Source organism: Serratia microhaemolytica, assembly GCF_004011885.1.
Classification (GTDB): Bacteria; Pseudomonadota; Gammaproteobacteria; order Enterobacterales; family Enterobacteriaceae; genus Serratia_G; species Serratia_G microhaemolytica.
Window position 1 is genome coordinate 1 of sequence record NZ_SBEF01000019.1, and the last position, 57,671, is coordinate 57,671.

The window sequence follows — 57,671 nt, forward strand, 5'->3', positions numbered from 1 at the left end:
TGTTAAAAGAACATCGTCGCATTGCCACTCGCTCGGAGAAAACCGCCAGAAATTACCTTTGCATGCTTAAATTAGGCTCTGTTCGGTTGTTTTTAAAGCGGTTATTGGGTTAAGGGACACAGCCTAGCATCAGCTCAATTCAATCTTCATCCCCAATAGGATCCTCTAAAATGTCCAAACAACAAATCGGTGTTATCGGTATGGCGGTGATGGGCCGCAATTTGGCGCTGAATATCGAAAGCCGTGGCTATAGCGTCGCTATTTTTAATCGTTCCAGCGATAAGACCAATGAGGTGATGGCTGAACATCCAGGAAAAAATCTGGTGCCATATTACAGTGTCGAGGAATTTGTTGCCGGTTTGGAAGTGCCTAGACGTATCTTGTTGATGGTTAAGGCGGGGGAAGCAACCGATAAAACCATCTCAGCGTTGACACCGCATCTTGAGCAAGGGGATATTTTGATCGATGGTGGTAATACCTATTATCAGGATACCATTCGTCGTAATCGTGAGCTTTCTGCTCAAGGGTTTAATTTTATTGGTACCGGTGTTTCAGGCGGCGAAGAGGGGGCATTGAAGGGGCCGTCAATTATGCCCGGAGGGCAAAAGGCCGCTTATGAGCTGGTCGCGCCGATCTTGAAGCAGATTGCCGCTGTGGCAGAAGGGGAGCCTTGTGTTACTTACATTGGACCTGATGGTGCCGGCCACTATGTGAAGATGGTGCACAACGGTATCGAGTATGGTGACATGCAACTGATTGCTGAAGCGTATTCATTATTAAAGCAGGCATTGAATCTCACTAATCAACAGTTGGCTGAAGTCTTCAATGATTGGAATCAGGGGGAGCTTGGTAGTTACCTAATTGATATTACCAAAGATATTTTCACTAAGAAGGATGAGCAAGGTAACGATCTCATCGATGTGATCCTAGATTCCGCTGGTAATAAAGGGACGGGTAAGTGGACCAGTCAAAGTGCGCTCGATCTGGGAGAGCCGCTATCACTGATCACTGAGTCGGTATTTGCACGTTATTTATCCGCTCAGAAAGAGCAACGAGTGGCAGCAGCTAAAGTGCTGACTGGGCCTAATCCACAGCCATTTGACGGCGATCAGAAAGCTTTCGTTGAACAGGTACGGCGAGCGCTGTATTTGGGCAAAATTATCTCCTATGCACAAGGCTTTTCACAGTTGAGTGCTGCCTCTAAACAGCATAACTGGCAGTTGAATTATGGTGAGATAGCGAAGATTTTCCGTGCCGGCTGTATTATTCGTGCCCAATTTCTACAAAAAATTACTGATGCCTATGCAGACAATGCGCAGCTTGCTAATTTGTTGCTAGCACCGTATTTCAAGCAAATTGCCGATCACTATCAGCAGGCATTGCGTGAAGTTGTCGCTTATGCGGTGCAACAGGGTATACCAACCCCGACCTTCTCAGCGGCGATTGCCTATTATGATAGTTATCGTTCAGCAGTATTGCCTGCTAATTTGATCCAGGCGCAACGGGACTATTTTGGTGCGCATACTTATCAGCGGATCGATAAAGAAGGTGTATTCCATACTGAGTGGATGGAATGATGTTGAAGTTATAACCGACAATGGTGCGAGTGGGCAAAATTCGGTGGCCCACTCGCGTGTTATCCCTTACGGAATATTGACTGTGCCTGCGATGTGGCTACTTTTGATGACGCAGGCGCAGGCAGTCGATGACTTGGCTCAAATCCAGATTCTGATCTTGCAATAACACCAACAGGTGATAGAGCAGGTCAGCAGCTTCATCCTGTAGCTCTTGGCGGTTATGTACTGTTGCAGCTAACGCTGTTTCCACACCCTCCTCGCCCACTTTTTGTGCGATGCGTTTAGTGCCACTGGCATACAGCTTGGCAGTATAAGAGCTTTCCGGGCTGGCATGTTTGCGTTCAGCAAGTAGCTGTTCCAGTTGATAGAGAAAGCCTAAGTCACTTTGAGCCGGTGAGAAGCAGCTAGTAGTGCCTAAGTGGCAAGTAGGGCCAATCGGCTCAGCTAAAATCAGCAAGCTATCGTAATCACAATCAGGCGTGATGCTCATTACATTCAGGAAGTTGCCAGAAGTTTCGCCTTTGGTCCATAGCCGTTGTTTCGTGCGCGAGAAAAAAGTCACTTTTCCGCTCTGTTCGGTGAGTGCTAAAGCAGCCTGATCCATGTAACCCAGCATTAGAACCTCACCAGAAATGGCGTGTTGTACAATCACTGGCAGCAGTTGACCTGTTTTTTCCCAATTCAGTTGATTTCGTTGTTGTTCAGTTAACACAGACGGATCTCCACACCATGATTGGTCAGGAACTGTTTTAGTTCGCCAATATTGATGATTTGTTTATGAAAGACGGATGCGGCTAGCGCACCATCAACATGAGCATCATGGAAGGCAGCAAGGAAATGCTCCATTTGACCAGCCCCGCCAGAAGCAATCAACGGCACTTTACATACGGCTCGAACCAGTTTCAGCTGCTCCAGATCATAGCCGTTGCGTACCCCATCTTGGTTCATCATATTAAGTACGATTTCACCTGCCCCACGTTTTTGTACTTCTTCAACCCAATCTAGTGTTTGCCACTGTGTCACTCGGGTGCGTGTTTCATCACCGGTATATTGATTGACATGGTACTTTCCTGTGCTTGCTTCGTGCCAAGTATCGATCCCGACTACGATGCATTGCACACCAAAGCGGTCAGCCAGGCGGCTGATCAGTGTTGGATCGGCTAGTGCAGGTGAATTGATAGAGATTTTATCTGCACCAAAGGAAAGAATTTGCCCAGCCTCTTCACAGCTTTTAATACCGCCGGCGACACAGAACGGGATATCGATCACCTCTGCTACGCGCGATACCCAGCTTTTATCGACTACACGCCCATCACTTGACGCGGTGATGTCATAAAATACTAGCTCATCAGCCCCCTCTTCAGCATAGCGTTGTGCCAATGGCACGATATCGCCGATAATTTCATGGTTGCGGAACTGCACCCCTTTCACCACCTGCCCATCTTTGACATCCAGGCAAGGAATTATCCGTTTTGCCAACATGCGATAGCCTCCTTGACGTTGAATTTACCCTCTAGTAGTGCCCGCCCAACAATCACACCGCTGACACCGCTGCCACGTAGTTGCCTGATGTCATTCAGATTACCGATCCCACCAGAAGCCTGAAACTGGATTTGTGGGTAACGCTGGCATATTTCTTGATAGAGGGCGACATTTGAACCGTTCAGCGTGCCATCACGTGAGATATCGGTACAGAGCACATGTTGCAGTCCAAAAGGAAGATACTGCTCGATAATCTGTTCTAACGAGGCCTGTGAGTTCTCTTGCCAACCGCTGATAGCAACGTGTTTGGTTCCGTTGTCATCGATTCGGACATCTAGCGCCAGAACCATCGTTTCAGCGCCGTAACGTTGAAACCATTGCTGCACTAATTCTGGTTGTGTTACGGCGGTAGAGCCGATCACTACGCGTGCAGCGCCTGCTGCCAGTAGAGCAGTGACATCTTGTTCGCTACGAATACCACCACCAACCTGCACTGGGATAGTGACACCCGCCAGCAAATCGCGCAGTAGTGGGATTTGGCGTGCGCTAGGATCTTTAGCGCCGGTGAGGTCGACCAAATGCAGTACTTGAGCACCTTGTTGCTGATAATCTTGTAACCGTAGCAGCGGGTCTCTGCCGTAGTCGCGTTGTTGGCCGTAGTCGCCTTGGTGTAGACGTACTACGCTGCCGTCGATCAAGTCTAAAGCGGGAATAATCATGCCGACTACATCTCCAGAAAGTTTTTCAGTAATTGTGCTCCGGCGGTACCAGAACGCTCGGGATGAAACTGCACGCCGAAAAAGTTGTCTTTTTGCACGGCGGCGGTGAAGGTTTCGCCGTAACAGGTTTGCGCAATGGTGTTGGGGCATAATGGCATCGCATAACTGTGAACGAAGTAAAAGTAACTGCCTTGTTCAATGCCACGAAACAGACGATTGCCCGCTTGTGCAGTGACGCGGTTCCAACCCATATGGGGTAGTGGTAGGCCACAATCCAGCATCTGTTTCACTGGTGTATCGATCATACCCAAGGTTTTAATACCGTTACTTTCCTCGCTGCTTTCAGCAAGTAGTTGCATTCCCAGGCAGATACCGAGTACAGGCTGAGTACAGGCTTTGATGAGTGGGATTAACTCTCGCTGTTCCAGTTGGCTCATGGCTGCCTCGGCAGTACCGACGCCAGGCAGAAACAGCTTATCGGCACGTTGGATAATTTCAGCGTCACGGCTGACTTGAGGTTGATAGCCAAGTCGCTGTACTGCATAGGTCACAGAGGCCAAGTTGGCGCAGCCGGTATCCAAGATCACCACATTCATTACAGCACCCCTTTTGAACTGGGCAATGTGTTGCCCTCAACGCGAATTGCTTGGCGTAGTGTGCGGCCAAATGCCTTGAATAGGCTCTCTACCCGATGGTGATCATTCTTGCCTTTGGTTTTCAGATGCAGGGTACAGGCCATCGCGTAGCTGAGTGAACGGAAGAAGTGTTCCACCATCTCAGTGCTGAGATCACCAACACGTTGATAGTTAAATTCGGCTTTATACTCAAGATGAGGACGACCGGAAAGATCCATCGCACAGCGAGCCAAACACTCATCCATCGGCAATACGAAGCCGAAACGACCAATGCCGCGCTTATCACCCAAGGCGTTATTCAAGGCTTCGCCCAGCGCCAGAGCGGTATCTTCTACAGTGTGATGGTCATCGATATAGAGATCACCTTTCACTTCGATATCCATGCGCAAACCACCATGCGTGGCGATTTGATCGAGCATGTGGTCGAAAAAGCCAACACCGGTTTTAATCTTGCTGCCACCTTCACGATCGAGCCAAACCGCGACATCAATCTGTGTTTCCTTGGTCACACGATTGACACGAGCATGGCGATCGCGTTTGGTCAACTGCTCGGCAATCGCTGGCCAGCCTAAGGTTGCTGGCTGGTAGAGTAAACCTTGAATGCCCATATTGTTTGCCAGCTCGACATCGGTTTGCCGATCACCAATCACATAACTGTTGGCGACATCCATCACACCAGGTTGTAGATAGTTTTTCACCATGGCGATTTTCGGTTTACGGCATTCACATTGATCTTCAGGTTTATGTGGGCAGATCAAAATGTCGGCAAAATTGATCCCTTGTGAGCTGAGGATCTGCATCATCAGATTGTGTGGTGGGTCGAAAGTCTCTTGTGGGAAACTGTCAGTGCCGAGGCCATCTTGATTGGTGATCATTACCAGGGTAAAGCCGGCTTGCTGTAGTGAGAGTAGGGCAGGGATCACGCCTGGTTCCAGCGCCAGTTTGTCCAAGCGATCGACCTGAAAATCTTCTGGTGGCTCAGCAATCAGTGTGCCGTCACGATCGATAAAAAGAAATTTCTGACTCATAGCAGCTCCTAAGCATTGGGTAACAGATTGAGGGCATCAATCACACGTTGGCACTCAGCGCGAGTACCAATGGTGATACGCAAACAGTGCTGCAGGCCAGGCTGTTTATGTTGGTCACGCAGAATGATCCCTTGTTGCCAAAGCTGTGCAAATGCCTGACTGGAAGGTTTAAAGCGTACCAGAAGATAATTGCTTTCACTGGCAAATACTTGCTCGACGCAGTGACATTGCGCAAGTTGTTGCTGTAGCCAGGTGCGGTTAGTAATGATCTCACTGACGCGCTGGCGCATGGCATCGATACCGCTTGGGCTGAGCGCTTGTGCCGCGATGTCGGCCACCGGTGTTGCGAGTGGATAAGGAGCGATCACCTTTAATAACAGATTGATCACTTCCTGATTAGCGAGGGTAAAACCACAACGCAAACCAGCCAGTGCAAACGCTTTTGACAGCGTGCGCAGTACGACTAAGTTGGGGTAGTCGGCTAACCAGTTGACCAGCGAAGCTTGTGGGCAAAATTCGATGTAGGCTTCATCGATGGCAACGATCGCCTGTCCGTTGACGCTTGCCAGTAGCGAGCGTAGATCATCAGGGTGGATCAGATTACCGGTTGGGTTATTAGGGCTACAGACATAAATCAGTCGCACATTGGTCAGATTGGCGTTAATGGCAGCGAGATCGAGTTGCCAATCCGTTTTAGCCAGCACGGTGCGGCACTCAACGCCAAACGTTTCTGCACTGACCTGATACATGCCATAGGTGGGAGGACAGAATAGCACCGCATCTTTTCCCGGTTCACAAAATGCACGGATCAGCAGCTCGATGCTCTCATCAGCACCGCGACTAACCAGTACCTGTTGTGGTGAAACACCTGCATAAGCTGCATAACGCGCAATGACTTGTGCCGGTTGACACTCGGGATAACGGTTGAGTGTTTGTGCTGTGAGCTCAAATTGAGGAGCAGTAGGGTATTCGTTTGCATTGAGCCAAACATCGCCGTTGCCGCCTAACCGTCGTGCTGACTGGTAGGGTGTTAGTTCGCGTACCGCTTTACGTGCCAATGTTTCTATGCTCATGCTTGCTCCTTGAGTGCTGTGACACGGATAGTTACCGCATTTTTGTGGGCGTTGAGCTGTTCAGCTGTTGCCAGAATTTCAATAGTATTGGCCAGTGAGAGAAAACCTTCAGGTGTTAATTCTTGCACCGTCATCCGCTTCTGAAAATCAGCCAGTCCTAAACTTGAGTAGGTGGCGGTATAGCCATACGTGGGTAACACATGGTTGGTGCCAGAGGCGTAATCACCGGCTGATTCAGGCGACCAGTCGCCAAGAAACACTGAACCGGCATTGGTGATGTGTGCTACTAGTCCAGCAGCATTTCGCGTTTGTATGATCAAATGCTCAGGACCATATTGATTACTGATGGCAATACATTCAGCCAAGTCGCGCGTGACAATCAGACGGCTACAGTTAAGCGCCTGGCGTGCGGTGGCAGCGCGTGGCAGGGCAGCCAGTTGCTGCTCAACTTCACTCGCAACTGCAGCGGCCAAAACAGCATCAGGCGTTAATAAAATAACTTGTGAATCAGCGCCATGTTCAGCCTGAGAAAGCAGATCAGCAGCGACAAAGGCGGGGTTTGCGCCACTGTCGGCAATAACCAGCACTTCAGACGGGCCGGCGGGCATATCGATTGCGGCACCGTCCAGCCGTTGGCTGATCTGGCGTTTGGCCTCCGTAACAAAGGCATTACCGGGGCCAAAGATTTTGGCTACCCGAGGAACAGAAACGGTGCCAAAGGCCATTGCTGCGATGGCCTGTGCACCACCAACCTGGAAAATCTCTTCCACACCGCAAAGTTGTGCTGCGTAGAGGATCTCATCGGCAATCGGCGGTGGTGAGCAGAGTACCACGCGACGGCAACCCGCAATGCGTGCCGGCGTAGCCAGCATCAGTACGGTAGAAAACAGTGGCGCAGAGCCACCAGGAATATAGAGGCCGACTGAATCAATCGGGCGACTCACCTGCTGGCAACGAACACCAGGCATAGTTTCTAGCGCAATGTCTGGCAGCTTCTGGGCACAGTGGAAGGCTTCAATGTTGGCCAGTGCCGTCGCCATTGCCTGTTTGATCTCAGTGCTTAAGCGGGCACAAGCTTGTTCAATCTGTTCTCTGCTAATACGCAATTGATCAACATGGGTTTGATCAAAACGGGCACTGTATTCACGCAGTGCTGTGTCGCCGCGCATTTTCACCTGATCGAGGATCTGCCGCACGCTATCGCTGATGCTATCAGAGGCCGCGATAGCTGGGCGCATCAGCAGGGCAGCACGCTGTGCGGCATCACACTCAGCCCAATTAACGGTGGTATTGAAGCTTGGCATCGCTTACTCCATCATTTTTTCAATCGGCAACACCAGAATAGAACTGGCACCGAGCGTTTTCAGTTTTTCCATGGTTTCCCAGAACAGGGTTTCACTACTCACCATATGCATAGCAACGCGGCTTTCTGAGCCTGCGAGAGGCAGAATAGTTGGGCGTTCGGCACCGGGAAGTAAAGCGATGATCTCTTCCAGTCGTTCACTGGGTGCGTGTAGCATAATGTATTTCGATTCACGTGCTTGGATCACCCCTTGAATACGTGTCAGCAGACGGTCGATCAACTGCTGCTTGGTGGTGGGCATCTCACCATCACGCTGGATCAGGCAGGCTTTTGAGCGGTAAATAACTTCAACTTCACGTAAGCCATTGGCTTCCAGTGTGGCACCGGTAGAAACGAGATCGCAGATGGCATCGGCTAAACCAGCGCGTGGTGCGACTTCAACCGAACCATTGAGTAGACAGGATTTGAAATTGACGCCTTGTCTGTCGAGATACTGTTTAAGCAGGTGGGGATAAGAGGTCGCGATACGACAGTTTTGCAGGCTTTGCGGCCCGAGATATTCGCTGTCGAGCGGGGCAGCCAGTGATAAGCGGCAGCTACCAAAATCGAGACGACGCAGAGTGAAATAGCGCGGATCTTCGCCACGTGCTCGGCGGCTGAGTAGCTCCTCTTCAAGCACATTTTCACCAATAATACCCAGATCGACCACGCCATCCATCACCAGTCCAGGAATATCGTCATCACGAACGCGCAGAATATCAATCGGCATGTTTTCAGCAAAAGCGATCAAACGCTGTTGCTGCAAGTTAATTTTGATACCACAGCGGGCGAGTAACTCCTGGGAATCTTCACTCAAGCGGCCAGACTTCTGCATGGCAATCCGTAAACGAGTTTTATCCAACATAACATCCTCTATTTAATAGACTGAATCTACGTAAAATTTGTGTGTAAGTTCAAAAGAAAAAGCCCTCGGAAGTTATCTTCCGAGGGCTCTCTCTTAAATCTGCTATCTGCTAAGCGCCACTGGAAGATATAACATCGTCTTCCAGCACACATCGCCCGAAAGACTAATCAGGGTGATGGTGATGATGGTGGTTGAACAGAACGCAAATCATGTCATTTCTCTTTAAGTTAGGTCAGACGGTGCTGAGTTGCTGACTAGGCTAAACTATCTGCATTGTTTGATGCAACTTCTTTTTTAGCGAACGGCGTAATTTGTTGCAAGCGGAGCAGCGATTAAGCAGATTAGAGAGGCAGGCTAGCTGGATTAACAACCGACAACGGAATAGATTGTTAATCGGCAAAGTTTCAATGCTTGTCGTGCAGTTATCATAAGGGGAAGCCAATGAAAAAAATTTCTATTGTTGGGCTGGGATGGTTAGGGATGCCATTGGCACAATCGCTCATTAATCGAGGCTATCTGGTAGTTGGCAGTAAAACCAGCATTGAGGGCGTGAATGCAGCACGTATGAGTGGTATTGAGTGCTATCAGTTACAACTCACGCCACAGCCAAGTTGTAGTGCGTCAGAGCTGCAACAACTGTTACAGGTAGATGCGTTAGTAATCACCTTACCCGCTAGCCGCACCATCGAAGGTAGCGAGAACTATTTTCAGGCTGTCACTATGCTGGTGGATAGCGCGTTAGCATTTGCGGTACCACGCATCATTTTTACCAGTTCGACCTCAGTTTATGGCGTCACTAGTGGCATTGTGCGTGAAAACTCAGCGTTGCAGCCAGTGACCGCAGCAGCACGTGTATTGGTGAAGTTGGAACAGTGGCTACATGCATTGCCGGGAACATCGGTGGATATTTTACGTCTGGCTGGATTGGTGGGGGCTAAACGTCATCCAGGGCGTTTTCTGGCTGGAAAGCAGGGGGTGACTGGCGGTGCACTTGGTGTGAATTTAGTTCATCAGGATGATGTGATTGCTGCCATTGAGTTACTGCTCAAATTACCACATGGGGGGCACATCTATAATTTATGTGCGCCACAACATCCAATCAAACGTGAATTTTATCCGGCAGTGGCGAAACAGTTAGCGTTGCCACCACCCAAGTTTGCCGTTGAAGAGCAGCAACAAGCAGGGCGGGTGATCGACGGAATGCGTATTTGCCATGAACTCGGGTTTGAGTATCACTACCCTGATCCGCACACTATGCCGTGTGATGAGTGACTGCGGCAATATTGCCGCTCTGTGATCTGGGGCTCGATAATCGAGCCCCCGTGTTGATCGTGTTGTTGACCTGGCGGATGTTATATCTTGCTGCCCCAAAGGTCATACTCATCGGCATGATCAACTTTGATCTTGATAATGTCACCGACCTTGAGGTGATTTTCGCCATTCAGATACACCACGCCGTCAATCTCCGGTGCATCAGCCATACTGCGGCCAATTGCACCTTCTTCATCCACTTCATCAATCAGCACCCACAGTTCACGCCCTACTTTTTCCTGTAACCGCGCTGCTGAGATCTGCTGTTGTAATTGCATAAAGCGGTGGAAACGCTGTTCTTTGATCTCTTCAGGCACTTGATCAGGCAACTGATTGGCGCTGGCACCTTCGACTGGGCTATATTTAAAACAACCAACACGGTCGAGACGAGCGGCACGCAGAAAATCGAGCAGTTGCTGGAAATCCTGTTCGGTTTCACCCGGGAAGCCAACAATAAATGTGGAACGCAACGTCAACTCTGGGCAGATTTCCCGCCAGCGATTGATGCGCTCTAACGTGCGTTCTACGCTACCGGGGCGTTTCATCAGTTTGAGGATCTTGGGGCTGGCATGTTGCAGCGGAATATCCAGATAAGGCAGAATTTTGCCTTCGGCCATCAGCGGGATCACATCATCAACATCCGGGTAGGGGTAAACGTAGTGTAGACGCACCCAAACACCCAGATTAGCAAGTTGTTCACACAGGCTAACCATGCTGGTTTTCACGGGTTGGCCCTGCCAAAAACCGGTGCGATGTTTGATATCGACACCATAGGCTGAAGTATCTTGTGAGATCACCAGTAGTTCTTTAACGCCGGCCTCGACCAGCCGTTTGGCTTCATCCAGCACTGAGCCAATAGGTCGGCTGTCCAAGTCACCGCGCATTGAAGGAATAATGCAGAAAGTACAGCGGTGATTACAGCCTTCTGAAATCTTCAGATAGGCATAGTGTTTGGGTGTCAGCTTGACCCCTTGAGCAGGGATCAGACTGGTAAAGGGGTTGTGCTCTGGTCTGGGCACATATTGATGAACGTGTGACAAAACTTGTTCGTAGCTGTGAGGACCACTGATCTCAAGCACCTTGGGATGCACTTCGCGGATCTGATTTTCTTTTGCACCCAGGCAACCGGTGACAATCACTTTGCCATTTTCGTTCAGTGCTTCACCAATCGCTTCCAGCGACTCTTGTACGGCACTGTCAATGAAGCCGCAGGTGTTAACAATCACCAGTTCTGCGTCATCATAACGGGGAACCACTTGATAACCCTGATTACGTAATTCGGTCAGAATACGTTCAGAATCTACCAGGTTTTTAGGACAGCCGAGCGAAACAAAACCGATTCGCGGGGCGTTAGGAGGCGTTGTTTGTGACATAGCATAATCCAAAAAAGAGACGCGCGGATTCTACACAGACACACGCTGAAAGAACACCATTATCAATGATAATGTGACGACGTAGAGGCCACGCCGCCACTGAAAATTCAAACTCACTGATTAATCACAGGGAACGATTTTGATTGCTAACCCTCCTAGCGAGGTCTCACGATATTTGGCATTCATGTCCTTACCGGTTTCGTACATAGTTTCAATCACTTTATCCAGACAGACACGTGGTTCACTGGTTCGGCGCAGCGCCATACGAGCAGCATTGACCGCTTTTACTGCAGAAATCGCATTACGCTCAATACAGGGCACTTGTACTTGCCCGGCCAGAGGATCACAGGTCAGTCCTAAGTGGTGTTCCATGGCAATTTCTGCTGCGATACAGACTTGAGTTGGGCTACCGCCCATTAGCTCGGCCAACCCGGCGGCAGCCATTGAACACGCGACACCTACCTCACCCTGACAGCCGACTTCAGCACCGGAAATTGAGGCATTCATCTTATACAGCGTGCCAATCACGCCTGAAGCGAGAAAAAACCGACTATAAGAATTGGTGTTAACGGGGCGAATAAACTGGTCATAGTAAGCCAACACCGCAGGGATAATGCCACAAGCACCGTTAGTCGGCGCTGTCACTACACGCCCTCCGGCAGCATTCTCTTCATTGACTGCAAAAGCGAACATATTAATCCAATCGGTGACACTCATCGGGTCAGTATTGGTTTTATCACCGGTGACCAGGATACGTCGCAGTGCAGCGGCACGACGTGCAATCTTCATCGGACCAGGGAGCAAACCTTCAGTATTCATGCCACGATCGATAGCTGTGCGCATTACCTGCCAAACGTTAGCAAAATGTGCCTCGATCTCTTCTTTGCTACGCAATGCTAGCTCGTTCTGCATCACCAGGCCGGAGAGAGAAAGTCCAGTATCCTTACAGTGCTGCTGTAACTCTTGTGCAGAACGATAGGGGTAAGGAATGGCAACAGTGTCTGTGGCTGGTTGGCCAAAGTGCTCTTCATCAACAATAAATCCACCACCAATTGAGTAGTAAGTCTTGCTATGCAGCAGTTGTTCACCGGCATAAGCGCTGATACGCATTCCGTTTTCATGCAGTGGCAAATTGCTGTTGTGGAAATTCATACCTCCCTGCAGAGGAAAATCAACCTCATGTATACCTTTTGCTAGAGGCAACCGCTGCCGTTGTTGAACATCGTGAACAAAGGCGGGAATGCTATCAATATCTACATCGTGTGGCAGATTGCCAGCAAGACCCATAATGATGGCAATATCGGTATGGTGGCCCCTACCGGTGAGTGATAACGAGCCGTAAACATCAACCACTATGCGGGTTGTGTTGTGCAACTGCTCAGCGGCAATCAAATCATCAACAAATTGTTTACCTGCCTTCATAGGCCCAACGGTATGGGAGCTGGACGGGCCAATGCCAATTTTGAAAATATCGAAAACGCTGATCATATTCTCACTGCCTTCTTGATGTTAACGTTCCTTTACCTGCCTGGTGCAAGTAAAGGAGAAATGCCGGTGTCAGAACACCGGCTAACAGCCTGTCGCTAAGGTACTGTCAGTCTTGACACTGGCAGCACCTCCGTAGGCGAGGAGTGCGTACACTCTTCTAGGACAATATGGCAACTCACATAGCCGTATCGGACAAGCTTTACGCGCTATTAGCCAAACAGAGTATAGAGGATGGCTGACATCGCTATCAGTCCCATTAGCACGACAAACACGTTGCTGATATGACCGCTGTACTTACGCATGGCGGGTACTTTGCGAATAGCATACATTGGCATCAGGAACAGCAACATTGCGATCACCGGGCCACCGAGGTTCTCAATCATACCCAAAATACTTGGGTTCAGCGTAGCGACAATCCAAGTGGTGACCAACATAAAGATAGCGGTAATGCGGTTCAATTTACTGGTAGCGATGGTTTTGCCACGGCTCTTCATTGATTTGGCAATCATACCATTAAAACCTTCACGCGCCCCCAGATAGTGGCCGAGGAACGATTTGGTAATGGCAACGAAGGCAATCACTGGCGCGACATAAGCGATGTGTGGGTTATTAAAGTGGTTCGCTAAGTAAGAGAGAATCGAGATATTCTGCGCTTTTGCTTCAGCAAGATCGGCCGGTGACAGACTCAATACGCAACTGAAGACGAAGAACATTACGGTCAACACCATCATGATGTGTGAGTAAGAGAGAATGCGCGAACACTTCTTCTCTGCATGATCACCATACTCTTCACGTTTGGCGACCGCAAAAGCAGAAATGATCGGCGAATGGTTGAATGAGAACACCATCACAGGGATAGCTAACCACAGAGTGAGCAGCAGGCCATGTCCGATATCACCACCAGCACCGCTGATTGAGACATTTTCAAAGATCGCCATGTTCCAGTGAGGAACCAGATACAACGCCATCATCATCAGTGTAGCAACAAACGGAAATACCAGAACACTCATGGTTTTAACAATTGCTTGCTCACCAAAGCGCACAATTGTCATCAAGCCAATGATGAGTATCAGCGACAGTAAGGCGCGTGGTGGTGGCGTCATACTTAATTGATGAGTAATAAAGCTCTCTACAGTATTAGTAATTGCCACACTGTAAACTAACAATATTGGATAGATAGCGAAAAAGTAGAGCAAGGTAATCAGTTTACCGGCACTGATACCAAAGTGTTCTTCTACCACCGCTGTGATATCTTCGCCGGGATTTTTACCGGAGAGTACAAAACGGCAAAGGCCTCGGTGGGCAAAGAAGGTCATTGGAAAAGCAATAATTGCCATAATAATTAGTGGGATTAGACCACCGATCCCAGCATTTATTGGCAAGAATAAAACACCAGCACCGATTGCAGTACCATATAGGCCGAGCATCCACATGGTGTCTGATTTACGCCATGCAGTAGCAGGATCAGAGGGGGTAGAGGCACGAGTGCCAATTTTTGCTGAATCCATAAAACTCTCCGAGGTGTTAATTAAAAATTAAATAAATGTAAAAATAAAGAATGCCTAAATGTTTATTTTTAAATCAATAAGTAACCTCATCACAGTGGCAATCTCGCTCCGGCGTTAGCTTGGGGTTAAGCGATGTTTTTGTCTGAATTTACGCCTTTCATTAGAATTTATTGTCGTAAAATATAGATTAATGCAGAATAAACAACTGTGATCATGCTCTCAAATGTGATAAGTGTACAGAAAAATAAAATTAGTCATTTATATTCAGTTGCTTGCTGTTTTTTTTCGTTTGGTGATGCTTGATTTTCTTTTTATTTGTAAACTTTTATCTTGCTTTTTAAAACTTTTAATACAGATATGTCATGATTTGTGTGGTATCGTCAGTTGCAGTTATTGTTTTATTTTTAAATATGGTTTTTCCACTGTTGGATTGTTTTTTATCATGGGTAGCGTTGTGAGGGTGTATCAGTGGGGTATATAAAAATATTAGTGCGACGTTATTTTATCGATGCTACTTCAGCGATGGCATTAGGGCTATTTTCTTCACTTATTATTGGTCTTATTTTGTCACAGTTATCGCGATTACCTTATTTGTCTTTTTTAACTGACTATGCTGAAGTGGCTAAAATGCCGATAGTCGTTGGTGCGGCAATCGGTGGTGCGATCGCTTTCGCATTAAAGAATAATCCATTAGTAGTAATGACGACTATTGTTGTTGGTGCGTTGGGTTACAAATTAGGTGGGCCTGCGGGCGCTTATATTGCTGCTTTGGCTGCTTCTGAAATGGGACGCCTGGTTTCTGGAAAAACAGGAATAGAGATCATCATTACACCGTTTGTCACATTGGTTGCGGGGGGATTTGTTGCTCACTTGGTAGGGCCTTCAATTTCAGCAGTAATGAGTGCACTTGGTCAGTTTTTGATGCAAGCGACAGAGATTTCACCTATTGCGATGGGGATAGTGATTTCGGTTGCTATGGGCATGATTTTGACTGCCCCGATCAGTAGTGCAGCATTAAGCGTTACTATTGGTTTATCTGGCCTAGCGGGAGGAGCAGCAACAGTAGGATGTTGTGCCAATATGATTGGGTTCGCTGTGATCAGTTATCGGGAAAATCGATTGGCTGGTTTACTTTCGCAAGGGTTGGGGACATCAATGTTACAAGTGCCAAATATCGTGCGACGGCCACAGATCTGGTTACCCGTTATTTTAGCTTCTGCGATGTTAGGGCCACTGTCCACTAGCGTATTTAAAATGACTAACATTCCTGCCGGATCAGGTATGGGTACCAGTGGCTTGGTTGGGCAGTTCGGTACTTATCAGTCCATGGTATTGGAGGCCGGAGCGGATGCAACCAGAATATTTATCTATATGGCACTATTACATTTCATCCTTCCTGCAGTGTTAAGTTTATTTTTTGCCAGCACCATGCGAAAAGCAGGGTGGATAAAGGATGGTGATATGAAGTTGCGTGAGATTAATCAATAGATTGATCTCGTTTTTTATTTTGTCAATTAATCAGTGACATGGATTGATTGACTTTTAAACAGATGAAAAATCTCATGCTGAATCTTCTAACATCAAAATAATTCATCTGTAGAGTGCAGTTGCAACTAAATAAATTAACTATGACTCTTTTTAGATCGCGAGGTTAGTCTATTCCATAATAAAGAAAGTGTTTTCCTTTTGTAGCTTAAGCGAATGCTAGGATCCATAAAAAAACCGATACGATGGGTGATTTTTATTTTTTTATCAACAAGTTCATTCTGTTCTTGTGATGAAATCCATTTTGCGTACTTTAGTTTAAAATCAATCCAGTGACAAAGAATTAAATTGGAGTACTGAGCATCGAAAAATTGCTCCATTCTTTGTATGCAAATAAACAGGTTGTATATCTTCTCTTTGGAGGGAGTGCTGGATAAACTAGAGCTGTGCTTCAAGTAAATATAAGGAGATGTACGTGAAAAAAAGATGTTTTTAGCATTCAATAATAATTCTGGGAATACATAAAAATCCTCAAAACAAAATAAATCTGGGATGGGGGATTTATCAAACATAGAACGTTTGATAAATTTCCCTCCTAGATGTGCTTGAAAGTCTTTATGATGTAAAAAACATACAATAGCATCATGTTGTGATAATTTTTTCGGCCTTAATCCACACCAGTACATATCATCAGTAGTCGCTGCTGTCACTTCATGGAGTTTAGTGATTAGCATATCTGGAGTGTTTTTTATTAAGAATAAAATCACCTCTGTGAAGGATCCTTCCCTTAGTAAATCATCACTGTCTAGCATGGTTACATAATCACCCTTACATTTATTCATGGCAAAGTTTCTAACTTTTCCAGGGTTTTTGAAATCCACAGAAAAAAAGCGTGCTTGGGTTATATTATTAGAAAAATTGCTGAGAATGGCAGCGGTACCATCTTGTGATGCATCATTGACCAAAATAATCTCTGAGTCCTCCAATCTATCCCCTAAGGCGTTTATGAGACTAGAAAGAGTTTTGGGCAGAAATTTTTCACTATTATGGGCTGCTATGATAATGCTAAGTGTGGTTTTTTTACTCATTTTTATGATCCGCTTAATTTAACGCCAGTGTCAATCGATAGAATAATGATTGCTATTTTTTAAAATGATACAATTAAAAATTGTAGATGCTTTTACAGTTTATTAACTACGCCTAATGCATATTGGGAGATAACTCTCAAACAGAGATTGACTCTTCATCCCGGTAGAATAACAACAAAACAATAATTGAAATATAAGATATGTTAAACTATGTGGACATCATTAAGAACCTTAGCATAGGATGAATAATATTCAAATTGCTCATATAGATGCCTAAAACTAACTACTTAATAGACAGCTGCTACCAATCTCTTGTTGCATATCAATAGACTCAACAAACTGCTGATGCGTTTTTTCTTGGTAATACTCTGCAAGCGTTTTGCTGACAGTGATAGTTGATAGCCACTCAAACAGTTGTTCCAGATCTTGATACAGCGCTTCTATATCTTGGGTAGTCTGAAACGTCGGGCTACCACCTGGCATAAGCTCGGATGAGTGCAACATAAATTCGATATAATCATAATTGTTTGCAAGTGTGCGTTTAACTACTTGTTTCATTGAGTGTAGGTTGCGTCCATTGGGCCTTAGCCAGAGTGTCGATGGTGAGCGTTTTTTACCTCTGAGTGAGTCGACTCTTTGTTTTATGGTATTGAAAAACGAGGAATATTTATTGTGAATGCTCATTGGAACTTCTAATAGCGGTGAATTACCTGGTTTGGCAATATCTTTTAGATCAACGAAATAGGCATGGGATGGGAAGTGGCGATAGTCACTACCACCATGACCTTGTGGGTTTCCAACTGAGTATTGCCAAGTGACACCAGGGGTTACTGAGCAGTCAACCTGATAGCCATATTCGACCAATAAGTTTGCGTATAGTGCATTGAATGCCCAACGTCCAGCGCGATGGCTACGCATTTTAACCTGAAAAATGTCTTCCAGTAGTTTGGTAATGTGATCCACTTTGGCACGAACGAGTTCAGCAGGGTACTCGATCAAATAGGGCTTATAGCGCCAATCATTATCGGTTAATGGTGCTAAGGGAGGATTATTCCAGGCGTGTAGATGCATACCAATCTCGGCAGTTTGGCGTGCAATCACATCACGACCAAACTCTCTATATTGAGCATCCATCGCCATCTCATAATTCGTTAGATAAACCGGTTTGCAATTGTATTTTTCACACAACATCTGAAAACGCGGTAAAAACTGCGCGTTCAGGGTTGATGCATGTTGTTGATTTTGCCAAAGGTTATCACCCTCAGTATCGATGGTAATAATGAATGCGGGTTTAGTCATAAAAGCTCCTTCTTGGTATTGTCACTTATCTAATCAACTAGCGTCTGGCATTCATGATTCAACAGTGGCGTTGCTTGGTGCAATTTAACTAATTGAAAAATATTGTTTTATTCTTGTTGTCATTCTGTTGCCAACTGATGCCTAAAAATTCCACTAACGGAATGTGTTCTGTAGTTTTTGCGTACTGTCAGTATCGAAACCAGTGCTGCGATATTTACTGGGATAGGTAGTCAAATAAAATTTAATCGCGCAGGACCATAACGACAACGGCCAGTCTAGCATGGTTTTTTGAATTTTTTACCATTATTTATAGTGAGTTATGCTTATTAAAGGGTGGTGTGTAGGCTCTTTGTCTGTTAAAACAGGTGGAAGTAGAACAGTCTTTGAAGAGGATGGTTAGCAAGCGATGGTGTTATCGCTGGTGAAGGTGTTTGCAGATCTTCGTCTAACCGGTGACCGGACAGTTATTTTTGCTGGGGGTTTTTGAAATGAGGCAGAACCTGATACTATCAGCAAAGTAGCGATTGGGTGCTGCTTTGATTTGATTTTATTCCTACAAACGTGGTGATGACTTACTGCGTGGAGCATGCTTGCATGAAGGCATTTCGTTTGGCGATTGTCCGCCAAAAATACCGCCCAGACGGTGGCGCGGAGCGCTTTGTCTCCCGTGTATTGGATGCGTTAGGGCAACAGGGACTGGATCTGAATATTATTACGCGTGAATGGTCGGGTGACACGAATCCCCATTGGCGTGTCTATCTGTGTGATCCACTGAAGTTTGGTCGCATTAGTCGCGAACGTGGATTTGCCCAAGCGGCGAGAGCGTTGTGGCAGAAAGAGCACTTTGATCTGGTACAGAGTCATGAGCGGTTACCCGGTTGTGATATCTATCGTGCGGGTGACGGTGTGCATCGCCGCTGGTTATTACATCGGGCGCGGTTGTTGCCGGAGTGGCAACGCGGTTGGTTATTTATGAACCGTTACAACCGCTATGTGATGAATACTGAGCGAGCGATGTATTCAGCGCCCGAGTTAAAAGCGGTGATCTGCAATGCAGAGATGATCAAACAGGAAATTATCGAAGATTTTGCTGTGCCAGCCGATAAAATTACCGTTATCTATAATGCGATAGATAACCAGAAATTTTTACCTGCCAGTGAGCAGCAACGACAGCAGTTACGTACTCAGTATCAGATCCCATTACAGGCACGCTGTTTGGTTTTTGTTGGCTCGGGATTTGAGCGTAAAGGGTTAGCGGCAGCGATCCGTGCAGTGGCGGCGACGGGTAGTTACTTATTGGTAGTGGGTAAAGATAAGGCAGAGAAGCGCTATCGTTCACTAGCTCAGTCGCTTGGTTGTACTGAAAGAATTCGCTTTGTTGGGGTGCAAAAGCAGACACTGCCATTTTATCAGGCGGCAGATGCACTGCTGTTGCCAACATTGTACGATCCGTTCCCAAATGTGATCTTGGAAGCGATGTCCTGCGGGCTACCGGTGATCACCAGTACCACGTGCGGCGGCGCTGAATTTATTATGCCTGAGCGCAATGGCTTTGTTTGTGATGCCTTGGATATTGCTGCGTTGAGTGATGCTATCTGCGCTCTACCCGCTCAGACTTTCGATTCCAAGATGGCACAAGCAGCGCGCCAGCGCATTATGAGCGCCACACCTGAGTTGTTATCTCAACAGCTATTGGGCCTTTATCAAAAACTGTTAACAAAATGAAGCAACATATTCTTTTTATTATTGATGGATTACCTGGTGGTGGGGCTGAAAAAGTTACGCTGATCCTTGCAAAAGGGATAAGCGAACGTGGTTATCAAGTGACATTGCTATCGCTTAATCAACGACGGGACTATGATATTCCTGAAGGGGTTGACTATCTTGTTGACGATGATGTTTATCAAGGGCCATTACGGCGATGGCAGGAACTAAAGCGACGAGCAGCTTCACTTGATCGAAAGCTATCTGAATTGTTTGAACGAGTTGGTATTCCTGTTTTAGTGATCTCCAATCTGCATAAAACTGATCGGATTGTGGTGCGCTCGCAGAAATTGCGTGGCTGCAATGTGTGGCATTGCGTGCACGGTATGTTGGCACATGCCTATCTTGGTAATAAAACGGGATTGAACCGCTGGATAAAAAAGAAAAAAATCCAACAGGTATATAATAATCGCCAAGTGGTAGTGGTATCAGAAGCGGTAGGGCACGATCTTATCAAGCAGGTTGGCGTACAGCCATCTCGTTTAGTGACTATCTACAACCCGTTTAATATTAATGAAATTAAGCAAAAGTCACAGGCCGAGAATCCCTTTTCAGACCAAAGTTATATATTGCATGTTGGCCGTTTTCACTCAGTGAAACGTCATGACCGTCTGTTAGAAGCGTTTGCGATAGCTAAACTTCCCTGCAAACTCCTGCTGGTTGGACAAGGTGACGAAAAAGTTAGCGCTTTGATTAAACAAAAAATAGATGCTTTCAACCTTATTGATAAAGTCATAATGGCGGGATTTCATCGCAATCCGCTGCCAATCATTAAAGGTGCCGAGTTGGTGGTGCTTAGCTCGGATAGTGAAGGATTACCCAGCGTGCTGATTGAAGCATTAATTTGCGGTACACCGGTAGTAAGTACCAATTGCCCTGGTGGTGTTACTGAAATTATGTCAGGAGAGTTGGCAAATTATTTAGCCGAAATGAGCAGCGAATCACTCGCGCAGAAGTTGCGCTTAGCGTGGGATAAGCGGCCGTTGATAACACCTGAGTTGTATCAGCAGTTTGAGCAACAGCACATTATTGATAGTTACATTGCATTAAGTAAAAAGTAACTTGTTGACTGATAGGGTATGCTGTAAGGCATGGTCGTATTGGAGAGTATTAGGTAATGTTATACTCTCTTCAGCACCAACAAGTTTGGCATGCCTCTACCAGTGGGAATGACCGATGCCATAGCCTATCTAAGTTGCCATTAGTAAGAAAAATCCTTCACCATCAACCACTCACCACTAGCGGATAACCATGCAGTGGATGAGAAATGATCTGAACCGGATAGTGATAGATACCCTCAATTAGTTCAGGAGATAATACGACTGCAGGTTTACCATCGGCTGCAATTTCTCCTTGATGCAAAATAATCATCCGATCGGCATAGTGTGTCGCCAGATTGAGATCGTGCAGCACAGCAATCACTCCCACTCCTCGTTGAGTTAACTCTTTTAATAGCATCAATGTCTGCTGTTGATGAGCAATATCCAGTGCGGATGTTGGCTCATCCAGCAGAAGCATCGGCGCTCGTGGTGACTGAGCAACTTGGGTCAGGATCCTAGCTAGGTGAACACGCTGCTGTTCACCGCCTGATAATTGTGGCAACAATCGTTCAGCCAATGATGTGATGGCAAGTTGTGCCATATTGTCGGCAGCAATTTTTTTGATTTGATCATGAGAGGCATTGAGCGTCATTCCACCTAGTTCAACGACTTCACGCACCGTGAAATTGAAGTTGAGCGAACTAGCTTGTGGTAGCACGGCAAGCGACTTGGCTAATTCGGGTGCCGACCAGTGTTGTCTAAGTTTGCCGTAAAAAGAGAGTTCGCCAGCACAACGCAGCTCACCACTCAGTACTTTTAATAAGCTGCTTTTACCAGTGCCGTTGGGGCCTAAAATCACTGTCAAACAGCCGCTAGCAAAGCTGACGGAAAGATTGTTCAACACTGTTTTACCGGATAGCGAGAGCTGTGCAGATTGAAGTGTGATCGCCATTAGCTTAAGTATCCTCGTTGTTTAATTAACAGCAATAGAAAAAACGGAGCGCCGATGGCGGCGGTAATAATTCCAACCGGAATCTCTACTGGAGCGACTAGCGTGCGTGCCAATAGATCAGAGAGCAGTAACAGCAGCGCACCGAACAGCGTCGAGATTGGTAATAACCGTTGGTGTACTGGGCCGGTAAATTGGCGAGCGATATGCGGCACAACCAATCCAATAAAACCAATTACGCCTGCCAAAGCGACAGCTACCCCCACACCTAACGCACACAGTAAAATCAGTTGTCGCTTGAGTTGTTGTACATGAACCCCCAGATGTCCTGCTTCTGCTTCGCCTAATAATAATGCGTTGAGTGAGTTTGAGTAACGATAACAACAGATTATTGTTAGTGTCAGTGTGGCATACGCCAGGATCAGATTGTGCCAGTTAGCTCCAGCCAGAGAACCGAGACTCCAGAGTGAGAAATCACGCAGAGCCTGATCATCGGCGACGTAATTCAGTATTCCCAAGCCCGCACCCGCGATAGCACTGAGAGCGATACCTGCCAGCAGCATCATCGTTGTTGAACTACGTTGTTGGTAGGTTCCGAGACAATATACCGCAAAAGTAGCGAGGGCACCACCAACGAAGGCAGAGAGTGGAACGACGGTAAAGGTGAGTAACGAGGTTGTGGACAGCATCGCACCGACAATCACAATTGCGCAGGCCGCCCCGAGAGAGGCACCAGCAGAAACACCAATAATGCCAGGATCTGCTAATGGGTTGCGAAAAAGAGCCTGCATCACACTACCACAGAGCGCCAGTAAACCGCCGATGGCTATAGCCAGTAGGGTACGCGGGATGCGTACCTGACGAATAATCAACTGCCCATATTCTGGTAGATCAGTCATGAAGGGGGAGAGTGCTGCAATCACGGTTTTCACCGGAATATACATTGCACCGAAGCTTATCGAGCCGAGGATCAGCAGGCATAACAGCAGAGTGCTTGTGCCGATCAGCAACGACATCGGTAGACGCTGGGTAAGCAAAATTTGGCTTGAACGTTGCATGATTACATTACCGAGTTAGTGAACAGTCGATAAGGTCAGGGTCTGTTGTAACTGTTCGGCAAGTGCCAGGCTGGAGAGCCCAAAACCCCCTTGCAGTGCATAACTTGGCACCGAAATCACTTGTCGTTGCTTCACTGCCGGTGTTTCTGCTAACAGAGGATGTTGTGCCAGTAGCCCGGAAATGCCCCCTAACTGTTTAAAACTGCGCTCGGCGAGCAAAATCACATCGGGTTGAACTTGTAAAATGGCATCGATGGCAACTGTAGGATAATTCTTGCCGTAGTGGGCTAGCGGGTTGTCCAAACCGGCTAAACGAATAATTTTATCCACGGTTGTCTGTTGGCCAGCAACCGCAATTGGGCGCCCTTGTTGCAGCAACATAAAGATCACTTTACGTCGCTTGCCGCTACGCTGTTGCGTTAACTGTTGCCAGCGTGTTTGGACCTGGGCTTTGATTTCAACTGCTTGCTGCTGCCGCTGGGTGAGTTGTGCTAACTGATCAATTCGCTGGCACAGTTGATTGAGCCAGGCATACTCAGCATCGAAAGTTGTGCTGAATTGATCCACGCTCAGGTGTTTTTCAGTCACTTGTTTTTCATTAAATTGTTGCACATTAACTCCAGCCGAACGCAGCAATTGTAGAACACTATTTGGCCCCATCTCCTCAGAACCGACCAGATGTGTTGGCTTCAGCGCTAGCAAGCCTTCAGCCGAGAGTTGTCGCTGATAGCCAACGATAGGCAATGACTCCCCCTTGAGTAACTGCCTGCTGCTAACATCGACCGCGACCAACTGTTCGGCAGCATCTAATGCCAGCAAAATTTCGGTGATTGTTGAACCGATGCTGATAATCCGAGTCGTTGCCTGTACTGAGTTGACGATCAACATCCCACTCAGATAGAACAGCGTGGCAAACAGCAGATGGGTGAGTCTCATTTCGTCCCCTCGCGCATGATGATTTGTGTTGCTTCAATGTGGTGTTGCTGGAAAAACGCCAGCAGTTTGATCAACTTCTCAACGTGTGCAGTGTTATCACTGGCAACCACGATCGCTGATCGCGTCGGCGACTGAATGGCATCGAGCAGTGCAGCGGAGAAACTATGCCAATGCTCAAACAGGTGATCTTGTAGTCCCCAGAGATCACCGTCGGCAGGAATACTGACGGTCACTACTGCCGAAGGCGAGGTAGTTAACTGGCTAGTTGCAGTTGCTTCAGGAATGGAAACCGGCAACATTTGCAGGCGAATATTGGTACTGAGTAGTAAAAACACCATCACAATAAAGATGATATCCAGTAATGCTGTGAGATCGAGCATTGGTGATTTTAGGCTGGAAGTGCGGTAACGAATATTCATGGTTGAGTTCCTGGCGTGCATGGATCGCAGTGAGGGATAGATCGAGATCCCTGGTGTTGTGCAGCCTGTTCACTCGGCAAGCCAGCAAGCGATAAGTTGAACTGATTGAGATGTGATGCCAAAACGTCCAGTTGGTGCTGAGCCCACAGGCTGAAGAGTTGTGCACTCGCAATAGCGGGTAGCGCAATCAATAATCCGGCAGCGGTAGTCGCCATCGCCAACCCTAATCCGGCTGCCAGTTGACCAGGCGTGACAGCGGACTGGCTAACTGAAAGACGGTCAAACATCTCAATTAACCCCAGCACGGTACCCAGTAGCCCAAGCAGTGGAGCCAGTACTCCAATCAGTTGTAGCAGTTGGCTGCCAGAGAAAAACTGGCGGCGTTTTTTTTCTAACCACAAATTGACAGCCTCTTCGCGCAGTGTTTTATCAACCTGACGATAAGAGATCAGCAGACAAATTCCGTTAATCAGCGGGTGACGGTGAGGGTGGTACTGCTGTAGATAGTTGAGCAGGTAGTGCTCATCCTGCCAGTTTCGCAGAGAGAGAATACCGCGTGCTGCTTTTGCTGATCCGGAATGATGGAGGCTAAAAAATAACAGCCGTTCGACAATCAGGGTCAGCATCAACAGCGAAAGCAGGGTGAGTGGCCAACGCATCATACCCAACTGGCTATAGATATTGAGAAAAAATTCATTAAATGACATAACCACTCCTTTTCTTAATTCAGGGAAAAACGGACAGGTACTTTTAACTGTGCGGCGATCGGTTGCCCATTGGCACGCTGCTCCTTGAACTGCCAGCGCTGTACTGCCGCCAATGCTGCACTGTCGAGCAGGCTGAAACCGGAACTTCGTGCGATGGCAGAGTTAAGCTGTATGCCGTTTTCATCCAGCCAAATCTCGACAATCACAGTACCTTGTTGTCGTAGACGTTTTGCGGCAACGGGGTAATCCGGTGGTGTGGGCGGCACTTTAAACTGTGCTTTTTCTACCACTATCGAGCGCATCACAGCTTCCGAACGGTGTTGAGTGTTGGGTAATGCCTGCCCTGGCGTCGTGTTATTGATGTGATGTTTCTGGTGCGCGGCATCACCAACGCGTTCCTTTTTCTGGGAAGAGCGGGATTGCTGTACTGACGAAGTTGTACGCTTCGCGTTTTCAACCGGGCCTGTACTCGATGGTGCTTTGTGGCTGCTCTGTTGTTGCATTGACTTCTGTTTTAACCGTGAAGCACTAGCTTCTGATGGCGCTTCGGTTACTGGCTGCGGTGAGGCAAACGTTGTTTCTGCGCTCGGCATGGTTAAAAAATGCATGGCTATTGGCAGCGTAGTGATGGCAGGCACTCGCAACGGTTCGGCAATGAGATGTGAGGATGTTGCCGCGTGATAGCGGGTGAACCATAACAGCAACACCCCATGTATCAAGCTCGAACCCAGTAAGCAAATTAAATATCGAGACCACTCCCGACGATAAAGCAGAGACAAATTCACCTCCTGGATAGCGAAACTGAAATATCTACTGGCTAACCTGCAAAGTTGCACGTGCTTTATGTTGTCGACATGCATTCAGGTAAGCCTTATTGGCACATAATTGCAATCATCTTAATGCAAATAATTATCATTTGCATTAAATTATTTTTGTCATAAGATAGCGCCCAGTTAAGCAACAACAGCATATAAGGAGCGGTGTTATGGCGAATACCTACGATCACTCGATACGGGCTGCTGAGAGAGCAGTGAAGATAAAACGTAAGGTCGAGCAGATGTTGATAACCGATGCCAACACTCCGGTGAGTGTGATGGCACAACAGTTAGGCGTGAGTGAGGCAATTTTCACCGGTTGTTTACCGGCAGAGATGGCCAAATTTACATCGGGCTTACATACCGAAACGGTTTTAGCCGCGCTGCCTGCATGGGGCAACGTCACCACCATTATTGCCAATCAAGGCTCATTGTTTGAAGTAAAGGCGGATTTTCCACCAGGAAAAATGGCCAATGGTTTTTACAACTTAACAGGAGAACAAGGGCAACTTACCGGACATTTACGTCTAGACCGAATCAGTGAGATTGCTTTTGTCTGCAAACCTTTTCGTCATATGAGCAGTTGTTACATCGCTTTTTTTACTGCTCGAGGAGAATGCGTATTTAAGGTTTATTTGGGGCGTGATAAACAGCGCCAATTGTTTCCTCAGCAGGTAGTCCAATTCCAACAACTGCAACAGGAGCTATGCCGATGATTAATAAGACTCTACAACTACAGCAGCGTATTAGCCAAGAGATCTGCGCGTTTCGGGGCACTCGCCGCTCGCTCGAACTTGCCAGCATAGACAGTCATGGTATGCCTCATGCGAGTTGCACCCCTTTTGTCTATCAGGATGGCAGTTACTACATCTTAATCAGTGAGTTGGCAATACATGGTCAGAACCTGAAATATAACAGCCATGTTGGCATCTTGTTGCTGGATGATGAAGCAGACACCCAGGATATCTTCGCACGTCGTCGCCTCACCTATACCGCAATTGCTCAGCCGATTGAGCGGCAGAGTGACACTTGGCAAGTTGTGTTATCGGCATTACAAGCGCGAGCTGGTCAAACAGTTGCCATGTTAAGCACACTGGCAGACTTCAAACTGTATCGATTACAACCAATCACTGGGCGCTACGTCAAAGGTTTTGGTAAAGCGTATCAAATTGATGAAAAAGAGTTTCCTGGCATCACACCACTGGATGAAAGCAACATCAAAGGACATAGCCCACGAGTGAGTTAAGTTACCGAGTTGGTGCATAACCATTTGACTGGCAAGCGGAAAGGGCCGCTTGCTATACAGGTGTAAAGAGGAACGCAGCGTGTTGAACTATCGATCACATCTCTATTATTACGGGCTACTGTTTGGCAGTACCTTATCGACTAACACTCTCGCTAATGAAGAGTATTACCTTGATGAAGTGGTGGTTTCTGCGACACGCAGCGAACAGCGCGCACGCGATGTTGCGGGATCTCTCACTCAAATAGATGCCGAGACACTGAAACAAGCCATGGCTCAGGATCTGAAACAAGCGCTTAGTGATGAACCTGGTGTCAGTCTCTCTGGTACTGGTCGCTTTGGTCTATCAGGGGTAACCATCCGTGGACGCAGCGAAAACTATGTCAAAACTTTGGTAGATGGAATGCAACTGCCTAGCAGTTACAATCCGGGCGCTGACACAATGCGAAAGTATAACAATACGATAGAGCTTGATACCCTGGCGGTAATAGAAGTGAATAAAGGGCCAATCTCTAGCTTATATGGTAGTGATGCTCTCGCAGGAGCAGTGATTTTACGGACTAAAGATCCAGTAGATTTACTGGCTGAAGGGAACAGTCAGCATCTGGGATTAAACAGTAGTTACAGTAGCCTCGACAACAGTTTTAAAAACAGCATCGAACTGGCCAAACGTAGCGGCGATCTGGAAACGTTAGTGATCTACACCTATCGCAATGGAAGTGAACAGCAGACTCACAGTCATGCGGGGGGTATCGGGCCAGATCGTGCCAGTGCTGATCCGCTCGACTACCGCAGTCACAACGGGTTGATAAAATTCTACTACCAACTCAATTCGCAACACCGCGTTGGTGTCACGCTAGAACATTTTCAGCGTACACAACGGATTGAACGATTGTCACAGCAGGGCAGTAGGCTTGATTTGGCTAATTTAAGCTACCGCTATCGAGATGTCAGCGCCGAAGATAGCGACACACGCAGTCGGCTCAGCCTAGTTCACCATTGGCAAGCGGACAGTATGTTGTTTGACAACATCAAGTGGCAAGCAGGTTACCTGAGCAGTAGATCACAGCATGACAATTATGATCAGCTCGATAAATTGAGGCAGGAAGTGTTATTGAGCAGCGAGGCACGAAATCGGCGACGCACTGGGGAAGACAGATCTTGGCAAACCGAACTGCAACTGGGCAAACGACAGTTCACTCAGTTGGGTTCACAGCAATTCGTCTATGGTGCCAGCTATACCCACAACCAATTTTCTCTAGACTATAAGGATATTCATATGGATACAGGAGAAACTCAAGCCAGGATGGCGGAAGTGCCGTCAGCCAGCTCACAACAGTGGGGGCTATTTTTTCAGCATCAGCAAGGGCTATTGGATGAAAAATTGTTGCTGACAGCGGCACTACGTTATGACCAATATCAAGCAATGCCCGAAGCCAGTAGCGGTTATTCGAACGCAGAGGATGCTGCGCTGACAGCACGTTTAGCGGCACTGTATCACTGGAATGATCACATCAGCTATTACGGGCAACTTAGCCAGGGATTCAAAGCACCCACGATACAGGATCGTTACTATACCTATCAGATCGGGTCAGTACTGGAACCGAACCCAAACCTACAGGCAGAGCAAAACCTGGCTTATGAAATCGGCTGGAAATACCACAGCAATACCACAAAAGTCGCCCTCGCGGCTTACTATAACGATTACCGAAATTTTATTGAGGATCGCCTGCTATATCCGGCCGATCCGCGTCATAACGGCAAAGATGTCTGGACCAAGGTGAACATCGCACGTGCGCAAATTTATGGTGCGGAATTGAAGATCAATTGGCAACTGGCAGCATTACTCGGTGTGCCGACTGGCTTCAATAGCGTGCTGAGCTTAAGTTACAGCGCGGGCAAAGATCGAAACAGTGGTCAGGCGATTGATAGTGTATCACCGCTAAAAGGCGTTGCTCGACTGGCATATGATGCCCCGAATGGCTTATTTGGTAGTGCGGTGACGCTGACTGCGGTAGCGACTAAATCCGGCAATGACTGGAGCCACGCTAATCAGATCGACAATGCAGATGCACCAGGTTACCGCACAATTGATCTCACCGCTTATTATCAGCCATCGGCACATTGGCAACTGCGTGCGGGAGTATTCAATCTGACCGACAGACGTTATTGGGACTATATCGATTTGGTTGGTGTTGACCGGCAGGATGCCAGCCTACAGCGGCGCACTCAACCTGGGCGTAATTGGCAGTTGGCTCTGAGCTACCGCTTTTAACCAACAGATTGGTACATATGTTTAGTTTAGATAAAAATAAACTCTGCCGTCGACAGTGTCGAAAATCGGTAAATTGTGCTATTGATTAATGAGTGAAAAATGAGTGGAGTTAGCGTTACGCTTAGCGCCAAATCCAATATCCTCAATCGGATTGGCGCTTAATCGGTGAACGCCACTGTTTACCCTGACTGATTAACACACCACACAGTCAGCGTTATTTTAGTTGCCACTTTATTCGCTGTTTTGTCTTAAGGCAGTACGGGTAATAGTGACATACTGCGTACGTATTCTGTTTTTTGTGCGCGACCTGTGCCCAGGCTGGCTATGACAATTACCTCTACTGGGATAGGTTCTAAGTGTAAGTTTACTAGTGACAAAAAGCTTACTGTTGACGATAATCCCGTGCTTGATGATGACAACCGAATACCAATGAACCGTAGAGCGACGATGAAAAAACAACCGAAGAGATTTTACACAGCCTCATTGCCACTGATGACTTTTTTAGCGCCTGTGTTCCTTTGCTCCCCCGTGTTGAATGCTGCTGTCTATCCACCTGGCTTTGCCCTGCAAATTAAGGGGGACACGCCACCTTCTTATCATCCGGTTGATATGTATGATCATGGCGTGATGTTTATTAACGGTGATGGTGTCCCGCAAGACTTACAGCGAGGCAGGCACTGGATATTACGTGCCGCACAGCTTGGTTATCCGTTGGCGCAATACAGTTTGGGTATGATTTTTCAGCAAGGCGTTGGGATAGAGCCGAATGTTGACTGTGCGCGGCAATGGTTTCTGTTGGCCTCTCAGGCGCAGGACGAGATAGGCTATCAGGCAAAACAAGCGATAGCAGCATTGGATGTGGAACTATTAAAAAGCGGCAAACAGCGCCCCAAAATTTATCGTCCGCCAACACAGCAAGAGTGTGGGCAACTGCAACTTATCGATCCGGTGCAAGAGCAAGCCACTGCTGGCACAACACCGGACATTAAGTTACCCGACATCTCAGCAACTCGCCCGGTGTTGCCAATGCGTAACACACCCAGCACGCCATCCCCGCTCATCGCCAAAGAGGATATGCCTAAGCCGACAACGCCCGAGTTAACAAAACCGCCAGCCAGCAGCTCAGCACCGCTGACAGTGGCTGGTTCAGTGACGCAGAGCCCCCCGCTTGCTACGGCGCATAACCTGGGGGGTGAACTGCGAACTGCGCCCAAATCGCATTATACGCTACAACTTGCGGCTTCGCGTGAGGCTGATGACCTAGAACAGATTGCAGAGCAGTATGCGTTAGGTAATTATCTGGTTTACCAGACTGAGCGTAACGGACAGCAATGGTTTGTGTTAGTCTATGGCCAGTTTAAAAACAACAATGATGCCAAGCAGGGTGTTCGTTCGCTGCCAGAACCGCTGCAAGCAAAATCGCCCTGGGCGCGTCGGTTGTCACAAGTTCAGCAGGAGTTACAGGCTTCGCCTTCCTCCAGCAATTGATATTTAGCCTTAAGTGCTAAATCATAGCGACACTAGGCCGAGTGGCCATTAACCACTCGGCCTAGTGTCGCTATTGGTACATTCGGGTTAGAAAAAACTTATCAGTTTGCCCAACACGCGCGTAACGCACATAACATTATGGTCAATAAAAAACAAACGCTCATCGTCATTAACCTTTGCAGCTTTTTAGTGCTTCTGTATAGCCTGTCCATGCTGCCGCCAATGTTGATTGCTCTTATCTACAAAGAGAAAAGTCTATTCTCCTTTTTCTATACCTTAATTATTGCCAGTGTAGTGGGGGGGATCTGCTGGCAGGCCTCGCGACAAAAGAAAGTACAGTTACGCACCCAGGATGGTTTTTTAATCATCGTGCTATTTTGGACTTTTTTTTCCTTGATCAGCGCATTACCACTATGGATTGACAGCACGCTAAACATCAGCCTGACCGATGCCCTCTTTGAGGGCGTTTCCGGTATTACCACCACGGGTGCTTCAGTATTGAGTGATCTGAATGTGGTACCGAAATCGATCCTCTATTATCGTGCTCAGCTCAATTTTATTGGCGGGTTGGGTGTTATCGTATTAGCGGTAGCAATCTTACCGCTGCTTGGCATTGGGGGAGCCAAACTTTACCAGTCTGAAATGCCCGGGCCATTTAAAGAAGAGCGCTTAACGCCCCGCTTGGCAGACACAGCGAAAACACTCTGGTCAACTTACATGTTGTTGGCATCGCTCTGCACCATCTCGTTTCGAGTCGCCGGAATGTCCTGGTTTGATGCGCTTTGTCATTCTCTGTCAACCATATCGCTGGGTGGCTTTTCTACCCACAACGAGAGTTTGGGCTTCTATAACAGCGCGCCAGTGGAGATGGTTGCCGGTATCTTCTCGATCCTATCAGCGGTCAGCTTTGCACTCTATTTTGCTGCGGCACAGCGGCGCAGCCTGATGCCGTTATACAGTAATCCAGAGTTACGTTTCTTCCTGCTGATCCTGTTTATTGTGATGGCATTAGCCTGCATTCAGCTAGTCAATTCAGATCGCTACCCGGTAACCGAAGCATTAGTACACGGTTTTTTATTGACCAGTTCAATGATGACAGATAACGGCTTAGCGACCGGTGACTATGCTCAACTACCTGCCAACACGGTGATCCTGCTGTTACTGGCCAGTTTCTTTGGTGGGTGTGTCGGCTCAACCTGTGGTGGTATCAAAGCACTGCGTTTTTTGATCATGTACAAGCAGAGTCGGCGTGAAATTCATCAAATGCTGCACCCGAATGCGGTACACCTGATCAAAGTCGGCAGCACACCGATACAGGATCGGGTATTGCGCTCAGTGTGGAGTTTCTTTTTCCTCTATGTTTTCTTCAGCCTATTCTTCATGTGGATGCTGAACGTAATGGGATATGACATGATGACGGCCTTTGGCACCGTTGCTGCCTGCATTAACAACATGGGGCTGGGATTTGGTGAAACAGCCGCTGGTTTTGGTGGGCTAAGTGGCTCTGCGAAGTGGCTAATGTGTGCAGCGATGCTATTTGGCCGATTGGAGATCTACCCGATCCTGATCCTCTGCTCACGCACCTTCTGGCGTACCTGATAGAGTGCTCACCGCCCATAAGTTGTTGCCAGTTGCAGCAGTCAATTTGGGCGGTAGCGGGATCGGGCATCGATGACACCCGTAACAATGATTGAGGCTGATTACTGTTCCAATAGGCGCAGCATCTCACTCTCATCGATAATGCTGATGCCGAGCTGCTGTGCCTTAGCCAGTTTAGAACCGGCGGCTTCCCCAGCGATAACCAAATCTGTTTTACTGGAAACACTACCACTGACCTTGGCACCGAGCGCAACCAGACGCGCTTTGGCTTCATCACGTGAAAGCTGGCTGAGTGAACCGGTTAACACCACGATCTTACCGGCGAACGGATTATCCATTTCGGCAACGACGATCGGCACTGGTGTTGGCCAATTAATGGCGATCTCACTACCGGTCAACTCAGCGATCACTTGCTGGTTGTGAGGTTCAGCGAAAAAATTAACCACATGCTTCGCGACCACTTCCCCCACATCGGGCACCTGTTTCAACGCTTCCAGATCGGCAATTTGCAATTCCTCTAGCGAGATAAAATGTGCGGCCAGGTTTGCAGCCGTTGTTTCGCCCACTTCACGGATGCCAAGCGCATAAAGAAAACGGGCAAACGTGGTCTGCTTGGCGCGCTCAAGCGCTACCATCAACTTCTGTGCTGATTTACTTCCCATGCGTTCTAAACCGCTCAGAATAGTCGGTGACAAGCGGAACAGATCAGCCGGAGTTTGTACGTATTCCTTATCAACCAGTTGTTCAATAATTTTTTCCCCCATGCCATCAATATCCAGCGCACGGCGAGAAACAAAGTGCTTCAATGCCTCCTTGCGCTGTGCAGCACAGAACAGGCCACCGCTGCAACGTGCGACAGCTTCACCCTCAATACGCTCCACCTCAGAACCACACACAGGGCAGTGCGATGGAAACTGCACCTCAACGGCATCATCTGGACGGTGTTCAGCGATCACACCGACCACTTGCGGGATCACATCACCTGCACGCCGTACAATCACGGTATCACCGATGCGTAAATCGAGACGCTCAATCTCATCAGCATTATGCAAAGTGGCATTACTGACGATGACGCCGGCAACGGTGACCGGCTCCAAACGTGCAACCGGAGTGATCGCTCCAGTGCGACCAACCTGAAATTCAACATCGCGCAGTTGGGTTAACTGCTCTTGTGCCGGGAACTTAAACGCAGTGGCCCAACGCGGGGCACGAGCAACAAAGCCCAACGACTGCTGTTGAGCAATATCGTCAACCTTCACTACCACGCCATCAATATCGAAACCGAGTTGTGGTCGCTGTTGCTCAATGGTGCGATAGAAAGCCAGCACTTCATCGCTGCCTAAACAGCGAGAGACACGGTCACTGACCGGAAAACCCCAGGCCTTGAATTGCATCAGTCGTTGCCAGTGACTATCGGGCAATGTTCCCCCTTGACAGAGTCCAACGCCATAGCAGAAAAAGCTCAGTGGTCGCTTGGCTGTGATACGGGGATCGAGCTGACGTAGTGAACCAGCCGCCGCATTGCGCGGATTAGCAAAAATTTTGCCGCCACTACGTCTAGCCTGCTCATTCATCTGCTCAAAACCGCGTTGTGACATAAACACCTCACCGCGCACCTCCAGGCGCTGCGGAATGTTCTCCCCGATAAGGCGCAATGGGATAGCACGGATAGTGCGAATATTAGCGGTAATGTTCTCACCGTTAGAGCCATCACCACGTGTTGCGGCACGCACCAGCTCACCATCTTGGTACAACAGACTAACGGCGACACCATCTATCTTCAGCTCACAACAGAACTGCAAAGGTTGCTCAAGCTTCAGCCGCTCTTGTACCCGTTGAGAGAAGGCTAAAAAACCTTCCTCATCAAATACATTATCCAGCGATAGCATCGGCAGTTCATGTTGCACCTGGTCAAATGCGCTCAGAGGTGACGCACCGACACGTTGAGTCGGTGAGTCAGCAGTAATCAGTTCGGGATGAGCTTGCTCGAGTTCACGGAGCTGCTGCATCAAACGATCATACTCCGCATCAGGGAGCTCGGGGGCATCCAATACATGATAGCGATGTTCGTGATAACGCAACTGTGCGCGTAATTGGTTGATTGTCTGTTGAATGGAGGTCATAACGTTCTCTTAAAGAGAAAAACCTCCGTTCTGCGGAGGCTTTTCTGGTTAATGGGTGACAGTGGCGCTGGCAAGCGGATATTAGCGTGTTGGCAGCACTGACAGTCGCACACCACTAGTCAGCGGCGAGATTGTCCAGCACCTCACGGATTCGGGCCTTATAGCTCTCCAGCTTTTGCGGTGTCATCATCCGTCGCTGATCATCGAGCACCACACCACCGACATCATCAGCAATACGCTGTGCTGATTGCAGCATCAATTTAAAATTCTGATTGGCGTCGCCATAACATGGCACCACCATAAACAACGAGATACCCGGCGTGGTGAAATCGGCCATCATCTCAGGTTGAAAGGAGCCGGGTTTTACCATGTTCGCCAGGCTGAACAGCACAGAACCACTACCGGCCGGGCTGACATGGCGATGGAAAATACTCATCTCACCAAACTGAAATCCTGCCTGCAAGATGCTCTGCAACAGAGGTTCACCACCAATCATTCCGCCTGGATGAGCCGCCACATGCAAGATCAAAACGGTCTCTTTTATTTTTTCTGCCGCTACTGGCTGTGTGCTGGCCTGATCGATTTGAGCGACGTTATCTGACTGTTGATCATAGCATTCGAGCGAAGCCGCATCACCCAACAGGGGTTCGCGCGGTTCCGATTCAGTCACTTCATTACCGAGTACAGCGAGTTGTGGCTCCTGGCTACCAGAGACAGTATCCGATTGAACATCACTTTGCTGCTGAATGGCTACCGTTTGCAATACCGGCTGTGGGGCGCTGGGTTGCTCTGCAACGGACTCACTGCTTACCGATTGTGAATGAACCACAGCGGCAGGTTTTGCTGTGCTTGCTACAGGTTGGCGAATTACGCCCAATGAAGGCTCAGCATGTGAGCGAGCGGAAGAGATACGCACCTCTCCAACACCTTCGGCTGAGTCACTGGCTAACGTTGACTTCTGCTCTTTTTTTGAACGCTTGAGTGGGCGATCACGAAACAGTGATGAACGCTCCTTACGGCTAGTCCATAAACCGTGTAATAACAGTGCAGTTATCACGATCACACCAACAACAATCAATATAAGACGCAAATCTTGCATCATTGCTATCTCTAGTTATTCTACACATTGCCACAATGGCAAATTCTAAAGCTTTAGCCGCTAAAGTGACCGTGAACAGACATCAGCAACGGCTCCGGATATCTAACTCTATTGATCCACACCGATAAGTGCAAGCACATGCTAAAGTTTATACCAATACCAATTGCTATATTAGTGAGATAGTGAATTAAAGCAAAAATTTTTAGTCGCTATTTTTTCTTTTGGTATCCAAATGAAAAAAAGCGTCTTTTTAACCACAATCGGTAGGCGTGTAGCACGAGCGACGCTGGTAAACAGCATTGCCTGCCGTTAAACAGCCATCAGTGAGGTGAAATATGAACATTCTGATCACCGGAGCAACCGGGTTGATCGGCAGCTACTTAGTTCCCCAACTACTGCACTTAGGGCATCAACTGACGGTGTTAACCCGTGATGTGAGCCGGGCACGTAGCCAATTTGCGGATCGGGTGAACTATTGCGCAGCGCTTGAACAACTGACGCTGAATGGATTTGATGCAGTGATTAACTTGGCAGGGGAACCGATAGCGGCAAAGCGCTGGAGCCAACAGCAGAAACAGAAATTGTGCGACAGCCGTTGGCAGATCACGGAACGTTTGAGTCAGATGATTATCGCCAGTGACAGCCCACCGTCGGTATTTATTTCAGCCTCGGCGATAGGTTACTACGGTGATCAAAATCAGCGCATAGTGACAGAAGAGAGTGTGGCGAAACAGGAGTTTACTCATCAACTCTGCCAACGCTGGGAGGAGTTGGCTCGCCAGGCACAGAGTAGCCAGACACGAGTTTGCCTGCTGCGAACTGGCATTGTATTAGCCACCACAGGGGGCGCGCTGGCGAAAATGTTGCCACTTTTTCGTTTGGGCTTAGGTGGGCGGATCGGTAATGGTCGCCAATATTTACCGTGGATCCATTGGCAGGACATGGTGAATGGCATTATTTACTTGCTGACGCAGCCTGAATTGAGTGGTGCGTTTAATATGGTGGCGCCTACGCCGGTTCAAAACCGGCACTTTAGCCGCATTCTTGCCCTGGTGTTACACCGGCCACTACTGTTACCGGTGCCTGCTTTCGCGATCCGTTTGCTGATGGGGGAAGCAGCACTGTTGTTATTGACGGGGCAACGTGCGCTACCTAATCGGCTCAAAAAGTCTGGATTCAATTTCCGTTTTACCAACTTAACTGACGCGCTGGAACAGCTATTGAAATAGCGGGTATTTCAGCCGCAGCACTTCCTCGCTGTCCTAGCGGTCGGTGAGGGGGAACTCGTCGCGAACACGCCAGCGCCGTAAACGGTAGACCCATAACAGCACTTGCCAAAGCTGACGAAGGCCTCGGCAATTGATGATCATCGCACGGTAAGTGCCGCGCTGGAAAAATTCGGCGGTGATCTGTTGTTGTGCTTGCAACTCGGGTTCGCGTCTGATGGCATGACAAATTCCCAATGCCTCACGGGTGATCTGCCAAGGGAAAGCAGAACGAATGGCGATTTTTTTGCTATAGCGCTTATTTAACGCAGCCAGCATGTCAACAATTTTCATATAGTGGCGCTGATACTCCACATTAGCTTGGCCGACACGGGGCCGATTACTGATTGAGCGATCATGGATGTATTGACGATACAGCGGTTGGCTGAGGTATTTGACTCGCTGTGCGTTGAACATCACTTCCGTTGTCCAAGGAATATCCTGGTGATGCAAACCTGGCTCAAAATAGCACTGATGCTGACGAATAAACTCCAAGCGATAAACCGCGAGCCACACGACATGAATAAATCTTTTAGTCTGTAATGCACGTTGCAAAAACTGCGTTCCTGAAATGACTTCACTGTCCTGCAACCGCTGCTGAGGAATAATCAATGACCGCTTGCCACTGTTGGCAAAATAGCGCTCACCATTGCACTGCATGACATCCAACTGATACTGCTCAGCTTGTGCGAGTAGTGTGGAGTAGAGTTTAGGTGACAACAGATCATCAGCATCGGGAAAGGCAATATATTTTCCTGTTGCGATGGCCAAACCGGCATTACGTGCGCAGGAGACACCTTGATTAGTTTGATCAATTACCTGGATATGGGGGTATTTTTCAGCGTATTGATGTGCAACCTCTGCTGAGCCATCGGTTGAGCCATCATTGACCAGTATCACTTCTAACTGCTGCTGTTCTTGTGCTAATAGCGATTGCAGAAACGGTACAAACAGCTCGCCAGGATTGTGTACAGGCACCACAACGCTCAACATCGTTGACATAATCGACTCTCTTAATATAAAAAACTGGAAATTTACACTGGTTTTTTATCTTTAAAAAACAAATTTAACTATTTAATAGTTTTTTTATCCATTGCTAAGCAAGTAGCCCCGGTGCTGATAAATTATGTCAGGCAGAGCAAACAGGATATCAATCAGCACAGCAATCGCGTGCAGAAAGCGGACTATGTAAAGGATAGTCATCATTGAGTGATTATTGGCTTTATCTTGACTGCCAAGGTTGATAATGCTGCGTGGTTTGAGGCAACGGCGACAACAGTTAGTCAGTATCACTTTGATTTAATGAGGGTAGTGAAAGCTACCCGTTGGGAGACTGGAACAATAAGCGGGTAGGCGGCACGGCTTTTCGCTGCGCGTCATCAGAACAGCAATTTGCTGCTGTTCATATTTGTTCACGAGCGATAAGTTATTAAGCCAGACGACTCAACGAAGATGACTTGGCCAGCGCTGGAACAGATCTTCTGGCAGTTCGAGGCCAAGCTGATCAACCACACGATTCACCGTCTGATCGATAATGTCTTCCAGCCGCTTCGGTTGATGATAGAAAGCCGGGAGCGGAGGCATAATAATCGCACCCAACTCAGCTGCCTGCACCATCAAACGTAAATGGCCGAGATGCAGGGGTGTCTCGCGCACACAAAGCACCAGAGGGCGACGCTCCTTCAGCGTCACGTCGGCAGCACGGATCAGCAAGCCGTCATCATAGCCATTGGCAATACCAGAAAGCGTTTTGATTGAACAGGGTAAAATCACCATACCGCATGTTTTGAAGGAGCCGGAAGAGATAGCGGCAGCAATATCACGCACATCATGCACCACATCAGCCAAACGCTGCACATCACGCACACTGAGTGAGGTTTCCAGTGCCAGGGTTTGCCGGCCTGATTGACTGATCACCAAATGGGTTTCCACTTCGGCGACTGCCTGTAACACCTGCAACAGGCGCACGCCGTAGATAACCCCACTCGCGCCCGAAATACCGACGATCACTCTTTTGGTCATGATTTACGCTTCCGTTAAAAAACGAAAAGCACCAAAGGGGCAACCTCTGGTACTTTCCTGGGTACTTTATCGTGTTAATCTGTGGTTGCAGTGCTCACCGTTTTAACGATCAGCCTTCGTTATGCAACTCCAAATTTTCGGCCTCTGCCTGACCACGCAACGCCTTGGCGTCATCATTACGCAGTGCTTGCAGATACTCAAGATAGTCGTGATCAACATCCTGAGTGACATAGATGCCATTAAACACCGAACACTCAAATTGGGCAATATCGGGATTCTCTTCCCGCACTGCGGCGATCAAGTCCTCCAGATCTTGAAACACCAAACCATCAGCCCCGATCAACTGCCGGATCTCATCCACCTCACGCCCGTGCGCGATTAGCTCAGTCGCGCTTGGCATATCAATGCCATACACATTAGGGAAGCGAATTTCAGGCGCGGCAGAGGCAAGATAAACCTGTTTTGCACCGGCATCACGTGCCATCTGTACAATCTGTTCTGAGGTAGTGCCACGTACAATCGAGTCATCAACCAGCAGCACATTTTTGCCATGAAACTCTGCACGATTGGCGTTCAGCTTGCGCCGCACCGACTGACGTCGAGCCTGTTGCCCTGGCATAATAAAAGTACGACCGACATAACGATTTTTCACAAACCCTTGGCGATAGGGCTTATTCAGGATACGTGCAATTTCCAGCGCGATATCACAGGACGTTTCTGGAATAGGGATCACTACATCGATGTCGAGATCTTCCCACTCACGTGCAATCTTCTCACCCAGTTTCTGGCCCATGCGCACGCGCGCGCTATAGACTGAGATCTTATCGATAAAAGAGTCCGGACGGGCGAAGTAGACATACTCAAACAGACAAGGATTGCTCTTGGGGTCGCTGGCACATTGCTGAGTAAACAACTGCCCAGAGGTGGTGATGTAGATTGCTTCACCGGGAGCGACATCACGTAAAAACTCAAAACCGAGCGTATCTAACGCGACACTCTCTGAAGCGACCATATATTCACAACGGCCATCATCCAGCAGCCGTTTACCCATCACCAGCGGACGGATGCCATTCGGATCACGAAATGCCACCAAACCGTGCCCGATGATCATGGCAACACAGGCATAAGCGCCCCGCAACTGTTGATGCATCGCGCGAATCGCGGCAAAAACGTTCTCGGCTTCCAGCGGATAGTGTTGAAAACGGTCCAGTTCTGCCGCCAGCACATTCAACAGGATTTCAGAATCGGAAGTGGTATTGATATGACGACGTGCGCGTTGGAATAGCTGTTGCCGCAACTCATGAGCATTGGTCAAATTGCCATTATGTGCCAGTGAGATACCAAACGGTGAGTTAACATAGAATGGTTGAGCTTCAGAGGCACTGGAGCTACCGGCTGTCGGGTAGCGTACATGACCGATGCCCATATTGCCCTGTAGGCGCTGCATGTGACGGGCTTCAAAAACCTCTTTTACCAAACCATTGGCTTTACGCAAACGAAACCCGTTATGGGGATCGATGGTGACAATACCTGCGGCGTCCTGCCCACGGTGTTGAAGCACCGTTAATGCATCATAAATCGACTGGTTTACCGGCATAAAACCGGCGATACCGACAATACCGCACATGTTCTGTTTCCTCTCAACAGCAACTAACGCCCAGGTAGCTGGGCTGGCAAGAAGCTTGACGCATTTTGCAAGTGTTCGAAAAACCACTTGATAATATAGCTAAAATGGGGAATGAGGCGCGAATTCTGCCAATCTGAACTTTGTGACAGCGTAGTAAAACTATCGAGGAAGAACAGGATCGCCGCGACGATCAACACCCCGCGTAGAGCACCGAAACAGACACCCAACACGCGATCAGTACCTGATAATCCAGTTTTTTCTACCAGTGTCGCAATAACAAAATTGACTAATGCACCCACAATCAGCGTAGCGATAAACAAAATGCTGATTGCGATGCCATTACGCAGCAACTCATCCTGAAAATGGGTGAAGTAGGCGGCAAGATCGAGATAAAAGTGGCTGGCAACAAAGAAAGCAGCCCCCCAGGTGACCAGTGACAGTGCTTCTCGCACAAAACCACGGATCAGGCTTACCAACGCCGAAAATCCAATCAATGCGATGATGATGTAATCAACCCAAACCATGAATATACCTTTAATCACTTGATGTAGCGGGAGTGGTGTTCGTCAATCCAGAACAACAGAAACGATGATCCACCTGCAACGCCAAGTCCGTTCGGTATCTTCCTACTGCAACTCGTCTTGCATCCCATTCGCGGCGAATTCTAACAGAAAAAGAAAACGTTTGCGTAGTTGATTTATCGCACTGAGTGGCAAGTTACTTTGGTGATCGCGTGGTGCAAACGACACCGCACCCGCGATTGATAGAGACTATTGCCAGCGCGAAACAAGCAAACCACTAGGGCCAACTGATCACGGCGGTTGCTTGCGCAGTGCCATTACCGTATTGGCGTGATCCATTACTACACAGCACCCAGGTCAGTGGAATCGGATTGGCACCAACAGCAATATCACTGAGTTCGATCGGTTGATTATCAAACATAACCTGATTGCTATTGTTATCGTTACAATTGCTTATTCCAACTGCACGTATTGCACGGATCTCAGCCAACACATTGTCGGCGGTATCTTTCAACGCTAAGGTATCGGGTGTTCTTCCTTGATCACCGGCAAAGGCAAGATTAACGGTCGCACGATTAGTACCACTCCCGTTATCATTCACTGAAGCGCACTGAACATTCAGTTGTGAAGGATGCACCGCGATCACCTGCTTATCTGTGTTTTGATTGTTCACAGTACCAAAAGCAACGTTACTATCCTGAAACGCCAGTGTGCAGTCGGTTGGCGGACCGATACGGATGGTAGAAGGTGTTAATACTCGGGTATAGCTGGTATTGGCGCGTATACCAAAATAGATAGATGGAACAGCGACTGAGCCATAGGCAGCCTCTGGGCCAACATATAATGAAATTACACCATTGGCGACGGTTGCCTTCGGTAATGTTTTTTGCAACCTGGCTCCCGCCCATCGATCTGATGCTGACAAACACCAAGGTGTGGTTGACTTTGAATTATTACTAGAGAAAACGCCATTAGCACCAAACACTCCGGTGAGTACCGTGTAGGTGCTACTGGTCAGGCTTGAGTTAACATAGTGATATCCGGTCATGGTACCGGCCTCAATCACAAGCAACACATCGTTTGCTAGACGGAATCCAGTGACATCCTGGTTGGAAAGTTTGCTGAATGCGCTGGCTGCCAGGCAGTTATTGATCCCGGTAGTGCTTGGTTGCACATTACCGAAATAGGCGGCCCAGGCTTGACTGGGCAGTGTTGGCGTTACCCAAGCGCCGTCGCCAGGAGAGGCGCTGGCAGTGAAAGGCGAGCTCCAGACTTTACCCGAACCAGCGGTATAAAGTGTTGCCGGCACGCTAGCTGCGAATGCAGTGTTGCTGGTCAGCAGCAGCAGAGCCAAACGCAGAGACCATTTTTTATAAAAAGAGATAACCGCTGTATTGGCTAAAAAATCGCTTACTGTGCTGTGACGCAGCTCATCACTAATCGGTGCCTGGGTTGTTGACAGAGGATAGTTATAAGATATTTGAGTATTCATTATCCGCCCTAGGTTGTAATTAAACAAATTTGCCTGAAACTATTGTTGTTTTTTATTGTTTGTCGAACGTGCCGCCTAGATAACAGATAGACATTAGCCGACAGCCATGAACCTGTGATCACGGATTTTTGGTTAATAACTTATCCAGTACCTGGCTATCTTCAATTGCCATCTGGTCTTTGGTCATGGCTCAAAATTCTGTCTGCCCCAGCCTGAAACCACGTTTATCGGGGTAAACACTAAGCCAGACATATCTTGTTTATTTTTTAGTGTGCATGGGTTGACGAAAGATGAAATTTTAACCATAAAATGGCAGGGCTATTTACCTGCCATATCGCTTAGTCACCGTTTCTTAAAATATAATCCAAGCTGAATCCATTCTGCAACATTTTAAACTAAAAGTAAAATTTTAATTCCAAAAAATCAATACATAATGTTATATAAATGTTCTTTTTATCGGCTTTTTGACTGATTTACAAGCAGGTTACACTATCGAGCGGTATTAAACTGGCAATCACGCCAAAACAATCGGTGTGACAAACTGGCGGTGCGGTGCAAAACAGTACACAGCAAGATGAAGAGATTGGCTGCTAGCCGACAGCATTTTGGCCGATGTTGTGACAGAACAACATGAAATAACAGCGCAACATTAAACAAAGCAAAGAGAGCGGCTAAGGTGTGATAGCCGCTCTCTGATCATTGAACCCTATCAGGGCCAACTGACCGTTGCCACCGCTTGTGCGGTGCCGGAACCGTACTGACGTAAACCATTACTGCACAGTGTCCAGGTCAACGGGATTTCGGTGGTACCGACCGCAACGTTGGCAATGTTACTGCTGACATTGTTAAACAGCACTTGACTACTACTGGTAATCGAACAGTTACCGCTGGCTAACTGTTTGTCACCACGTATCTCGGCCAGTATTGATCCGTTACTGTCTTTCAGTGCCAACGTGTCAGTGGATCTGCCAGGCTCGCCAGCAAAAGCGAGCTTGAGGGTGACGCGATTAGTACCGTTACCGCCATCATTGACGACTGGGCACTGGATATTGAGCTTAGAGGATTCGGTTGCCAGCACCTGATTATCAGCGGTGACATTATTAACATTACCAAAGTGAATATTTTGGTCTTGAAAACCGACAGTACAGCTGGTGGGCGGAGAGATCCTAATTGACGAAGTATTGAGGATAGTATCAAAGTCAGTATTCACACGAATACCAAAATAGAGTGCAGGAATGGTGATCGAACGAGAAGGGGCATTTGGCCCAATATACAAGGCCACCCTACCACCATTCAGCGTGGCGCGTTTCAGTGTCGGTTCCAACCGAGCACCGGGGTAGCTGGCACTGTACTGATTTCCCACACACCAAGGAGTGGTCGATCTGGAGTTATTACTGGAGAATAGCCCCGTGCTTGCAAAGGTGGCGGTGGGGCTATAAGTGGTAGGAATATAATCGTCAGCCCATATCTTATGGTTACCGGTTATAGTGCCTGCCTCGATCACTAAAAGCACATCTTCAGCCAGCCTCAGCCCAGTTACGTTTTGATTGGAGAGCTTGTTAAATAGGCTACTGGCGACACAGCTATTGAAACCGCCGATACTTGGTTTCGTATGGGTAACATAGCCGCCCCAAGGTTGGCTAATGGATGTCGGGTTGACGAAAGCGGCGGAACCCGGTCCGGCTGAACTATTGAAATTACCACTCCAAACTTTACCCTGACCGGCATTATAAGGCCCTAGAGGTATAGTTAATGCGGCATAGGAGTGAGCGTTAGTGAGAGAAAGTAGCAAGCTAAAAAGGCATCCATATCTTTTAAGCGGTTTTCTGTTTTTAGTTGACTGGTCACTGCCTGCTGTTGTGATGTATTGAGCGAGTATGCAGATTTTCTGCTGTGGGTATCGACGATACAAAAAACTGTTCATATAACGACCTGGATCTTATAACTAATAATTTAAAATCAAAAAGATATACTTGTTTTTATAGTGCCAGATAAGCATCGGCTGAGCGTTATATTGTCAAATGTAAGAGGTTGTGTATAGTGTTTCAAGGCTGATAAATGGTTTTATTTTGTACTACATTAATATTGCAAGCATTTTAGTTATCGCGCAGCAGTCGCACACAGAAAACTAAAATTATGATTTAAAATCAACACCTTGGTTGACTTTAACTGGATTGAGCCAGCCTACAATCTGGGCTATCTGTCTGATATAAAAGACGACAGCAGCAATGGCTCTGCGTTTAACCGTGCTGGTATCATCGGTAACAGTCTCATACACAGAAGGGCAACTGAGACGGTGTTGATCAACCAAGCAGCCATCGTCTAGGCTATCGGCAACTGCACCAACACGCTCAGCGGATCTTCGTTGTGTCTACAGCAATCGATTGAGGAGGGCTTGACCACGACGGCTGTCGCCGTCGAGTAGGGTAGGGGATAATTCAGCAAAATGGCTGCTGACAGGCAGCAGCACATTGACCAACCAGTCATCACAATTGCTCGGCAATCAATTGCTAATATGCTGCATCACCGGTTTTGCTGGTCTTTCTGGTAGCACAATACCACGGCTGATCTCATCGGCAGCAAACGGCACTTTAACATCACAGCGATAGGTGGCTTGACGCAGCGGTTTATCTGGCGAAGTCGCTATTTTGGCAATATCGAAGTTAACCCAGCACTGGCGACTCACGCTCTCGCCCCACTTCACCAGCAAGGTGCCACTTTCAGGTAGCCCAGTCATATAGACCTGACCGGCATCACCGACAATACTGGCATTCTCCTCACCAGTGACCGCATCGGCCAATGCTGCTATTGCACCAAAAGGCACCACGCCATTACCGTGTTGCAGCGTCATCAAAACTTGATAACCAATACGGGTAGCGAAATTTGCTGCCACCACTGCACCTTGGGTTGGAATAACCGTGGTGTTGGTGTGTGCCACATCGGTTCCTTCAGGTAATGAACTCGGATCAATTGCGATATTATTTCTCATGTAATCAGAAAGATAAGGAATTACCGCATAACCGCGCCAGTCAGTCAGCTCGTTGGAAACCTCGACACCAGCAGCACCGGGCACCCGCACTACAGCGATCGACTCACCCAATGAGCGCGTTAGTGTCACGCCACCGGAATGAAGCACCAGACCACCACTAAGGTTGATATTAACCGACTGCGCTACATGACTGTGGCTATAACCAGTGCTCAGGCTACCCCTGCTGCCCTGGTAACCAATATTGAAGCTATTGCTGGTAGCCTGATCCTGATTACCCCAACTTTGTGAAGCGGAATAAGAGGCGCGTCCATCAAGCAGACCGCCAGAGATACCGGTCTGATAAGAAGTTTGTCCGCTACTATCACGCGTTGCTGAAGCCGTGGCATAAACTGATTGCAGATACTGAGCATAACCAAACACACTGAGCGGAATACTGACATTGAGCGACAACTGGCGGTTCTCAGGCCAGTTACCGTTACGATCTTTGATTTGATCGATACTGTAGTTGACGCTATAGCTAACGCCTTTAAAACTGTTGTTATAACCTAATGCCAGACCAGTTAATTTCTGTTCAGAAGCCCAGAAGTCATCGCGGGTAGCGCGCAGACTGACGGATCCCCAACGGCCCAACTGCTGGCTGATCTGGGTCTGGAAACTGCTGCGTCGACGCTGTAACGACCAGGGTGCGGCACCGGCAGTCAGCTCGAAATTTTTGCCATTGAACTCATTAAAGTTATAAAAATCGCGCGTAGAGTAACGCAGTGCTGTCAGGTCGATCGAGGTACCACTGGCGAGCATACTTTTCGAGTAACGGATACGGTAGGATTGGCCACTTTTGGCAGTTTCATCCTCAAATTTTGCTATCGAGTGTGTGACATCGGCAGAAAGCGCACCAAAATGGCTCAACGAGATACCAAAGCCCAAGTTAATCGCCTGATAGTCATTACTGCCCAACAGGCCACCATAAACGGTCACACCATTTGATAAACCATAAATACCACTGCCCATGGCAAACAGCGCTTGCCGTGACTGGCTGGTGATATTGCCGCTATAACGGCCGGTGACCACCTCATATTTCCACGCTCCGGGGCGCAACATGACCGGTAGCGAAGAGTAGGGCACCACAAACCGGCGTTCAGTACCATCCGCTTCGGTGATGGTGACATCATAGTTACCTGACAGGCCGGATTGAGGCAGACTATTGATATTAAACGGGCCAGGGGCAACATAGGTTTCATACATAATATTACCGTTCTGACGTACCGTAATACGCGCATTACTGTTGGCGATACCACTGATCGCCGGACTATAGCCGCGAAGCTGGCTAGGTAACATCTGCTCATTAGAGTTAAGTTTGACACCACGGAAATAGAAACCATCAAAAATATCGCCGCTGGTGTTGCTTTCACCTACCAGCAACGAAGAGCGCAGCTTGGCAATATCACGATAAAGATAGGTGTTAGAAACACGGGTGGTAACGCTATCGGATTGTGCATTTTTACCACTGTAGTTAATGTGTGCGTGAGTGATCGAACTGCGCAGACGCCACGGCCCTACATTGATACCAGCACGCACATTGGCAAACAGGTTGGTATTGGTTCTTTCTTGTTGATTATTATTGTTGTGACTGGCACTGATGTTGTAACTCATCATGGCTGCAGAAATGCCATCATCCCATTGACTAGGATCAACCACACCACGTAGCTCAGTACGCATGGCAATCTGCGGTACACTGACATCAAGACGCAACCGAGGTAAATCGATGCTGGTAGTTGCCTGAGGGATCAATGCCGCCAGATCGTCAATGATGCTCTGCTCTGACAACTCTTTGAACTCAGGCAATTGAGCAACATTCACCCCCCATTTTTCTAATTGAGCTGGCGTCAGTCCCGGCGCGATTTTTCCTTGACTGTTTTTCTGAAAATTGAGCGTGTACTGTCCTGCGGTACGATTGTTCACGAATACCGTCACAGTATATTCACCGGGCGCGATCCCACCAGGTAGCGCAAAAGGTGAGAGATCAACATTCGGTTTCACCGCACGCTTTACGCCAGGATCGCGTAAAAAGCTGGGATCGAAATAGTCTTCTGCCCAGGCCGGTGCCAGAGCGAGTAGTAAACAGCAGGATAATGACTGGCGAAGAAAATGTCCCCTTAAAGATATCCGCTGGCGAGGGGAAAAAGAAATTTTCATAATTAATCTACCTATCAAATTTAAGGCTGTAGGTTTATGGCATAGATATATCTGTTATCACCGGTTAAGGCGCTACAGCAATGTTATGAATTAACCAACAGAAACCGGCTTGCCTTGCAGTTTCTCACTGAATAGAGAAACAACGAGAGGAGACGTTCCAAGTGAATCCCGAAATGGCTTCTTAACTTCATTCAAATGCTATTTGATTAGCCTTATTTTACTGGCCTGTTATCTCTGGCTTGCCCTCATTGGCCGAGCTAATCAAACCGACTGGAAAGGCGGAAAATACTACCCGTAGCGCCAAACCAGAAAGCCATCTCACCGTTTATTACTCATAAACAAATCTGAAAGTGACCGTCGCATTGAGTGTGCCGCCACGCAGATTGACTCCGGTGACACAACTACCACAAGATAAGCGCGCCTCAAGTGTTAACGGGCGATTTTCCAGTATTTCAATCGGCTCCTCTGCGGTTGCTAATATCAATTTATCGAGATTATCAATCGCGTTATTCTGCCCTTGTTGCACCAGACGAATGCCATAACCTTTTGAATAGTCAGTAGTGCCCTCATTATTGCGAAACAGTGGAATACCCGCACTGAAACTATCACCAGAAACCTGAAGTTTCGGCACTAGCCCACCGGCACCGGCGCAATCACTAAAAGACAGCGTTAATAACTGCGGGTCAATACCGCTTTCTCCTGCCGCAATAATGGTGCTAGAGGAGATACTGTCAAATTGGATCGTGGCTCGGTCTACCATCACTGAGCAACTTCCACCGGTGAGGGTAGCAGAGAAATTAACCGTGGCTGATGCTGAGCCAGCAGCGTGAATTTGCGTTGCTTGTGTCAGTAATAACCCAGCGGTGAGCGCCGAAAAAATGCCACACTTTTGAAAATAACGATGCATTTTACCTCCTGGCGGTTTAATCAAAAGCAATGCTAAAGGTTAATGTCGCCTTGATTGCACCAGGGGTGACATTATTACTGCCTGCACGCACCAAACCGAGTAAAAAGGATTCATCTTGCACGGTATCAGCCACCGCAATTGGCGTAAGAGAAATTGGCACATTATTATTAATCGCTTTCGCTTCATCATAGAAATTGGCCAAGTCAATCGCCTCATTATTGCGACGAACCATAAAACCACTGCCAGTTGATAATGACTCTGCATCACGGAAAATGGCACTACTGCTATAAGGTGTACTGCCAGTGACAGTCAATTTCGGTGTGGTCGAGCCAGAACAACTCACGCTGGCGGTTAATGGCAATATCGCCACTGCACTGTTAGGTTTAAAATCGATGGCTTTATGTAGGCCAAACTCTAATACGCTGTTTGATAATTCGATTTGGCAAGTGCCATCAAAAATTTTGGCTGCGAAATTAACCACCGTCGACTCTGCAGCAAACAGCGCTGGTGGCGTAGACAAGCTGATTAACAGCAAGGCACCCGAACTAACGAACCGTGCCATAAAATGCCTCCGTTGCCCCGAAATCGTTGATCGCTTTCCACTCCACTTTGCCCTGTTGTGGTGCATTGATGTAAATCTTATGGCTGAAAGGGGCGATTAAGGTTTCACCGTCAGCAATGTTCAGTGATACCACGCTACCTGCAACATGTAGCGTCGACAGGGTAATGTAATACGGGGTAGGGTTATTCACCTTTAGCCCTTGCTCTGAGCGGGAAAACTGTAACATTCCCATCGCTTGACGTTGGGAGAACTTCAGTCCCGCCGGGCGATAGAACAGTTTGATCACGGCTGCGGTTGCGACTTTCAGCGTACCGCCAATCACTGGAGCTTCATTGGGAGAAAGTTTTTTACCTGCTGGCATAGCCAGGCTGCGGAAATAGAAAATGGACTCACGATCTTGGGGTAATTTGCCACTTCTCTTCATCACCAGAACCTGATTGGTGCTGCCAGGTTCCAAACGGAATAGCGCCGGTGTAACGACAAATGGCGTTTGTGTTTCAAGGCCTTGTAGATCCCGTGTTACCTGTGCTTTTACCAGATAAGGTTGTGGCGATGAGGCCGCACTGGTGACACCAACACTTTGGCCACGGGAATCGTTACTGGCGTGAAAAACAATCCTTGAACTATCAATAGAAATCCCTGCGAGTGCGGGGCCGCTCGTGGCGCCGCACAAGCTCAATAATACCCCGATTTTTTTTATCTTTTTCAACAGAGTCATTTCAGCCACTGCAAAGCAATAATATCAATTATCGAGGCGCCGAAATGGCTCGGCGCCAAACAGAGTTACTCACTTGCCCAGGTGGTGCTTGATGCGGTTTGAAATGGCACGACACGTGTTATCGGTCAATCAACACCACCTGTGACAGGCTGCTGGTGTTAAACCCAGCAAAGTCAAACTAGTTCACAATATAAGCAATGGTAATAGGGGCTTCATATGAACCGGCAGCGGGTGCAACAGTGGTAGAACCCATGCCAACGATAAACTGATAGTTACCCCCAGCAGCTTTGGTCACAGCCAGCGCAACACCGTTATCGACTTCGATCTGTGCTTTGGCGCTATCTTGGATCATAAACCCAACGCTATCAGCTTCATCAGAGACGAACAGCTTAGTGCTGTCAGAAGAAGCAACACCTTGAATAATTAGCGTACCGTTTTCATCAGCATCACAGTTTTCCAGTAAAACATCCAACGGCACCGCGCCGAGTTGGGTACCGGCAGCGAAATCACCTGATTTGTAAACACCCACGTTAAGCGACGGCTGACCATTGTTAGCGGTTACGTCACAGGTGGTATTGGTGATGATACCGGTCAGGATCACATCATCGGAAGGTGCTGCGGTTGCGCTCAGGCTGGTTGCAGCAAGAGTGGTGAGAAGTGCAACAGAAAGTGCATTGATTTTTAAAGACATAGTCATACCCTTGGTTTACATTAAAAAATAACTAACGATTAAAAAATAACTGCTCTCTAGCAGAAACTTCTTGCCAAACAGCGAACTGCTTGGAGCATGAAGATACTAAACGGTTGATTAACCGAAAAACTTTAATAATTTAGCTAACTTAGCTAGATTCTTTGTTAGGAGTTTATAAACAATTACTGAAAACTTAAAACTGTTATAAACTATTAATGACGGACATATTAATAGATGAATGATCTGGAAGTAAAGTGATTTGTGTGTGTTTTTCAGTTTTAAATGTTGTTATTTTTTGATGATTCAAAAGGTGAAATGGCTGATCAAGCGATTTTTTGTTATTTATCTATTTGAAAATAAAGAAAATACACAGTTTATTGCGCTGTTAATGTTCATAGAGGTTGAATCTACTAAAAAACAGCATGTTGTATCGCTAAGTAGTACAACTACGGTTGCTTGTTTGTTGAGGCTAGCCATCTGGAGGCGCGCATGACCAGTATGATACAGATGTGCTGTGGTTGTGCTTTATCACATTGTTATAACTATAAATTATTTCTTTGATTCGCCAAGATAGACAGCAATAAGCGGTGTTGTAGGTGATCGGGAGAGCGGAACGAAGGTGTGAACATCAGGCGTGAAACGCCGAGGCTGCCCGGCATAGAATTAAAAAGCTGGAGGGGATGCCTCCAGCTTAGCGACTATTTTTGGACTGATTTTTTGCTGCTGACGCTATTTAGCGTCAGCAATTAGCTTCGCTATTTGGCGTTACAGGAGTAAGTTGCCTGGCGCAACGGACGATCAGGTGAATTGCTCAGCGTTGCGACATTAAAGTTCACCAAACATTGGCGATTGTCTGTTTCGCCCCATTTCACCAGCAGCGTGCCGCTTTCAGGTAAACCGGTCAGATAGACTTGACCCCCATCGCCAACAATACTGGCATTCTCTTCATCACCGGCAGCATTCAACACGGTTGCCATCGCACCAAACGGCACCACGCCAGAGCCATACTTCAGCGTCATTAATACCTGATGACCGACACGGGTAGCAAAGTTCGCTTTCACAATCGCGCCGTGGGTTGGATAGACGTTAACGTTGGTTTGTGCCACATCCACCCCTTCTGGCAGTGAACTTGGGTCAATACCGACACTATTTCTGACATAATCTGTCAAGTAAGGTACCACCGCATAGCCACGCCAGTCGGTTCGCATTGTCTCGCCACCCACTCTGACATTCGGTGCTTGAGGAACATGAACCAGCGCCATCGATTCACCCATAGCACGCGAGAAAGTGACGCCACCGCCGTGAACCAACAATCCGCCACTGGCGTTCATGTTGACTGACTGTGCAGTATTACTGTAGCTGTAACCGGCACTGAGGCTACCTCTATTACCTTGATAACCGGCATTAAGGTTAGTACTGGTTGCCTGCCCCTGATTACCCCAGTTTTGTGTCGCACCGTAAGAGACACGACCGTCGAGCATACTGCCCATCAAACCGACCTGGTTCTGTGTACGGCCGCTATTATCATGGGTGATTGAAGCGGTGGCATACATCGACTGCAACTGTTGTGCATAACCAAAGACACTAAACGGAACGCTGACACTGAAAGAGATCTGACGATTCTCAGGCCACTCGCCTTTACTATCTTTGACTCGGTCAATGTTGTAGTTGATACCGTAACTGATGCCTTTAAAACTATTGTTATAGTTGAATGACAACCCGGTCAGAGAACGATCGGAACCCCAGAAATCATCGCGATTAGCACGGAAGCTAAACGAACCCCAATCCCCCAACTGCTGGCTGATCTGGGTCTGCAAGCTACTGCGACGGCGCTGTAATAACCACGGTGAAACACCTTCAGTCAACTGATAGTTGCGGCTGTTAAACTCACTGAAACTATAGAAATCACGTGTTGAATAGCGCAGCGCTGTCAAGTCCACTGTTGTACCGCTAGAGAGCGTACTCTTCGAGTAGCGTAAACGATAAGATTGACCGCTTTTATTGGTGTCATCTTCAAATTTGGCGATCGAGTGGGTGACATCGGCAGAGATTGCACCCAAATAGCCCAATGAAATACCGGTCCCCAAACTGGCTGACTGGTAATCGTTAGCGCCTAACACACCCGCATACAGGGTAAAGCCTTTTGGCAAACCGTAGACACCGGTTCCCATCACAAACAGCGCTTCACGTGAACTGTCGGTGAGGTTGCCATCATAACGCCCAGTGGTGAGCTCATACTTCCAGCCACCAGGGCGCAACATCACTGGCAGTGAAGAGTAGGGCACCACAAAGCGGCGCTGAGTGCCATCGGCTTCAGTGACAGTGACGTCATAGTTACCGGATAGCCCAGCCTGCGGAATGGTATTGATAGAAAATGGCCCTGGAGCAACATAAGTCTCATAGACCACATTGCCACTCTGACGCACGGTGATACGAGCGTTACTGTTAGCAAAGCCGGACACTGCGGGGCTATAACCGCGTAACTGCACTGGCAGCATCTGCTCATTTGATTTCAGTTGCATCCCCCGGAATGAGAAAGCATCAAAAACATCACCACCGGTACTGGTCTCACCGAGCAGTAAGGTTGATCGCAACCTGCTGATATCACGATAGAGATAGGTATTAGAAACACGAGTGTCCGATTTGGTGCTATCTGGCTGGTTAACGCGGCCACTGTACTCAATACGCGTGTGAGTCACGGTGCTACGTAACCGCCACGGGCCAACGTTGGCACCGGCACGCACGGTACCAAACAGCGTGTTAGTTTCAGTTTTATTGTTCTGACCAGTGTTAGTATTACGCCCGGCACTAAAACTATAGTTAGCGGTCAACGCAGAGATACCATCTTGCCACTGTTCAGGATCGACTACGCCACGCAACTCTTGCTGCATGGCAATTTGTGGCACGCTGATATCCAAACGCAAGCGAGGCAGGTCAAGCTTGGTTGTTGCTTGCGGTATCAATGTTCCGAGACTGTCGATCTGAGCATCTTTCGCCAGATCTTTCAGTTCAGGAACTTGAGTCACATTCACTCCCAAGGTTTCCAGTTGGACCGGCGTCAGCACCGGTTCGACTTTACCTTGAGCGTTTTTTTGGAAGTTAAGCGTATATTGTCCAGCACTGCGCTGGTTGATAAATACCCAAACGGTATATTCGCCGGGGGCAATACCACCAGCTTCAGAAAAAGCAGAAAGATCGATATCGGCGCCTTCGCCCATATCTTTCAGAAAGTCGGGATCGAAATAGTCAGCCGCCCAAGCGGGAGAAAAAGTTAGCAATAAGCACCAGGTTAGCGGGTGCTTAAGAAAATGGCCTCCCAAAGACAGAACATGACGTGGGGGGGAGTAAATTTTCATGGTTTTGTTACCCATCAAATGTGAGGCAGTCGCTTTGTTCAACGCATCAAACAGCATCAATATTTCGTCACCGTATCAGTGGCATCTCAGGCTGCATAAGCCATTGACTTGAACGTGTTAAGCCCCGTAAATAATCTCTGGTGCTGAAAATGGCTACGACGGATTAACATCTAGCCCAATCGAACTGATTACTCATAAACAAACTGGAATGTCACCGTGGCATTCAGATTGCCGCCGGTTAAACCAGGCCCTGGGGTACAACTGCCGCAGGATAAACGTGCTTCAAACGTGAGCGGCCGGCTTTCCAGGACAGAAATTGGCTCGTTAATATCAGCGAGCGCTAATTTATCAAGATGGTTGATCGCAGTATTCTGCCCTTGCTGAACCAAGCGAATACCGTAGCCTTGCGAATAGTCACTAGCCGCATTGTTATTACGGAACAATGGAATACCGGCAGTAATAGTGGTGCCGCTGACTTGAATTTTGGGGATTAAACCGCCAGAACCGGCACAGTCGGAAAACGACAGCGTCAGCAATTGAGGATCAATGCCGGTCTGCCCAGCAGCAATAATCACCGAAGAAGAGACACTATCAAATGGAATAGTGACGCGATCAACCGTGACATTACAGGTGCCACCAACCAGTGTGGCGGAGAAATTTACCGTGGCACTGGAGGAACCTGCAGCCTGAACATTATGAGTGACGCTCAGTAACAACCCGGCAGCAATGGCTGATAAAAAACGGCGTGATGTAGGATTATTGTGGTACATCTCATCTCCTGCGTGCTTAATCGAAAGCAACCGTAAACGTTAATGTGGCTTTGATTGCACCTGGGGTGACTGTCGTTGTTCCTGAACGTACTAAGCCAAGTAAAAAGGGCTCATCCTGTGCGGTATCAGCGGTGCCAATCGGTGAAAGCGCAACCGGCACATTGTTGTTAAGTGCGGCGGCTTCATCGTAAAAACTACCGAGATCGATGCTGCCGGTATCACGGCGCACCATAAAGCCAACGCCATTGGCTAATGAGTCTGCATCACGGAAAATGGCATTACTGGTATACGGCGTGGTACCGGTAATGGTTAATTTCGGTGTGGTTGCAGCAGAACAGTTGACTGTCGCAGTCAACGGCAGTATCGCAACTGTACCGTTCGGTTGAAAATCCATTGCCTTGTGCAAGCCAAATTGCAATGTATTATCAGAAAGTTGGATCTGGCAGGTGCCGTCAAAAATTTTGGCGGAAAAATTCACCACTGCCGACTCTGCCGCCCACAAGTTGCTGGAGAGCAGCATGCTTGCCATCACGATAGCCGCCTGCCGCTTAGCGTACTGAGCCATTAAATACCTCTACTGCACCAAAATCATTGATGGCCTTCCACACCACTTTGCCCTGACGCGGTGCTTTGGCATAAATCTGATTGCTAAACGGCGCAATCATGGTTTCACCTTTTGCGACATTCATCTCAACACTGGTGCCTGCGATCTGCAGGGTAGACAGCGTAATGTAGTAAGGTGTTGGATTGGTTACCTTCAGTCCTTGATTAGTGGCTGAAAACTGCAACATTCCCATTGCTTTGCGTTGTGGAATGCTGAATCCGGCCGGGCGATAAAACAGCTTCACCACTGCGGCGGTTGCCACTTTTAGCGTGCCACCGACAGCAGGCACTTCATTAGGCGACTGCCGATTCCCTGCGGGCATTGCCACACTGCGAAAATAGAACAGCGATTCGCGATCCTGCGGCAAATTACCTGCTTTTTTCATCACCAGAACCTGATTGGTACTGCCAGGCTCGAGACGAAACAGCGAAGGAGTGACCACAAATGGTGTTTTGGTGTCAGTGCCTTGGAGATCACGCGTGACTTGCGTTTTTACTAAATAGGGTTGTGGTGAAGAGGCGGCGCTAGAGACACCAACACCTTGGCCACGCCCATCGTTAGCAGCGTGAAAGACAACTCGTGAGTTGTCGATAGAGATCCCTGCCAGTGCTGAGGTGGTTGCCAGAAGCAATAGACTCAGTGAGACCCCTATCTTTTGGATAATTTTCAAGATAGTCATTTCCGTCATAGCAAAGGGAATGTATGAAAACGCCGGAATGATCCGGCGTTAGGGACGCATATCGTTACGCTGAACTTAGTTAACGATGTAAGCGATAGTGATTGGCGCCTGGTATGAACCTGCAGCAGGTACTGCATCAGTAGTACCCATACCAACGTTGAAGCTGTACTCGTTAGGACCAGCGCTGGTTACGCTGAAAGCAACAGTACCGTCGATAGCCATTTGTGCGTTGTTGCTGTCTTGGATCATAAAGCCAACGGTGTCAGCAGCATCAGCAACGAACAGTTGGCTGTTAGTTGCAGCAGCAGTACCTTGGATCAGCAGTTCACCACTCTCATCTGCACAGTTTTCCAGAGTAATAGGCAGAGTAACTGAACCCAGTTGAGTGTTAGGGGTGAAATCAGAAGCCTTGTAAACACCGACGTTCAAAGTTGCCAGGCCGCTGTTAGCAGTGACATCACAAGTAGTGTTAGTGATGATGCCCTGAAGCAGAACATCAGCAGAAGGTGCTGCGGTAGCAACCATGCTTACGCTGCTGATAGCAGTGAACAATGCAGCTGAGATTACGTTGGTTTTGAAAGACATAGTATTACCCTTGGTTTATATAAAAATTAACGAATAACAATAAACAACACTAATTTGCAGAGGGTACTCGCCAGATGACTTACGTCGCTAGAGAGGACATACCCAGTTATTACTGACCCTACAAAATTTCGTTTTTAAGCTTAATCGGTTAAGCAACGAAGCGAAGTCTACGGGGAATGTTAGAAGGTGTGAAATCGTTATAATCTATTAATGATGAGGCTCATGATAGGTTTTTAGCTCGATTTTATGCATTGTGGCGATATATTATATCGATATTTGGCAATAATACTGAGCATTTTCAATATGATTGGTTGGGCAGAGCGAGAGGCGCTGAAGCGTGCGCGAAGTAACGCCCGATCTGAATCATTAGGTGATTTAATATATTGATTTTAGTGGTATTTGTTGAATTTTGTAAAGATGAGTATGGTTATTACGCTGGCTGTTAGCATCAATAAGTGTCAGTAACCTTGTGCTGATCAATATCACATTGTTTCCTGAAAATTTTTACTGTTTCTGACACCGTGAAAAAGTAAAAGAGTAATGATTAACAGTGGCATATGAAGCAAGGCTCCTGCATTGGAGCCTTGGGGGGAGGATAACGATTTGATCTCAATATTGCTCTTGACGGGTAACAGCTATTCGGCCAGCACGCTCTGCTGTGGTGGCGAGACGACACTGATGGCATCGATCAGGCGCCATTTCACCTTACCACTGGCATTTTTAGGTAATGGATAACTGTGTTGGCCAAATGGCGGTAGCCAGTTGGCCAGTTCGCTACCGGCTACTTCTTTGTCGCCAACGGATAATGAATAGAAGGTAATATAGAAAGGTGTACTGTTGGTGACAGTAAGCTGGTCACCACGTTTTTGAAAACGCAATTTTTTTGCCAAATATTCAATATC

Annotated in this window: 49 protein-coding genes, 1 pseudogene and 1 other annotated feature (1 of these 51 running past the window's edge); of the genes and pseudogenes, 12 read left to right on the top strand and 38 right to left on the bottom strand. The window is 47.8% G+C overall.

The features are described 5' to 3' along the window. Nucleotides 1-113, top strand: a pseudogene (locus tag EOJ37_RS07975) (IS5 family transposase); the annotation flags it as partial. 57 nt (nt 114-170) lie between these two features. After that, nucleotides 171-1,577 (top strand): NADP-dependent phosphogluconate dehydrogenase, encoded by a 1,407-nt coding sequence (gndA, locus tag EOJ37_RS07980; RefSeq protein WP_127959403.1) that lies wholly within the window; start codon nt 171-173, stop codon nt 1,575-1,577. A 97-nt stretch (nt 1,578-1,674) separates the two neighbouring features. Here gndA and hisIE read toward each other — a convergent pair whose 3' ends face one another. Genes hisIE through hisG form a run of 8 tightly spaced genes read right to left on the bottom strand, consistent with a single transcriptional unit; the run spans nt 1,675 to nt 8,721 of the window. Continuing rightward, a complete protein-coding gene (hisIE, locus tag EOJ37_RS07985) occupies nt 1,675-2,289 on the bottom strand; it encodes a bifunctional phosphoribosyl-AMP cyclohydrolase/phosphoribosyl-ATP diphosphatase HisIE (protein WP_127959404.1) in 615 nt (204 codons plus the stop codon). Beyond that, the gene (gene hisF / locus EOJ37_RS07990; RefSeq protein ID WP_127959405.1) at nt 2,283-3,059 is read right to left on the bottom strand and encodes an imidazole glycerol phosphate synthase subunit HisF; all 777 of its coding nucleotides are present in this window, start codon (nt 3,057-3,059) and stop codon (nt 2,283-2,285) included. The genes hisIE and hisF overlap by 7 nt, the downstream gene beginning before the upstream one ends. Further along, entirely contained in the window at nt 3,041-3,778 is a 738-nt protein-coding gene (gene hisA, locus EOJ37_RS07995; protein ID WP_127959406.1) for a 1-(5-phosphoribosyl)-5-[(5-phosphoribosylamino)methylideneamino]imidazole-4-carboxamide isomerase, read from the bottom strand. Before hisA ends, hisF begins: the two co-directional genes overlap by 19 nt. A 5-nt stretch (nt 3,779-3,783) precedes the next feature. Continuing rightward, nucleotides 3,784-4,374, bottom strand: coding sequence for an imidazole glycerol phosphate synthase subunit HisH (hisH, locus tag EOJ37_RS08000; RefSeq protein ID WP_127959407.1), 591 nt, complete (start codon nt 4,372-4,374; stop codon nt 3,784-3,786). After that, a complete protein-coding gene (hisB, locus tag EOJ37_RS08005; RefSeq protein WP_127959408.1) occupies nt 4,374-5,441 on the bottom strand; it encodes a bifunctional histidinol-phosphatase/imidazoleglycerol-phosphate dehydratase HisB in 1,068 nt (355 codons plus the stop codon). Before hisB ends, hisH begins: the two co-directional genes overlap by 1 nt. 8 nt (nt 5,442-5,449) lie before the next feature. Continuing rightward, nucleotides 5,450-6,514 carry a histidinol-phosphate transaminase gene (hisC, locus tag EOJ37_RS08010; protein ID WP_127959409.1) on the bottom strand — a complete coding sequence of 355 codons (1,065 nt, stop codon included), beginning with the start codon at nt 6,512-6,514 and terminating at the stop codon, nt 5,450-5,452. Then, nucleotides 6,511-7,818 (bottom strand): histidinol dehydrogenase, encoded by a 1,308-nt coding sequence (hisD, locus tag EOJ37_RS08015; protein ID WP_127959410.1) that lies wholly within the window; start codon nt 7,816-7,818, stop codon nt 6,511-6,513. Before hisD ends, hisC begins: the two co-directional genes overlap by 4 nt. Before the next feature lie 3 nt (nt 7,819-7,821). Then, nucleotides 7,822-8,721, bottom strand: coding sequence for an ATP phosphoribosyltransferase (hisG, locus tag EOJ37_RS08020; RefSeq protein WP_127959411.1), 900 nt, complete (start codon nt 8,719-8,721; stop codon nt 7,822-7,824). Between the two features lie 53 nt (nt 8,722-8,774). Continuing rightward, nucleotides 8,775-8,909, bottom strand: a sequence feature (His leader region). A gap of 253 nt (nt 8,910-9,162) precedes the next feature. Here hisG and EOJ37_RS08030 point away from each other — a divergent pair. Then, nucleotides 9,163-9,993 (top strand): SDR family oxidoreductase, encoded by an 831-nt coding sequence (locus EOJ37_RS08030; protein WP_127959412.1) that lies wholly within the window; start codon nt 9,163-9,165, stop codon nt 9,991-9,993. A gap of 80 nt (nt 9,994-10,073) precedes the next feature. On the opposite strand, the gene rimO is transcribed toward EOJ37_RS08030, so the two are convergent. The 3 genes from rimO to EOJ37_RS08045 form a co-directional block, all read right to left on the bottom strand. Beyond that, complete coding sequence (rimO, locus tag EOJ37_RS08035; protein ID WP_127959413.1) at nt 10,074-11,405, bottom strand: 30S ribosomal protein S12 methylthiotransferase RimO; 1,332 nt, start codon at nt 11,403-11,405, stop codon at nt 10,074-10,076. Between the two features lie 120 nt (nt 11,406-11,525). Further along, nucleotides 11,526-12,893, bottom strand: coding sequence for an L-serine ammonia-lyase (locus EOJ37_RS08040; protein ID WP_127959414.1), 1,368 nt, complete (start codon nt 12,891-12,893; stop codon nt 11,526-11,528). Nucleotides 12,894-13,102: 209 nt separating this feature from the next. After that, nucleotides 13,103-14,401 (bottom strand): HAAAP family serine/threonine permease, encoded by a 1,299-nt coding sequence (locus EOJ37_RS08045; RefSeq protein WP_127959415.1) that lies wholly within the window; start codon nt 14,399-14,401, stop codon nt 13,103-13,105. 468 nt (nt 14,402-14,869) lie between these two features. Between EOJ37_RS08045 and EOJ37_RS08050 the strand changes: the two genes are divergently transcribed. Continuing rightward, nucleotides 14,870-15,889, top strand: a complete 1,020-nt coding sequence (locus tag EOJ37_RS08050) for a PTS sugar transporter subunit IIC (RefSeq protein WP_206194036.1) — start codon at nt 14,870-14,872, stop codon at nt 15,887-15,889. A 134-nt stretch (nt 15,890-16,023) separates the two neighbouring features. On the opposite strand, the gene EOJ37_RS08055 is transcribed toward EOJ37_RS08050, so the two are convergent. Both EOJ37_RS08055 and EOJ37_RS08060 read right to left on the bottom strand, forming a co-directional pair. Next, nucleotides 16,024-16,974: a glycosyltransferase family 2 protein gene (locus EOJ37_RS08055; RefSeq protein ID WP_127959416.1), complete on the bottom strand. Its 951-nt coding sequence runs from the start codon at nt 16,972-16,974 to the stop codon at nt 16,024-16,026. Nucleotides 16,975-17,253: 279 nt separating this feature from the next. After that, nucleotides 17,254-18,273 carry a polysaccharide deacetylase family protein gene (locus EOJ37_RS08060; protein ID WP_127959417.1) on the bottom strand — a complete coding sequence of 340 codons (1,020 nt, stop codon included), beginning with the start codon at nt 18,271-18,273 and terminating at the stop codon, nt 17,254-17,256. 594 nt (nt 18,274-18,867) lie between these two features. On the opposite strand from EOJ37_RS08060, the gene EOJ37_RS08065 reads away from it, so the two are divergent. Then, nucleotides 18,868-19,998, top strand: coding sequence for a glycosyltransferase family 4 protein (locus tag EOJ37_RS08065; RefSeq protein ID WP_127959418.1), 1,131 nt, complete (start codon nt 18,868-18,870; stop codon nt 19,996-19,998). Then, nucleotides 19,995-21,098, top strand: a complete 1,104-nt coding sequence (locus EOJ37_RS08070; RefSeq protein WP_127959419.1) for a glycosyltransferase — start codon at nt 19,995-19,997, stop codon at nt 21,096-21,098. Before EOJ37_RS08065 ends, EOJ37_RS08070 begins: the two co-directional genes overlap by 4 nt. A 163-nt stretch (nt 21,099-21,261) precedes the next feature. Here the strand turns inward: EOJ37_RS08070 and EOJ37_RS08075 are convergent, their stop codons facing one another. The 6 genes from EOJ37_RS08075 to EOJ37_RS08100 are packed head-to-tail and all read right to left on the bottom strand — an operon-like array spanning nt 21,262 to nt 25,853. Next, nucleotides 21,262-22,029 (bottom strand): heme ABC transporter ATP-binding protein, encoded by a 768-nt coding sequence (locus EOJ37_RS08075; protein WP_127959420.1) that lies wholly within the window; start codon nt 22,027-22,029, stop codon nt 21,262-21,264. Continuing rightward, nucleotides 22,029-23,084 carry a FecCD family ABC transporter permease gene (locus EOJ37_RS08080; protein ID WP_127959421.1) on the bottom strand — a complete coding sequence of 352 codons (1,056 nt, stop codon included), beginning with the start codon at nt 23,082-23,084 and terminating at the stop codon, nt 22,029-22,031. Before EOJ37_RS08080 ends, EOJ37_RS08075 begins: the two co-directional genes overlap by 1 nt. 15 nt (nt 23,085-23,099) lie before the next feature. Beyond that, a complete protein-coding gene (locus EOJ37_RS08085; RefSeq protein ID WP_127959422.1) occupies nt 23,100-24,020 on the bottom strand; it encodes a heme/hemin ABC transporter substrate-binding protein in 921 nt (306 codons plus the stop codon). Next, entirely contained in the window at nt 24,017-24,439 is a 423-nt protein-coding gene (locus EOJ37_RS08090; RefSeq protein WP_162473670.1) for an ExbD/TolR family protein, read from the bottom strand. Before EOJ37_RS08090 ends, EOJ37_RS08085 begins: the two co-directional genes overlap by 4 nt. Continuing rightward, nucleotides 24,436-25,146 (bottom strand): MotA/TolQ/ExbB proton channel family protein, encoded by a 711-nt coding sequence (locus tag EOJ37_RS08095; RefSeq protein ID WP_127959424.1) that lies wholly within the window; start codon nt 25,144-25,146, stop codon nt 24,436-24,438. The genes EOJ37_RS08090 and EOJ37_RS08095 overlap by 4 nt, the downstream gene beginning before the upstream one ends. Nucleotides 25,147-25,160: 14 nt before the next feature. Next, nucleotides 25,161-25,853 (bottom strand): energy transducer TonB, encoded by a 693-nt coding sequence (locus EOJ37_RS08100; RefSeq protein ID WP_162473671.1) that lies wholly within the window; start codon nt 25,851-25,853, stop codon nt 25,161-25,163. Nucleotides 25,854-26,131: 278 nt separating this feature from the next. On the opposite strand from EOJ37_RS08100, the gene hutX reads away from it, so the two are divergent. The 5 genes from hutX (at nt 26,132) to EOJ37_RS08125 (ending at nt 32,566) form a co-directional block, all read left to right on the top strand. Then, entirely contained in the window at nt 26,132-26,677 is a 546-nt protein-coding gene (gene hutX, locus EOJ37_RS08105) for a heme utilization cystosolic carrier protein HutX (protein WP_127959426.1), read from the top strand. Then, nucleotides 26,674-27,207, top strand: a complete 534-nt coding sequence (locus tag EOJ37_RS08110) for a HugZ family pyridoxamine 5'-phosphate oxidase (protein ID WP_162473672.1) — start codon at nt 26,674-26,676, stop codon at nt 27,205-27,207. The genes hutX and EOJ37_RS08110 overlap by 4 nt, the downstream gene beginning before the upstream one ends. A 79-nt stretch (nt 27,208-27,286) precedes the next feature. Continuing rightward, complete coding sequence (locus EOJ37_RS08115; RefSeq protein WP_162473673.1) at nt 27,287-29,479, top strand: TonB-dependent hemoglobin/transferrin/lactoferrin family receptor; 2,193 nt, start codon at nt 27,287-27,289, stop codon at nt 29,477-29,479. Between the two features lie 447 nt (nt 29,480-29,926). Beyond that, nucleotides 29,927-30,967: an SPOR domain-containing protein gene (locus EOJ37_RS08120; protein WP_162473674.1), complete on the top strand. Its 1,041-nt coding sequence runs from the start codon at nt 29,927-29,929 to the stop codon at nt 30,965-30,967. Nucleotides 30,968-31,105: 138 nt separating this feature from the next. Then, nucleotides 31,106-32,566, top strand: a complete 1,461-nt coding sequence (locus tag EOJ37_RS08125; RefSeq protein WP_127959430.1) for a TrkH family potassium uptake protein — start codon at nt 31,106-31,108, stop codon at nt 32,564-32,566. A gap of 101 nt (nt 32,567-32,667) precedes the next feature. Here the strand turns inward: EOJ37_RS08125 and ligA are convergent, their stop codons facing one another. Together ligA and zipA are read right to left on the bottom strand one after the other, a co-directional pair. Continuing rightward, nucleotides 32,668-34,689, bottom strand: coding sequence for an NAD-dependent DNA ligase LigA (gene ligA / locus EOJ37_RS08130; protein ID WP_127959431.1), 2,022 nt, complete (start codon nt 34,687-34,689; stop codon nt 32,668-32,670). Nucleotides 34,690-34,804: 115 nt separating this feature from the next. Next, the gene (gene zipA, locus EOJ37_RS08135) at nt 34,805-35,791 is read right to left on the bottom strand and encodes a cell division protein ZipA (protein ID WP_127959432.1); all 987 of its coding nucleotides are present in this window, start codon (nt 35,789-35,791) and stop codon (nt 34,805-34,807) included. Nucleotides 35,792-36,123: 332 nt separating this feature from the next. On the opposite strand from zipA, the gene EOJ37_RS08140 reads away from it, so the two are divergent. Then, the gene (locus EOJ37_RS08140) at nt 36,124-37,017 is read left to right on the top strand and encodes a TIGR01777 family oxidoreductase (RefSeq protein ID WP_127959433.1); all 894 of its coding nucleotides are present in this window, start codon (nt 36,124-36,126) and stop codon (nt 37,015-37,017) included. Between the two features lie 33 nt (nt 37,018-37,050). Here the strand turns inward: EOJ37_RS08140 and EOJ37_RS08145 are convergent, their stop codons facing one another. The 17 genes from EOJ37_RS08145 to EOJ37_RS08225 form a co-directional block, all read right to left on the bottom strand. Beyond that, a complete protein-coding gene (locus tag EOJ37_RS08145) occupies nt 37,051-38,055 on the bottom strand; it encodes a glycosyltransferase (protein ID WP_127959434.1) in 1,005 nt (334 codons plus the stop codon). 441 nt (nt 38,056-38,496) lie between these two features. Continuing rightward, nucleotides 38,497-39,075 carry a UbiX family flavin prenyltransferase gene (locus EOJ37_RS08150; RefSeq protein WP_127959435.1) on the bottom strand — a complete coding sequence of 193 codons (579 nt, stop codon included), beginning with the start codon at nt 39,073-39,075 and terminating at the stop codon, nt 38,497-38,499. A 109-nt stretch (nt 39,076-39,184) separates the two neighbouring features. Next, entirely contained in the window at nt 39,185-40,702 is a 1,518-nt protein-coding gene (gene purF / locus EOJ37_RS08155) for an amidophosphoribosyltransferase (RefSeq protein ID WP_127959436.1), read from the bottom strand. 23 nt (nt 40,703-40,725) lie between these two features. Next, a complete protein-coding gene (cvpA, locus tag EOJ37_RS08160) occupies nt 40,726-41,226 on the bottom strand; it encodes a colicin V production protein (protein ID WP_127959437.1) in 501 nt (166 codons plus the stop codon). Nucleotides 41,227-41,500: 274 nt separating this feature from the next. After that, entirely contained in the window at nt 41,501-42,715 is a 1,215-nt protein-coding gene (locus tag EOJ37_RS08165; protein ID WP_127959438.1) for a hypothetical protein, read from the bottom strand. Between the two features lie 709 nt (nt 42,716-43,424). Continuing rightward, nucleotides 43,425-44,507, bottom strand: a complete 1,083-nt coding sequence (locus tag EOJ37_RS08170; RefSeq protein WP_127959439.1) for a hypothetical protein — start codon at nt 44,505-44,507, stop codon at nt 43,425-43,427. 711 nt (nt 44,508-45,218) lie between these two features. Beyond that, nucleotides 45,219-47,897: a fimbria/pilus outer membrane usher protein gene (locus tag EOJ37_RS08175; RefSeq protein WP_127959440.1), complete on the bottom strand. Its 2,679-nt coding sequence runs from the start codon at nt 47,895-47,897 to the stop codon at nt 45,219-45,221. A gap of 328 nt (nt 47,898-48,225) precedes the next feature. Continuing rightward, nucleotides 48,226-48,804 carry a fimbrial protein gene (locus EOJ37_RS08180; protein ID WP_127959441.1) on the bottom strand — a complete coding sequence of 193 codons (579 nt, stop codon included), beginning with the start codon at nt 48,802-48,804 and terminating at the stop codon, nt 48,226-48,228. Nucleotides 48,805-48,820: 16 nt separating this feature from the next. After that, nucleotides 48,821-49,366 carry a fimbrial protein gene (locus EOJ37_RS08185; RefSeq protein WP_127959442.1) on the bottom strand — a complete coding sequence of 182 codons (546 nt, stop codon included), beginning with the start codon at nt 49,364-49,366 and terminating at the stop codon, nt 48,821-48,823. Continuing rightward, on the bottom strand, nt 49,350-50,084 hold the full coding sequence (locus EOJ37_RS08190) for a fimbrial biogenesis chaperone (RefSeq protein WP_127959443.1): 735 nt from the start codon (nt 50,082-50,084) through the stop codon (nt 49,350-49,352). Before EOJ37_RS08190 ends, EOJ37_RS08185 begins: the two co-directional genes overlap by 17 nt. Before the next feature lie 178 nt (nt 50,085-50,262). After that, entirely contained in the window at nt 50,263-50,775 is a 513-nt protein-coding gene (locus EOJ37_RS08195) for a fimbrial protein (protein WP_127959444.1), read from the bottom strand. A 755-nt stretch (nt 50,776-51,530) separates the two neighbouring features. Further along, the gene (locus tag EOJ37_RS08200) at nt 51,531-54,188 is read right to left on the bottom strand and encodes a fimbria/pilus outer membrane usher protein (protein WP_240651685.1); all 2,658 of its coding nucleotides are present in this window, start codon (nt 54,186-54,188) and stop codon (nt 51,531-51,533) included. Nucleotides 54,189-54,319: 131 nt separating this feature from the next. Further along, nucleotides 54,320-54,901 carry a fimbrial protein gene (locus EOJ37_RS08205; RefSeq protein WP_127959445.1) on the bottom strand — a complete coding sequence of 194 codons (582 nt, stop codon included), beginning with the start codon at nt 54,899-54,901 and terminating at the stop codon, nt 54,320-54,322. Between the two features lie 16 nt (nt 54,902-54,917). Then, nucleotides 54,918-55,466: a fimbrial protein gene (locus EOJ37_RS08210; protein ID WP_127959446.1), complete on the bottom strand. Its 549-nt coding sequence runs from the start codon at nt 55,464-55,466 to the stop codon at nt 54,918-54,920. Then, nucleotides 55,450-56,184, bottom strand: a complete 735-nt coding sequence (locus tag EOJ37_RS08215) for a fimbrial biogenesis chaperone (protein WP_127959447.1) — start codon at nt 56,182-56,184, stop codon at nt 55,450-55,452. The genes EOJ37_RS08210 and EOJ37_RS08215 overlap by 17 nt, the downstream gene beginning before the upstream one ends. Before the next feature lie 75 nt (nt 56,185-56,259). Continuing rightward, on the bottom strand, nt 56,260-56,769 hold the full coding sequence (locus EOJ37_RS08220; protein ID WP_155522485.1) for a fimbrial protein: 510 nt from the start codon (nt 56,767-56,769) through the stop codon (nt 56,260-56,262). A gap of 635 nt (nt 56,770-57,404) precedes the next feature. Continuing rightward, nucleotides 57,405-57,671, bottom strand: the 3' portion of a protein-coding gene (locus EOJ37_RS08225) for a fimbrial biogenesis chaperone (protein ID WP_240651684.1). The gene runs 519 nt beyond the window's last position; only the last 267 of its 786 coding nucleotides appear in the window; its start codon lies beyond the right edge, outside the window; the stop codon is at nt 57,405-57,407.

Excerpts from the sequence above, each read along its gene's own strand:
- hisC (WP_127959409.1), bottom strand. The coding sequence starts at position 6,514 with ATGAGCATAGAAACATTGGCACGTAAAGCGGTACGCGAACTAACACCC.
- EOJ37_RS08200 (WP_240651685.1), bottom strand. The coding sequence starts at position 54,188 with ATGCTGTTTGATGCGTTGAACAAAGCGACTGCCTCACATTTGATGGGT.
- EOJ37_RS08190 (WP_127959443.1), bottom strand. The coding sequence starts at position 50,084 with ATGACTCTGTTGAAAAAGATAAAAAAAATCGGGGTATTATTGAGCTTG.
- EOJ37_RS08140 (WP_127959433.1), top strand. The coding sequence starts at position 36,124 with ATGAACATTCTGATCACCGGAGCAACCGGGTTGATCGGCAGCTACTTA.
- EOJ37_RS08030 (WP_127959412.1), top strand. The coding sequence starts at position 9,163 with ATGAAAAAAATTTCTATTGTTGGGCTGGGATGGTTAGGGATGCCATTG.
- EOJ37_RS08185 (WP_127959442.1), bottom strand. The coding sequence starts at position 49,366 with ATGGCACGGTTCGTTAGTTCGGGTGCCTTGCTGTTAATCAGCTTGTCT.
- EOJ37_RS08180 (WP_127959441.1), bottom strand. The coding sequence starts at position 48,804 with ATGCATCGTTATTTTCAAAAGTGTGGCATTTTTTCGGCGCTCACCGCT.
- hisD (WP_127959410.1), bottom strand. The coding sequence starts at position 7,818 with ATGCCAAGCTTCAATACCACCGTTAATTGGGCTGAGTGTGATGCCGCA.
- EOJ37_RS08040 (WP_127959414.1), bottom strand. The coding sequence starts at position 12,893 with ATGATCAGCGTTTTCGATATTTTCAAAATTGGCATTGGCCCGTCCAGC.
- EOJ37_RS08045 (WP_127959415.1), bottom strand. The coding sequence starts at position 14,401 with ATGGATTCAGCAAAAATTGGCACTCGTGCCTCTACCCCCTCTGATCCT.
- EOJ37_RS08095 (WP_127959424.1), bottom strand. The coding sequence starts at position 25,146 with ATGTCATTTAATGAATTTTTTCTCAATATCTATAGCCAGTTGGGTATG.
- EOJ37_RS08195 (WP_127959444.1), bottom strand. The coding sequence starts at position 50,775 with ATGTCTTTAAAAATCAATGCACTTTCTGTTGCACTTCTCACCACTCTT.
- EOJ37_RS08055 (WP_127959416.1), bottom strand. The coding sequence starts at position 16,974 with ATGAGTAAAAAAACCACACTTAGCATTATCATAGCAGCCCATAATAGT.
- EOJ37_RS08205 (WP_127959445.1), bottom strand. The coding sequence starts at position 54,901 with ATGTACCACAATAATCCTACATCACGCCGTTTTTTATCAGCCATTGCT.
- hisH (WP_127959407.1), bottom strand. The coding sequence starts at position 4,374 with ATGAATGTGGTGATCTTGGATACCGGCTGCGCCAACTTGGCCTCTGTG.
- EOJ37_RS08150 (WP_127959435.1), bottom strand. The coding sequence starts at position 39,075 with ATGACCAAAAGAGTGATCGTCGGTATTTCGGGCGCGAGTGGGGTTATC.
- EOJ37_RS08120 (WP_162473674.1), top strand. The coding sequence starts at position 29,927 with ATGAAAAAACAACCGAAGAGATTTTACACAGCCTCATTGCCACTGATG.
- ligA (WP_127959431.1), bottom strand. The coding sequence starts at position 34,689 with ATGACCTCCATTCAACAGACAATCAACCAATTACGCGCACAGTTGCGT.
- EOJ37_RS08125 (WP_127959430.1), top strand. The coding sequence starts at position 31,106 with ATGGTCAATAAAAAACAAACGCTCATCGTCATTAACCTTTGCAGCTTT.
- purF (WP_127959436.1), bottom strand. The coding sequence starts at position 40,702 with ATGTGCGGTATTGTCGGTATCGCCGGTTTTATGCCGGTAAACCAGTCG.
- EOJ37_RS08165 (WP_127959438.1), bottom strand. The coding sequence starts at position 42,715 with ATGAATACTCAAATATCTTATAACTATCCTCTGTCAACAACCCAGGCA.
- EOJ37_RS08110 (WP_162473672.1), top strand. The coding sequence starts at position 26,674 with ATGATTAATAAGACTCTACAACTACAGCAGCGTATTAGCCAAGAGATC.
- EOJ37_RS08145 (WP_127959434.1), bottom strand. The coding sequence starts at position 38,055 with ATGTCAACGATGTTGAGCGTTGTGGTGCCTGTACACAATCCTGGCGAG.
- hisA (WP_127959406.1), bottom strand. The coding sequence starts at position 3,778 with ATGATTATTCCCGCTTTAGACTTGATCGACGGCAGCGTAGTACGTCTA.
- EOJ37_RS08220 (WP_155522485.1), bottom strand. The coding sequence starts at position 56,769 with ATGTCTTTCAAAACCAACGTAATCTCAGCTGCATTGTTCACTGCTATC.
- EOJ37_RS08210 (WP_127959446.1), bottom strand. The coding sequence starts at position 55,466 with ATGGCTCAGTACGCTAAGCGGCAGGCGGCTATCGTGATGGCAAGCATG.
- hisG (WP_127959411.1), bottom strand. The coding sequence starts at position 8,721 with ATGTTGGATAAAACTCGTTTACGGATTGCCATGCAGAAGTCTGGCCGC.
- EOJ37_RS08060 (WP_127959417.1), bottom strand. The coding sequence starts at position 18,273 with ATGACTAAACCCGCATTCATTATTACCATCGATACTGAGGGTGATAAC.
- cvpA (WP_127959437.1), bottom strand. The coding sequence starts at position 41,226 with ATGGTTTGGGTTGATTACATCATCATCGCATTGATTGGATTTTCGGCG.
- hutX (WP_127959426.1), top strand. The coding sequence starts at position 26,132 with ATGGCGAATACCTACGATCACTCGATACGGGCTGCTGAGAGAGCAGTG.
- EOJ37_RS08070 (WP_127959419.1), top strand. The coding sequence starts at position 19,995 with ATGAAGCAACATATTCTTTTTATTATTGATGGATTACCTGGTGGTGGG.
- EOJ37_RS08175 (WP_127959440.1), bottom strand. The coding sequence starts at position 47,897 with ATGAAAATTTCTTTTTCCCCTCGCCAGCGGATATCTTTAAGGGGACAT.
- EOJ37_RS08075 (WP_127959420.1), bottom strand. The coding sequence starts at position 22,029 with ATGGCGATCACACTTCAATCTGCACAGCTCTCGCTATCCGGTAAAACA.
- EOJ37_RS08065 (WP_127959418.1), top strand. The coding sequence starts at position 18,868 with ATGAAGGCATTTCGTTTGGCGATTGTCCGCCAAAAATACCGCCCAGAC.
- EOJ37_RS08090 (WP_162473670.1), bottom strand. The coding sequence starts at position 24,439 with ATGAATATTCGTTACCGCACTTCCAGCCTAAAATCACCAATGCTCGAT.
- EOJ37_RS08085 (WP_127959422.1), bottom strand. The coding sequence starts at position 24,020 with ATGAGACTCACCCATCTGCTGTTTGCCACGCTGTTCTATCTGAGTGGG.
- gndA (WP_127959403.1), top strand. The coding sequence starts at position 171 with ATGTCCAAACAACAAATCGGTGTTATCGGTATGGCGGTGATGGGCCGC.
- EOJ37_RS08215 (WP_127959447.1), bottom strand. The coding sequence starts at position 56,184 with ATGACTATCTTGAAAATTATCCAAAAGATAGGGGTCTCACTGAGTCTA.
- hisB (WP_127959408.1), bottom strand. The coding sequence starts at position 5,441 with ATGAGTCAGAAATTTCTTTTTATCGATCGTGACGGCACACTGATTGCT.
- hisF (WP_127959405.1), bottom strand. The coding sequence starts at position 3,059 with ATGTTGGCAAAACGGATAATTCCTTGCCTGGATGTCAAAGATGGGCAG.
- EOJ37_RS08080 (WP_127959421.1), bottom strand. The coding sequence starts at position 23,084 with ATGCAACGTTCAAGCCAAATTTTGCTTACCCAGCGTCTACCGATGTCG.
- rimO (WP_127959413.1), bottom strand. The coding sequence starts at position 11,405 with ATGTCACAAACAACGCCTCCTAACGCCCCGCGAATCGGTTTTGTTTCG.
- zipA (WP_127959432.1), bottom strand. The coding sequence starts at position 35,791 with ATGATGCAAGATTTGCGTCTTATATTGATTGTTGTTGGTGTGATCGTG.